Origin of the sequence: Kitasatospora setae KM-6054, from assembly GCF_000269985.1 — a bacterium.
Taxonomy (GTDB): Bacteria; Actinomycetota; Actinomycetes; order Streptomycetales; family Streptomycetaceae; genus Kitasatospora; species Kitasatospora setae.
The window spans coordinates 5,356,363-5,412,445 of record NC_016109.1 but is presented as its reverse complement, the minus strand read 5'-3'; the positions used below and the strand labels follow the sequence as shown (position 1 = coordinate 5,412,445).

The 56,083-nt window shown below is 75.3% G+C and carries 52 protein-coding genes (2 of these 52 running past the window's edge); 20 read left to right on the top strand and 32 right to left on the bottom strand.

Annotated elements, in window-relative coordinates:
* Positions 1-901 carry the start of an ATP-dependent DNA helicase UvrD2 gene (locus KSE_RS24150; RefSeq protein WP_193365928.1) on the bottom strand. 1,391 nt of this gene lie to the left of the window's left edge, so only the first 901 of its 2,292 coding nucleotides appear in the window; it begins with the start codon at positions 899-901; its stop codon lies off the left edge, out of view.
* A gap of 218 nt (positions 902-1,119) precedes the next feature.
* Between KSE_RS24150 and KSE_RS24145 the strand changes: the two genes are divergently transcribed.
* Complete coding sequence (locus KSE_RS24145) at positions 1,120-1,371, top strand: mycoredoxin (protein ID WP_014137972.1); 252 nt, start codon at positions 1,120-1,122, stop codon at positions 1,369-1,371.
* A 218-nt stretch (positions 1,372-1,589) separates the two neighbouring features.
* Here the strand turns inward: KSE_RS24145 and KSE_RS24140 are convergent, their stop codons facing one another.
* From KSE_RS24140 to KSE_RS24115, 6 genes are all read right to left on the bottom strand, one after another.
* Entirely contained in the window at positions 1,590-2,381 is a 792-nt protein-coding gene (locus KSE_RS24140) for a GntR family transcriptional regulator (RefSeq protein ID WP_014137971.1), read from the bottom strand.
* Positions 2,382-2,624: 243 nt separating this feature from the next.
* Entirely contained in the window at positions 2,625-3,566 is a 942-nt protein-coding gene (gene nudC / locus KSE_RS24135) for an NAD(+) diphosphatase (RefSeq protein WP_014137970.1), read from the bottom strand.
* Between the two features lie 34 nt (positions 3,567-3,600).
* Positions 3,601-4,998 (bottom strand): dipeptidase, encoded by a 1,398-nt coding sequence (locus KSE_RS24130; protein WP_014137969.1) that lies wholly within the window; start codon positions 4,996-4,998, stop codon positions 3,601-3,603.
* 123 nt (positions 4,999-5,121) lie between these two features.
* A complete protein-coding gene (locus KSE_RS24125) occupies positions 5,122-7,947 on the bottom strand; it encodes an FtsX-like permease family protein (RefSeq protein WP_014137968.1) in 2,826 nt (941 codons plus the stop codon).
* Positions 7,944-8,708, bottom strand: coding sequence for an ABC transporter ATP-binding protein (locus KSE_RS24120; protein ID WP_014137967.1), 765 nt, complete (start codon positions 8,706-8,708; stop codon positions 7,944-7,946). Before KSE_RS24120 ends, KSE_RS24125 begins: the two co-directional genes overlap by 4 nt.
* Before the next feature lie 17 nt (positions 8,709-8,725).
* A complete protein-coding gene (locus KSE_RS24115; RefSeq protein WP_014137966.1) occupies positions 8,726-9,340 on the bottom strand; it encodes a PadR family transcriptional regulator in 615 nt (204 codons plus the stop codon).
* Positions 9,341-9,432: 92 nt separating this feature from the next.
* On the opposite strand from KSE_RS24115, the gene KSE_RS24110 reads away from it, so the two are divergent.
* Positions 9,433-10,341 (top strand): endonuclease/exonuclease/phosphatase family protein, encoded by a 909-nt coding sequence (locus tag KSE_RS24110; protein WP_014137965.1) that lies wholly within the window; start codon positions 9,433-9,435, stop codon positions 10,339-10,341.
* 9 nt (positions 10,342-10,350) lie between these two features.
* Here the strand turns inward: KSE_RS24110 and KSE_RS24105 are convergent, their stop codons facing one another.
* The 4 genes from KSE_RS24105 to KSE_RS24090 all read right to left on the bottom strand — a co-directional run bounded on the left by KSE_RS24105 (position 10,351) and on the right by KSE_RS24090 (position 18,683).
* The gene (locus KSE_RS24105; protein WP_014137964.1) at positions 10,351-11,547 is read right to left on the bottom strand and encodes a PP2C family protein-serine/threonine phosphatase; all 1,197 of its coding nucleotides are present in this window, start codon (positions 11,545-11,547) and stop codon (positions 10,351-10,353) included.
* 198 nt (positions 11,548-11,745) lie between these two features.
* On the bottom strand, positions 11,746-14,967 hold the full coding sequence (locus KSE_RS24100) for an ATP-dependent DNA helicase (RefSeq protein ID WP_014137963.1): 3,222 nt from the start codon (positions 14,965-14,967) through the stop codon (positions 11,746-11,748).
* On the bottom strand, positions 14,954-18,226 hold the full coding sequence (locus KSE_RS24095) for an ATP-dependent helicase (protein WP_014137962.1): 3,273 nt from the start codon (positions 18,224-18,226) through the stop codon (positions 14,954-14,956). Before KSE_RS24095 ends, KSE_RS24100 begins: the two co-directional genes overlap by 14 nt.
* Positions 18,227-18,335: 109 nt before the next feature.
* Positions 18,336-18,683 carry an MGMT family protein gene (locus tag KSE_RS24090; RefSeq protein WP_014137961.1) on the bottom strand — a complete coding sequence of 116 codons (348 nt, stop codon included), beginning with the start codon at positions 18,681-18,683 and terminating at the stop codon, positions 18,336-18,338.
* A gap of 142 nt (positions 18,684-18,825) precedes the next feature.
* Here KSE_RS24090 and KSE_RS24085 point away from each other — a divergent pair, with 142 nt between their 5' ends.
* Entirely contained in the window at positions 18,826-21,519 is a 2,694-nt protein-coding gene (locus KSE_RS24085; protein ID WP_081539594.1) for a lysylphosphatidylglycerol synthase transmembrane domain-containing protein, read from the top strand.
* A 94-nt stretch (positions 21,520-21,613) separates the two neighbouring features.
* On the opposite strand, the gene moeZ is transcribed toward KSE_RS24085, so the two are convergent.
* From moeZ to KSE_RS24060, 5 genes are all read right to left on the bottom strand, one after another.
* Positions 21,614-22,792, bottom strand: coding sequence for an adenylyltransferase/sulfurtransferase MoeZ (gene moeZ, locus KSE_RS24080; RefSeq protein WP_014137959.1), 1,179 nt, complete (start codon positions 22,790-22,792; stop codon positions 21,614-21,616).
* Between the two features lie 160 nt (positions 22,793-22,952).
* Positions 22,953-23,897, bottom strand: a complete 945-nt coding sequence (locus tag KSE_RS24075; RefSeq protein WP_014137958.1) for an NAD-dependent epimerase/dehydratase family protein — start codon at positions 23,895-23,897, stop codon at positions 22,953-22,955.
* Between the two features lie 121 nt (positions 23,898-24,018).
* A complete protein-coding gene (locus tag KSE_RS24070) occupies positions 24,019-25,080 on the bottom strand; it encodes a hypothetical protein (protein WP_051738437.1) in 1,062 nt (353 codons plus the stop codon).
* Entirely contained in the window at positions 25,077-26,717 is a 1,641-nt protein-coding gene (locus tag KSE_RS24065; protein ID WP_014137956.1) for a DUF3492 domain-containing protein, read from the bottom strand. Before KSE_RS24065 ends, KSE_RS24070 begins: the two co-directional genes overlap by 4 nt.
* 316 nt (positions 26,718-27,033) lie before the next feature.
* On the bottom strand, positions 27,034-27,963 hold the full coding sequence (locus tag KSE_RS24060) for an alpha/beta fold hydrolase (protein WP_014137955.1): 930 nt from the start codon (positions 27,961-27,963) through the stop codon (positions 27,034-27,036).
* Positions 27,964-28,216: 253 nt separating this feature from the next.
* Here KSE_RS24060 and KSE_RS24055 point away from each other — a divergent pair, with 253 nt between their 5' ends.
* The 3 genes from KSE_RS24055 (at position 28,217) to KSE_RS24045 (ending at position 29,653) form a co-directional block, all read left to right on the top strand.
* A complete protein-coding gene (locus KSE_RS24055) occupies positions 28,217-28,873 on the top strand; it encodes a TetR/AcrR family transcriptional regulator (RefSeq protein WP_014137954.1) in 657 nt (218 codons plus the stop codon).
* A 141-nt stretch (positions 28,874-29,014) separates the two neighbouring features.
* Positions 29,015-29,242, top strand: coding sequence for a DUF3107 domain-containing protein (locus KSE_RS24050; RefSeq protein ID WP_033259101.1), 228 nt, complete (start codon positions 29,015-29,017; stop codon positions 29,240-29,242).
* Positions 29,243-29,377: 135 nt separating this feature from the next.
* Complete coding sequence (locus KSE_RS24045; protein WP_014137952.1) at positions 29,378-29,653, top strand: hypothetical protein; 276 nt, start codon at positions 29,378-29,380, stop codon at positions 29,651-29,653.
* Between the two features lie 33 nt (positions 29,654-29,686).
* Here the strand turns inward: KSE_RS24045 and KSE_RS24040 are convergent, their stop codons facing one another.
* Positions 29,687-30,412: a ferritin-like fold-containing protein gene (locus KSE_RS24040; protein WP_033259102.1), complete on the bottom strand. Its 726-nt coding sequence runs from the start codon at positions 30,410-30,412 to the stop codon at positions 29,687-29,689.
* Positions 30,413-30,876: 464 nt separating this feature from the next.
* Here KSE_RS24040 and KSE_RS24035 point away from each other — a divergent pair, with 464 nt between their 5' ends.
* From KSE_RS24035 to KSE_RS24020, 5 genes are all read left to right on the top strand, one after another.
* Complete coding sequence (locus KSE_RS24035) at positions 30,877-33,645, top strand: DEAD/DEAH box helicase (protein WP_167544121.1); 2,769 nt, start codon at positions 30,877-30,879, stop codon at positions 33,643-33,645.
* A gap of 173 nt (positions 33,646-33,818) precedes the next feature.
* Complete coding sequence (locus tag KSE_RS24030) at positions 33,819-34,664, top strand: alpha/beta fold hydrolase (protein WP_014137949.1); 846 nt, start codon at positions 33,819-33,821, stop codon at positions 34,662-34,664.
* Positions 34,665-35,120: 456 nt separating this feature from the next.
* Positions 35,121-35,264: a hypothetical protein gene (locus KSE_RS43430; protein WP_167544100.1), complete on the top strand. Its 144-nt coding sequence runs from the start codon at positions 35,121-35,123 to the stop codon at positions 35,262-35,264.
* A 248-nt stretch (positions 35,265-35,512) separates the two neighbouring features.
* On the top strand, positions 35,513-36,151 hold the full coding sequence (locus tag KSE_RS24025) for a DUF6758 family protein (RefSeq protein ID WP_014137947.1): 639 nt from the start codon (positions 35,513-35,515) through the stop codon (positions 36,149-36,151).
* Between the two features lie 41 nt (positions 36,152-36,192).
* The gene (locus tag KSE_RS24020) at positions 36,193-37,041 is read left to right on the top strand and encodes a PHP domain-containing protein (RefSeq protein ID WP_014137946.1); all 849 of its coding nucleotides are present in this window, start codon (positions 36,193-36,195) and stop codon (positions 37,039-37,041) included.
* Positions 37,042-37,127: 86 nt separating this feature from the next.
* Here the strand turns inward: KSE_RS24020 and KSE_RS24015 are convergent, their stop codons facing one another.
* The 3 genes from KSE_RS24015 to KSE_RS24005 all read right to left on the bottom strand — a co-directional run bounded on the left by KSE_RS24015 (position 37,128) and on the right by KSE_RS24005 (position 38,525).
* Positions 37,128-37,448, bottom strand: a complete 321-nt coding sequence (locus tag KSE_RS24015; protein ID WP_014137945.1) for a type II toxin-antitoxin system PemK/MazF family toxin — start codon at positions 37,446-37,448, stop codon at positions 37,128-37,130.
* 6 nt (positions 37,449-37,454) lie between these two features.
* Positions 37,455-37,769: a hypothetical protein gene (locus KSE_RS24010; protein ID WP_014137944.1), complete on the bottom strand. Its 315-nt coding sequence runs from the start codon at positions 37,767-37,769 to the stop codon at positions 37,455-37,457.
* Between the two features lie 108 nt (positions 37,770-37,877).
* Complete coding sequence (locus tag KSE_RS24005) at positions 37,878-38,525, bottom strand: suppressor of fused domain protein (RefSeq protein WP_014137943.1); 648 nt, start codon at positions 38,523-38,525, stop codon at positions 37,878-37,880.
* A gap of 438 nt (positions 38,526-38,963) precedes the next feature.
* Between KSE_RS24005 and KSE_RS24000 the strand changes: the two genes are divergently transcribed.
* On the top strand, positions 38,964-40,079 hold the full coding sequence (locus KSE_RS24000; protein ID WP_014137942.1) for a magnesium and cobalt transport protein CorA: 1,116 nt from the start codon (positions 38,964-38,966) through the stop codon (positions 40,077-40,079).
* Positions 40,080-40,116: 37 nt separating this feature from the next.
* Here KSE_RS24000 and KSE_RS23995 read toward each other — a convergent pair whose 3' ends face one another.
* On the bottom strand, positions 40,117-41,037 hold the full coding sequence (locus KSE_RS23995; protein ID WP_014137941.1) for a DMT family transporter: 921 nt from the start codon (positions 41,035-41,037) through the stop codon (positions 40,117-40,119).
* A 175-nt stretch (positions 41,038-41,212) separates the two neighbouring features.
* Here KSE_RS23995 and KSE_RS23990 point away from each other — a divergent pair, with 175 nt between their 5' ends.
* The 4 genes from KSE_RS23990 to KSE_RS23975 all read left to right on the top strand — a co-directional run bounded on the left by KSE_RS23990 (position 41,213) and on the right by KSE_RS23975 (position 45,028).
* Positions 41,213-41,746 (top strand): pyridoxamine 5'-phosphate oxidase family protein, encoded by a 534-nt coding sequence (locus KSE_RS23990; protein ID WP_014137940.1) that lies wholly within the window; start codon positions 41,213-41,215, stop codon positions 41,744-41,746.
* 144 nt (positions 41,747-41,890) lie between these two features.
* Positions 41,891-43,192: a magnesium transporter MgtE N-terminal domain-containing protein gene (locus KSE_RS23985; protein ID WP_014137939.1), complete on the top strand. Its 1,302-nt coding sequence runs from the start codon at positions 41,891-41,893 to the stop codon at positions 43,190-43,192.
* Positions 43,193-43,241: 49 nt separating this feature from the next.
* The gene (locus KSE_RS23980; protein ID WP_407927473.1) at positions 43,242-43,811 is read left to right on the top strand and encodes a DUF1003 domain-containing protein; all 570 of its coding nucleotides are present in this window, start codon (positions 43,242-43,244) and stop codon (positions 43,809-43,811) included.
* A 56-nt stretch (positions 43,812-43,867) separates the two neighbouring features.
* On the top strand, positions 43,868-45,028 hold the full coding sequence (locus KSE_RS23975; protein ID WP_014137937.1) for an Mrp/NBP35 family ATP-binding protein: 1,161 nt from the start codon (positions 43,868-43,870) through the stop codon (positions 45,026-45,028).
* Positions 45,029-45,138: 110 nt separating this feature from the next.
* Here the strand turns inward: KSE_RS23975 and KSE_RS23970 are convergent, their stop codons facing one another.
* The 6 genes from KSE_RS23970 to sigE form a co-directional block, all read right to left on the bottom strand.
* Positions 45,139-45,615, bottom strand: a complete 477-nt coding sequence (locus tag KSE_RS23970) for a hypothetical protein (RefSeq protein WP_014137936.1) — start codon at positions 45,613-45,615, stop codon at positions 45,139-45,141.
* Positions 45,616-45,658: 43 nt separating this feature from the next.
* On the bottom strand, positions 45,659-46,471 hold the full coding sequence (locus KSE_RS23965; protein ID WP_014137935.1) for a protein phosphatase 2C domain-containing protein: 813 nt from the start codon (positions 46,469-46,471) through the stop codon (positions 45,659-45,661).
* 19 nt (positions 46,472-46,490) lie between these two features.
* Positions 46,491-47,183: a hypothetical protein gene (locus KSE_RS23960; RefSeq protein WP_014137934.1), complete on the bottom strand. Its 693-nt coding sequence runs from the start codon at positions 47,181-47,183 to the stop codon at positions 46,491-46,493.
* Positions 47,184-47,357: 174 nt separating this feature from the next.
* Entirely contained in the window at positions 47,358-47,777 is a 420-nt protein-coding gene (locus tag KSE_RS23955) for a sec-independent translocase (protein WP_014137933.1), read from the bottom strand.
* 133 nt (positions 47,778-47,910) lie between these two features.
* The gene (locus KSE_RS23950) at positions 47,911-48,807 is read right to left on the bottom strand and encodes an anti-sigma factor (RefSeq protein WP_014137932.1); all 897 of its coding nucleotides are present in this window, start codon (positions 48,805-48,807) and stop codon (positions 47,911-47,913) included.
* Positions 48,804-49,511: an RNA polymerase sigma factor SigE gene (gene sigE / locus KSE_RS23945; RefSeq protein WP_231873411.1), complete on the bottom strand. Its 708-nt coding sequence runs from the start codon at positions 49,509-49,511 to the stop codon at positions 48,804-48,806. Before sigE ends, KSE_RS23950 begins: the two co-directional genes overlap by 4 nt.
* 247 nt (positions 49,512-49,758) lie before the next feature.
* On the opposite strand from sigE, the gene KSE_RS23940 reads away from it, so the two are divergent.
* Positions 49,759-50,433, top strand: coding sequence for an O-methyltransferase (locus KSE_RS23940; RefSeq protein WP_014137930.1), 675 nt, complete (start codon positions 49,759-49,761; stop codon positions 50,431-50,433).
* A 123-nt stretch (positions 50,434-50,556) separates the two neighbouring features.
* Here KSE_RS23940 and KSE_RS39470 read toward each other — a convergent pair whose 3' ends face one another.
* Positions 50,557-50,724 carry a DUF3117 domain-containing protein gene (locus KSE_RS39470; RefSeq protein ID WP_014137929.1) on the bottom strand — a complete coding sequence of 56 codons (168 nt, stop codon included), beginning with the start codon at positions 50,722-50,724 and terminating at the stop codon, positions 50,557-50,559.
* 306 nt (positions 50,725-51,030) lie between these two features.
* Here KSE_RS39470 and KSE_RS23935 point away from each other — a divergent pair, with 306 nt between their 5' ends.
* On the top strand, positions 51,031-51,831 hold the full coding sequence (locus tag KSE_RS23935; protein WP_014137928.1) for an enoyl-CoA hydratase/isomerase family protein: 801 nt from the start codon (positions 51,031-51,033) through the stop codon (positions 51,829-51,831).
* A gap of 10 nt (positions 51,832-51,841) precedes the next feature.
* Here KSE_RS23935 and KSE_RS23930 read toward each other — a convergent pair whose 3' ends face one another.
* Both KSE_RS23930 and KSE_RS23925 read right to left on the bottom strand, forming a co-directional pair.
* Complete coding sequence (locus KSE_RS23930) at positions 51,842-52,411, bottom strand: DNA-3-methyladenine glycosylase I (RefSeq protein ID WP_014137927.1); 570 nt, start codon at positions 52,409-52,411, stop codon at positions 51,842-51,844.
* Complete coding sequence (locus KSE_RS23925; RefSeq protein WP_014137926.1) at positions 52,408-52,866, bottom strand: DivIVA domain-containing protein; 459 nt, start codon at positions 52,864-52,866, stop codon at positions 52,408-52,410. The genes KSE_RS23930 and KSE_RS23925 overlap by 4 nt, the downstream gene beginning before the upstream one ends.
* A gap of 202 nt (positions 52,867-53,068) precedes the next feature.
* On the opposite strand from KSE_RS23925, the gene folP reads away from it, so the two are divergent.
* Entirely contained in the window at positions 53,069-53,881 is an 813-nt protein-coding gene (gene folP / locus KSE_RS23920) for a dihydropteroate synthase (RefSeq protein ID WP_051055937.1), read from the top strand.
* Positions 53,882-53,909: 28 nt separating this feature from the next.
* On the opposite strand, the gene KSE_RS23915 is transcribed toward folP, so the two are convergent.
* Together KSE_RS23915 and dapE are read right to left on the bottom strand one after the other, a co-directional pair.
* Complete coding sequence (locus tag KSE_RS23915) at positions 53,910-54,692, bottom strand: LOG family protein (protein WP_014137924.1); 783 nt, start codon at positions 54,690-54,692, stop codon at positions 53,910-53,912.
* Positions 54,693-54,794: 102 nt separating this feature from the next.
* Positions 54,795-55,868, bottom strand: a complete 1,074-nt coding sequence (gene dapE / locus KSE_RS23910) for a succinyl-diaminopimelate desuccinylase (RefSeq protein ID WP_014137923.1) — start codon at positions 55,866-55,868, stop codon at positions 54,795-54,797.
* A 152-nt stretch (positions 55,869-56,020) separates the two neighbouring features.
* Between dapE and KSE_RS23905 the strand changes: the two genes are divergently transcribed.
* Positions 56,021-56,083, top strand: the beginning of a protein-coding gene (locus tag KSE_RS23905; RefSeq protein WP_014137922.1) for a hypothetical protein. The gene runs 906 nt beyond the window's last position; only the first 63 of its 969 coding nucleotides appear in the window; the start codon lies at positions 56,021-56,023; its stop codon lies off the right edge, out of view.

Below are 56,083 nucleotides of genomic sequence, written 5' to 3'. Positions count from 1 at the left end.
TGACCACGGTGGCGCCGGGGTGCCGGTGCCGAAAGTTCAGCAGATGGTCGGGGGTGGCGCCGGTGAAGGAGTAGATGGTCTGGCTGGCGTCGCCGACCACGCAGAGGCTGGCGCCGCCGTCGCCGCCGGTCCACTGCTCCAGCAGGCGCTGCTGGAGCGGGGAGACGTCCTGGTACTCGTCGACCGTGAAGTGCCGGTACTGGGAGCGGACCCGCTCGGCGACCTCCGGCCGGTCCTCCAGGACCGCGGCGGTGAGCAGCAGCACGTCCTCGAAGTCGATCAGGCCGCGGGTGCGCTTGAGCTCCTCGTACCCGTGGTAGACCCGGACGGTCTCGGCCGGGTCGCGCGGGGCCTCGCGGCCGGACTTGGCGAGCGCGGTCGGGTAGTCGTCGGGGACGATCTGGGTGACCTTGGCCCACTCGATCTCGGCCGTCAGGTCGCGCAGTTCGGTGCGCTGGACGCGCAGGCCGGTGCGGCCGGCCGCCTCGGCGACCAGCTGGACCTTGCGCTCCAGCAGCCGGGGGAACTCGCCGCCGACGGCGCGCGGCCAGAAGTACTGGAGCTGGCGCAGCGCGGCGGAGTGGAAGGTGCGGGCCTGGACGCCGTCCGCCCCGAGCTGGCGCAGCCGGCCGCGCATCTCGCCGGCCGCGCGGGCGGTGAAGGTGACGGCGAGGACCTGGGCGGGCTGGTAGACGCCGCTGCGCACGCCGTAGGCGATCCGGTGGGTGATGGCGCGGGTCTTGCCGGTGCCGGCGCCGGCCAGCACGCAGACCGGGCCGTGCAGGGCGGTGGCCACGGCCCGCTGCTCGGGGTCGAGCCCGGCCAGCACCGCGTCCGCTCCGGTCGGGGTGCGGCCGAACTGGGCGTGGGGGTCGTCGAACCCCAGGAACTCTTCCTGCATGCCTTCCATCCTCGCAGGCGCTCCGGACACTTGGGACAGGGTTGTCCACAGGCGGCCCACGATGATCGGATCGCCACACCGGTCCCGTTCCCGGAATGGGCCCGGTCCCCCGGGCGTTGCACGGGGCGGCCGTCCGGTCCCGGGCCCGGTCCCGGGCCCGGTCCCGGGCCCGACCGAAGTCACCGGCAGAAGTTCACCGACCGAAGGAGTCCCGCGCTATGTCCGGCACCGTCACGATGTACAGCACGACCTGGTGCGGCTACTGCAACCGCCTCAAGAGCCAGCTGGACCGCGAGGGCATCGCCTTCACCGAGATCAACATCGAGCAGGACCCGGCCTCGGCGTCCTACGTGGAGTCGGTGAACGACGGCAACCAGACGGTGCCGACGGTCGTGGTGGTGTCCGAGTCCGGCGCGCAGAGCGTGATGACCAACCCGAGCCTGCGCCAGGTCCAGGCCGCCCTGGTCTGACCGCTCCCGGTCGGTTCCGCGCGTTACCGGTCGCTCCCGGTCGGAAGTCGATCGCATTCCGACCGGAATTCCGACCGCCGTGGCAGGAATCCGCCGGCCCGGAATTCCCCCGCCCGAGGAAAAGCCGCCGCCGCAGCGCCCCGCGCGCTCCGGGCGGCGGCTTTTCGGCGTCCGGCCGCCGAAAAGCCGGCGGGCCGCCGGGCCGACAGCCCGCCGGGTCAGCCGGCCGCCGGCGCGCCGTCGCCGAGTTCGTAGAGCAGCCGGGCCCGGTCCGCGGCGTAGCGGGTCTCCATCACCCGGATCGGGCCGCGCCGGTCGCTGCTGATCCGGGTGTTGACCAGCAGCGGCACGCCGGGGCCGAGGCCGAACCAGGCGGCTTCGGCGGGGCTGGGCATCCGGGCGGTGAGGTGGTCGACGGCGGCGGTCTCGGTCCGGCCGAGTTCCGCCAGTATCCGCTCGTCGCCACCGGGGACGGGCAGGTTCTCCATCAGCGGGGTGCCGGCGGCCAGTCCGGCCCGGTAGTGGCTCTCCTCGATGGCGTACGGCTCCTGGTCGACCCGGCAGAGCTGACGGCGCATCATGACGTTCTCCTCGGAGCGCAGTCCGAGCCAGGCGGCGATGTCGCGGCGGGGCTGGACGACGACCACCTCGAAGTCGACGGTGAGCTGCCGGCCGGCGGCCGCCGCCTCGGCCGCGTAGACCTCGCCGCTGGGGGTGAGCGGGCCGGGGCGGGCCGGGCGGAGCGGGCGGGCGTGCACCCGGTGGTCGTACCGGGTGGGCTGCCGCAGGTAGGTGCCCTTGCCCTGGACCCGGGCCACCCGGCCCTCGTTGACCAGCACGTCGACGGCGAGCCGCACCGTGTTGCGGGCCACCTGGTACTGCTCCTCCAGCTCGTTCTCGACCGGGAGCCGGTCGCCGCCCTCCCACTCGCCCGCCTCGATGCGGCGGCGCAGGTCGGCGGCGAGCCGCTGGTACTTGGGCGAAGGGGCGGTGCCGCGCTGGATCGTCACGCGTGTGAATGTAGCCAGTGGGGTCGCGCGGTTTCAGCGGAATGCGCCAACCGCGCCCGGGATTGGGCGACGGGAAACCCGCGCCGGGGCGTTCCGGACGGGTCCGAACCATTCCGTCGGCCCGGAAGCCGCGCACGGCCCGCGCACGACCCGTCAGCCGCCCGCCCGCCGCGCGGCGGTCCGCCGACGCACCACGGGGGCGCGCGGAGAACTCCGCGCGCCCCCGTGGCCGGGGAGCCGCCGTCACCAGCGGGCGGCCGCCGGCAGCGGTTCGCCGTACCAGAGCTCGACCAGGTACCGGGCGATCGAGATGCCGGACGGTGGCAGGATCTCGCCGGCGGCCATCCCGGCCCGCAGTTCCTCCCGGCTGAACCAGCGGGCCTCGGACAGCTCCTCGCCGTCCACGGTGATCCCGGTGCCGTCGGGGTGCGCCCGGCCGATGAAGCCGAGCATCAGGCTGGACGGGAACGGCCAGGGCTGGCTGGCCACGTACTCGACCTCGCCGACCCGGACGCCCGCCTCCTCCAGCACCTCGCGGACGACCGTCTGCTCGATCGACTCGCCGGGCTCGACGAACCCGGCCAGCGTCGACCAGCGGCCCTCCGGCCAGAGCGCCTGCCGGCCGAGCAGGCAGCGGTCCTCGCCGTCGGTGATCAGCATGATCACCGCCGGGTCGGTGCGCGGGTAGTGCTCGGCCGCGCAGGAGGTGCAGCGGCGCAGGTGGCCGGCTCCGGCCTTCTCGGTGGGGTGGCCGCAGCGGGAGCAGAAGGAGTGCAGCCGGTGCCAGTGCTCCAGGGCGACGGCGTGCACCAGCAGGCCGGAGTCCCGGTCGCTGAGGGTGCTGCCGACCTCGCGCAGGCCGGCCGGGCGGGCGTCGCCGTCGAGCCGGCCGGGCAGCGACTCGCAGTCCAGCGCGAAGTAGTGGGTGCCGTCCTCGTCGGTGCCGAGGAAGTAGCGGTCGCCGGTCTGCGGGGCCTCGAAGGAGGGCAGCAGGACCAGTTCGCTGCCGGCCGGGGTGTCGACCACGAAGGCCTCGCCGCCGGCGATCGGCAGCACCCGGGTGGTGGGGTGGCTCCAGGCGGCGGCCAGCCAGGGCTCGTCCAGCCGGCGGTGCGCCGCCCGGTCCACCCCGGCGCGGGCCAACGCGAGGTGCTTGGTGTCGGGTGCGCTGCTCAACTCGTCCATCCCCGTTCGCGGTCGGTACGCCAGTGGTGGAGGTTCATCGCCGGAAGTTCTCCGCGAGGTCGCCCCACAGGTAGGCGGAGGTCTCGACGCCCTTGCGCAGCAGGTCGAGCTCCACCTTCTCGTTGATCGAGTGCCAGCCGTCCGAGGGCACCGAGATGCCGAGGAACAGCACCGGCGCCCCCAGCACGTCCTGGAGGTCGGCGGCGGGGCCGGAACCCCCCTCACGGGTGAACAGGACCTTCTGTTCGAAGGCCCGCTCCATCGCCCGGACGGTGGACCGGAGCGCCGGGTGGTCCAGCGGGGTCAGGCAGGGGCGGGTCGCGCCGGGAAAGACGATCTCGTACCGGATGCCCTCCGGGACCTGGGCGGAAACCCAGGCGGCGACGGCCTCCCGGACCTTTTCCACCTCTTGACCGGCGACCAGCCGGAAGGACAGCTTGAGGTGCGCCTCGGCCGGGACGATGGTCTTCCCGCCGGGGCCGGTGTAGCCGCCCCAGATGCCGTTGACCTCGGCGGTCGGCCGGGCCCAGACCCGCTCCAGGGTGGTGTAGCCGGCCTCGCCCCGGGTGCCGTACGACTTGGCGACCCGGAGCCACTGGGCCTCGTCGAAGGGCAGTTCGGCGAAGAGCGCCCGCTCCTCGGCGGTGAGTTCGACCACGCCGTCGTAGAAGCCGGGGACGGCGACCCGCCGGTCGGCGTCGTGCAGGCCGGCCACCAGGGCGGCGGCCACGTCGGCCGGGTTGGGGACGGCGCCGCCGAACGAGCCGGAGTGGATGTCGTTGTCCGGGCCGTACAGGTCGATCTGGCAGTCGGCCAGGCCGCGCATGCCGGTGCAGACGGTCGGGGTGGTCTCGGACCACATGCCGGTGTCGGAGACGATCACCGCGTCGGCGGCCAGCCGCCCGGCCTCCCGGCGGACCAGGGCGGCGAAGTTCGGCGAGCCGGACTCCTCCTCGCCCTCGACCAGCAGCTTGAGGTGGACGGCGGGGGCGGTGCGGCCGGTGGCGGCGAGGTGGGCGCGCAGGCCCAGGGTGTGGAAGAGGACCTGGCCCTTGTCGTCGGCGGCGCCGCGCGCGTACAGCCGGCGGCCGACCACGGCCGGCTCGAACGGGTCGGTGTCCCAGCCGTCCTCGCGGGCGGCGGGCTGGACGTCGTGGTGGCCGTAGACCAGCACGGTCGGGGCGCCCGCGTCGCCGGAGGGCCACTCGGCGAACACCGCGGGCAGCCCGTCCGTCTCCCACACCTCGACGACCGGGAACCCGGTCGCGCGCAGCTTGTCGGCCAGCCACTCGGCGGAGCGGCGGACCTCGCCGGCCCGGTCCGGGTCGGCGGAGACCGAGGGGATGCGCAGCCAGTCGGCGAGGTCGGCCAGGAAGGCGTCCTCGTGCTGGTCGATGAAGGAGCGGACGGCGCTGTCCGGCGTTTTCGTCATACGGACGACTTTAGTTCGCCCGGGCGGGTGCGTGCCCACGGCCTCCCCCGGCCGTGAGCACGGTCACTCCCGGCCGCGCCCGCGGCCTCCCCCGGCCGTGGGCGCGGCCGCCCGCCCCGGGGCTCAGCCGGCCCGGCGGGTCAGCCCGATCCGGGAGCGGGTGAGCAGCGCGGCCAGCAGCACCGCCACGGTCGGGAGGCCGACCACCAGGGCGGCCAGTTCCAGCCAGGGGACGGCGATGACCGCCTTCTCGTGGCCGACCATGGTGCCGTTGATCCAGATCGTCGAGTTGCGGGCCTCCAGCAGCCGCAGCGACACCGCCGGGACGGCGCCGCAGAGCAGGCCGAGGATCGAGCCCATCGCGGCGATCACCCCGCACTGGAAGCCGGACAGCCGCCGCCGGATGCCGCCGGACGCGCCGACCGCGGCCAGCGTGGCCAGGTCCTGCTGGGAGTCGGCGGCGGCCAGGCCGGTGGCGATGCCGGCCGCGCCGAGCGCGACCAGGGCGGCGAACACGGTCAGGCCGATGGTGATCAGCCGGCGCTGCGGCTTGAAGCCCTGCTCGACGTCCAGGTAGGTGCTGTCGTCGAGCTTGCTGAGCTCGGCGGTGGCCTTCTGGACCTTGCCGTCGGCGATCGCGGCGGCCGGGTGCCACATCGCCCCGGCCGGGCGGAGGCCGAGTCCGGCCCGCTCGGCGGCCTGCCGGCTGATCACGGTGACGGCGAACGGGACGTCGGCGTGCGCCTCGACCGCGTCGACGGTGACCTCGCGGAAGGTGCCGTCGTAGTGCCCGGCGTCCAACTGCTCCTTGGTGGGCTGCTCGGTGGCCTTCAGGTGGAGCTTGCCGCCGTCCAGGTAGCCGGGGCGGAACACCACGGCCTTGCCCTCGGCCAGCGCCCGCTCGGCGGCGGGGTCGCGCACCTCCAGCAGGTTGTGCAGCAGGGCGGCGTCGCCGACCAGGGTGTCGCCGAAGAAGCTGGTCGGGTAGGCGGGCAGCCGCTGCTCCTCCAGGCAGCGGGGGTCGGCCGTCAGCCGGCGGCGCTCGTCCATGTCGTCGGTGTCGTCGGCCGGGCAGCGCTTGTCCGGCGCCTTCACGGCCCGGACGTACCCGCACAGGTAGCCGTCGACGCACTGCCCGGGCTTCGGGACGAGGTCCAGCACGTCGGCGCGCTCGCCGAGGCCGGGCAGGTTGCTCTCGACCGACTCGCGCATCAGCGGGAACCGGCCGGGGTCGCCGTCCCGGCCGGCCTGCAGCAGCGCGACGGCGTTGGCCGGCAGCCGGGGCTGGTACTGCTGGCGCTGCTGCTCGATGTCGCTGTCGGTGTAGATGCCGACCGCGACGGCGCCGGCCACGGCGGCCATCACGGCGGCCACGGCGGGCGCGGTGCGGCCGCGGTGGCGCACCGAGTCGCGCAGCGCGAGCCGGGGGCTGAGCGGCAGGTGGCGGCCGAGCCGGCCGAACAGGCCGATCAGCACCGGGGTGCAGAGCAGCATGCCGATCTCGGCGACCACCGAGCCGCCGAGCAGGCCCAGGACGACGGAGGTGTTGGTGGCGGCGCAGAACAGCGCCAGCGCGGAGCCGCCGGCCACCATGACCGCGCCGAGCACGGCGAGCAGCCGGTTGGCGGGCTTGCTGCCGCCGCGGCCGGTGAGCGCCTCCACGACGTCCTGCCGGGAGGCCTGGACGGCGGGGACGACGGCCGCGAGCAGGCCGGTGACCAGGCCGAGCAGGGCGATCGCGAGCAGGTCGAGCGGCTGCAGGTCGAAGTGGCCGAAGCGCTGTCCGCCGTACTGCTCGGCGCGCGGCCGCAGCAGCGCGACCAGGCCGATGCCGCCGGCCAGGCCGAGCAGCGCGCCGGCGGTGCCGAGCACCGCGCCGCCGGCCAGCACCACGGCCCGGACGTGCGAGCGGTCGCCGCCGCCGGCCGCGAGCAGGCCGAGCTGGCGGCGCGAGCGGCGGGCGCCGACCGCGAACGCCGGGCCGGCCAGCAGCACGATCTCCAGCAGCGCCATGCCGACCACCACGGCGGCGGCGGCCAGCGCGCTCTTGTTGACGCTGGTCGAGTTCTGCGACGCCTCGGCGTAGTAGGGCACCTCGGCGCGGGGCGGCGGGTCCAGCATGACGGCCCGGGAGGCCGCCGAGAAGCCGTACTCGTTCAGCTCCAGCACCTTCGACCAGGGCAGTTGCGCACCGGCCGGCAGCTTGACCAGCCAGCTGGAGCGGTCCCGGATCCGTCCGGCCTCGACGCCCTTCGGGTCGGCCTTCGCCAGCGGTTCGAGGACGGCGCCGGGGAGGCCGTACAGCAGGGTGCGGTCCAGGTGCTGCGGGTCCTCGGCGACGGCGGTGATGGTGTACGGCTTGCCGTCCAGGCCGTGCAGCGCGGTGCGGTCGCCGATCCGCAGGCCGGAGCGGTCCAGGAAGTTCCGGGTGGCGGCGATCTCGTCGGGCCGGGCCGGGGCGGTGCCGTCGACCAGGTTCAGCTTGCCCTGCCAGACCGGGTCGGTCAGGTCGACCTCGTCCAGGCCGACCGACATCCGGCCTTCCCTGGTGGTGGTCGTGGTGCTGGTGTAGTTGTCGGCCGGGACGAGGACGGCGCCGGGCAGCAGTTCGGTGAGCAGCGCGGTCGGGTCGGTGTCGGTGCTGCGCTGCTGGGCGGCGTTCGGCCGCTGTCCCTTCTCGGGCGTGCGGGAGCTGTAGTCCTCGGCGTCGGGGCTCTGCAGGATCGTGCTGCCGCGGCTCTCCAGGGTGACCAGGGCCTGGGCGGTGCCCATCACCCGGGTGGCCTTCTCGTCCGGTTCGAGCTGGGCGCTGCGGGTGACCACGTCGACGCCGGCCACGCCGAGCACCGGGAGGGCGATCATCGCCAGGACGAGGGCGCTGCGGCCCTTGGCGCGCAGCGCGTCGCGGCGGGCGATCCGCAGGGCGGCGCGCCAGGCGGTCAGCTTCACCGGTCGCCGTCCTTGCGGGCGTTGGTGGCGGCGGCGAGCAGCAGGCTGCCGGCGTCCTGCCGGGCGGTCTCGTCGACCAGCAGGCCGTCGCGCAGGAAGACCACCCGGTCCGCCCAGGCGGCGTGCCGGGCCTCGTGGGTGACCATCATGGCGGCGGCGCCGGCGTCGCAGCGGGCGCGCAGCACGGCGAGCACGGACTCGCCGGTGGTGGAGTCGAGGGCGCCGGTGGGCTCGTCGGCGAGCACCAGGCGGCGGTCGCCGATCAGCGCGCGGGCGATCGCGACGCGCTGCTGCTGGCCGCCGGACATGTCGTCGGGGAAGCGGTCGGCGAGCTCGGCGATGTTCAGCTCCTCCAGCGCGGTGAGCGCCTCGCGGCGGGCGGCGCGGGCGGAGACGCCGTCGAGCTCGCGGGGCAGCGCGATGTTCTCGGCGGCGGTGAGGCCGGGTATCAGGTTGTAGTCCTGGAAGACGTAGCCCACCGAGCGGCGGCGGACGGCGGCCAGCTTCTTGCGGTCCAGCTCGCCCAGGACGGTGCCCTCGACGACGACCCGGCCGCCGGTCGGGCTGTCCAGGCCGCCCGCCAGGGTCAGCAGGGTCGACTTGCCGGAGCCGGAGGGCCCCATCACGGCGACCAGTTCGCCGGGGTAGACCCGCAGGTCGACGGCGCGCAGCGCGTGCACCTCGGCCGCGCCCTGGCCGTGCGTCCGGCTGACCTGGTCGAGGTGCAGGACGGGCTCGGCCGGCTTGAGTTGTTCGGTCATCGCTCCCCCAGGGGGTTTCAGAGGCGGCCGCGGTCGCGGCTCTTGGCGGCGCGTCGGGCGGGCGGCGCGGCGGCGGGTTCGGTCGGGGCGGCGGTGGCGCGCTCGGCGTGCTGGGCGAGCCGGGACTCGCAGTGGTCCAGCCAGCGGATCTCCGCCTCGGTCTGGAAGATCAGCTGTTCCAGCACCAGCAGCCAGGCCAGGTCCTTGCCGGAGCCGTCGTCGGCGGCCAGCGCCCGGCCCTTGAGCCGGGTGTAGTCCTGGAGGGCCTGCATGCTGTGCCGGCGCTGGCCGTGCACCACCGAGGCGACGTCGACGCCGGGGATGGTGACCGCCATCGCGAGCTTGATCGCGAGTTCGTCGCGCGGCGGGTTGGTGCGCGGCACCGGGGTCTCGAACCAGCGGCGCAGTTCGGAGCGTCCCTCGTCGGTGGCGGCGTAGAACTGGTGGCCCTCGTCGTCCTCGCCGGCCGACTCCACCAGCCCGTCCCGCTCCAGGCGGCCGAGCGTGGTGTAGACCTGGCCGACGTTCAGCGGCCAGGTGGCGCCGGTGCGGGCCTCGAACTCGGTTCTGAGCTGGTAGCCGTAGCGCGGGCCCTGGTCGAGCAGGGCGAGCAGGCCGTGACGGATCGACATACCGAGTATGTATACCGGGTATGGCACCCGCCGCTCAAGCCGCCTCCCCGTTCACGTCGGCCCGTTCACGTCGGCCCGGTACGGTCGTCGGCGTGACCACTCTGCGGATCGCCACGTACAACCTGCTGCACGGCCAGCCGCTCGCCCCCGACGGCAGCCCCGCGCCCTTCCCGGCCGAGCCGGGCGCCCCGCTGGCCGACGCGGTCGCCTCGCTGGACGCCGACGTGCTCGCCCTCCAGGAGGTCGACCGGTACCAGGAGCGCTCCGGCCGCACCGACCAGGCGGCCGTCGCCGCCAAGGCGATGGGCGCCGCCGACTGGCGCTTCGCCGCCGCCCTGCACGGCACCCCGGCGCCCGGCGCGGGCTGGCTCGCCGACCCGGCCCGGCCGGGCCTGGCCGTCTACGGGCCGGGCGACCTCGCCGACGACTCCCGGCCCTCGTACGGGACCGCGCTGCTCACCCGGCTGCCGGTGCTGCACTGGCGGGCCCGCCGGTTCGCGCCCGCGCCGTTCGGCCTCCCGCTGCGGGTCGCCGGGCGGCGCGGCCTGACGCCCGTCCCGGACGAGCCGCGGGCGGCGCTCGCGGCGGTGCTGGCCGGGCCGGGCGGGGAGTTCACCGTGGTGGCCGCGCACCTGTCCTTCGTGCCGGGCTGGAACGTCGGGCAGCTCGCCGCGATCCGGCGCTGGATCGCCGACCTGCCGCAGCCCTACCTGGTGCTGGGCGACTTCAACCTGATCGGCGCCGTGCCGCGCACCGTGCTCGGCTCGGCGCACGCGATCCAGCGCACCGCGCGGCGCGAGCGGGTCCGCACCGCCCGGCGGACCCGGCTCCAGGGCTGGTACGACCTGGCCCGCACGCCCACCTACCCCTCGCACCGCCCGACCGTGCAGTTCGACCACATCCTGGGCATCGGCGTCCCGCGCAGCACGGTCGGCTCGGTCGCCGCGCCGCGCACGCCGGTCTCCGACCACCGCCCGCTGGTGGTCGACATCGAGGTCTGAGCCGGCACCTCAGCAGCCGGCGTCGGTCACCCCGCGGGCCGCCGAGTAGGCGGCCTGGGCGGGCAGCGCGACCGGGTCGAACTGGAGCAGCAGCATCGCCGCGTCGTCGCCGAGCTTGTGGCCGACGTGCCGGACCACGTCGTCGTGCAGGCGCTGCAGGATGTCGCCTGGGCCGTCGTCGGCGAGCAGCGGCAGCCGGTCGGTGAGCGGGTAGAACGCGCCGCCGTGGTCGCGGGCCTCGATCACGCCGTCGGTGTAGAGCAGGATCCGGTCGCCGGGCTCGGCGGCGACCAGTTGGAGCGGGGGGCGGACGTCGACCGGGTCGAGGACGCCGAGCGGGGGGACGGTCTCGTCGGCGGCGAGCAGCCGGGGCGGGTCCTCGCCGCGGAGCAGGACGGGCGCGGGGTGGCCGCAGTTGGCGATCTCCAGGACGCCGTCGGCCCGGACGCAGACCAGCACCAGGGTGACGAACTCCTCGTCGACGCCGGGGTGTTCGTTCTCGTGCAGGGCCCGGTCGAGGCTGACCGCGAGCCAGCCGGCCACCCGGTCCAGGGCGGCCTCCTGGTGCGCGGCCTCGCGGAACGCGCCGAGCACGGCGGCGGCGGTCTCGACCGCGGCGAGGCCCTTGCCGCGGACGTCGCCCATCACGGCGCGCACGCCGTACCGGGTGTTGACGACCTCGTACAGGTCGCCGCCGATCGCGGCGTCGGCCGCGGCCGCGGCGTAGCGGACGGCGGCCCGGACCGGGCCGACCCGCTCGGGGACGGGGCGGAGCAGCACCCGGCGGGCGATCTCGGCGACCAACTGGGCCTCGGCCAGGGCGCGTTCCTGCCGGATCCGCAGGGTGGCGGAGAGGTGGCCGATGCCGGCGATCAGGACGATCGCGGCGACGGTGGCGGCGTGCACGGACTGGCCCAGGATCCCGTGGTACCAGGCCATGCCGAACGCGCAGACCTCGGCGAGGGCGCCGATCAGCAGCGGGTACCACGTCCGCCGGGAGACGACGGCGGCGAGGGCGGGGACGGCGGTCAGGGCGGGCTCGACGCTGACCTGGGTGCCGGTCAGCAGGTCGAGCGAGAGGATCAGCAGCATGCCGACCAGCGGCAGCGCGTGCGAGGTCTTGGGCCAGGTGCCGGTGACGGTGCCGGGTACCGGGCCTGGGGTGGGGCCGTGGAGGACGTCCCTGATCCATCCGGTCGCGCTCAACGTCGGTCTCTCCAGCGGAAGGTGCGGGTGCTGCTCGGCACCTGCGGGTCTGACGGAAGGTCAGGGGGTCGGGAGCCCTGACGGCGGCCGGAGTACGAGGGATGACCGGTTACCGACCCCACAATAGGCACGAAACGTGCAGGGCGCACAGGTTTCGCGTGATCTCGTGACGGGTTGGATGCTCTGAGTGACTCTTTTCTACCTATTCCCGATCAGAAGATCGCTCAACTCTTTTCGGCCAGGAAGTCCTGACGGGGTTTCGACCCGCCCGGAGCGCACGTAGCAGAACGAGGCGGCCACCTCCTCCACCGCGACGCCCGCCTGCTCGGCCCAGGCCAGCCGGTAGACGGCCAGTTGGAGCGGGTCGCCGGAGTCCTCGCGGCCGGTCTTCCAGTCGACCACCTCGTAGCGCGGCGCCCCCGCGCCGGCCCCGCCCGCACCCCCCGCCCCGCCCGCCCCGCCCTCGGCGGCCCGGTAGACCGCGTCGATCCGGCCGCGCACCACCCGGCCGGCCAGCACCAGTTGGAACGGCGCCTCGACCGCGTACGGGGTGCGGCGGGCGTACGGGCCGCGCAGGAAGGCGTCCTTGAGGCGCTCCAGGTCGCGCTCGTCCTCGATCTCCTCCTCGTCCAGGCCGGGCAGCGCCTCGGGGCCGAGCAGCAGCGGCTGGTCGTAGCGGGACTGCACCCAGGCGTGGAAGCGGGTGCCGCGGCGGGCGGCGGGCGCGGGCGGGCGGGGCATCGGGCGGGCCAGGTCGCGGGCGAAGCCGTCCGGGTCGGCGGCCAGCCGCATCAGCTGGGTGGCGGAGAGCGAGGCGGGCAGCTCGACGTCCCGGGTGGTGCGCCGGGAGCGCTCCAACTCGCCGAGCAGCGCGGTCAGGTCGCGGTCCCAGGAGGCCAGCAGCCGCTGGTCCTCGACGGCCATCGGCTCGCCCTCCGGCGCGGGCGCGCCGGCCAGCCGGTGCCGGACCACCTGGGCGACCCGGCGGCGGGCGCGCTGCGCGTCCGGGTCGAGCGGCAGCGGCCAGGGGGTCTCCACCGAGACGTCCAGCGCGGGGTTCTTCTCGTCCTTGCCGGGCGGCTCGGCCCAGTGCTCGATCTCGCCGTTGCCCGGTCGCTCGCAGTGCTCGCGCAGCGCGGTCAGGAAGTCCGACGGCCCGCGCCGGGTCTTCTGGGTCGGCCCCCACCAGTGCCCGGAGGCCAGCAGCAGCGTGCGCGGCCGGGTGAACGCGACGTAGCCGAGCCGCAGTTCCTCGACCCCGGCGTGCTCGGTCATCTCCTGCTTGAACCGGCCGAGGCCCTTGGCGTCCCAGGCCGGGTCGGCGGGCAGGGTGGCGGCGTCGCCGCGCAGGGCGTGCGGCAGCACCTTGCGGGTGGAGGTCCAGCTGTCGCGGCCCTTCTTGGACGGGAACGCCCCCTTGACCAGGCCGGGGACGGCGACCACGTCCCACTCCAGGCCCTTGGACTTGTGCGCGGTGAGCACCTTGACGGTGTCCTCGCCGCCGGGCAGGCCCGCGTCCAGGCCGCGCTCGTACTCCTGGGCGGCGCGCAGGAAGCCGAGGAAGGCGGCCAGGCCGGGGTCGCCGTCCAGGTCGGCGAAGGAGGCGGCGATGTCCAGGAAGGAGTGCAGGGTCTCGCGCCGGCGGGCGGCCAGCGCCAGCGGGGAGGCGGAGAGTTCGACCTCCAGGCCGGTGGCGGTGAGCACCCGGTGCAGGACGTCCATCAGCGGTTCGGCGAGCGCCCGGCGCAGTTCGCGGATCTCCCGGGCGAACCGGGCGAACCGCACCCGGGCCTCCGGCGAGAACGGCAGGTCGTCGGGCTGCTCGGCGTCGACGAAGGTCTCCAGCGCGTCGGCCAGCGAGACCACCTCGGTGGGGTCGGTCTCGGCGACGGCGGCGCTCAGCGCGTCCTGCTCGCCGGGGCGGGCGGTGCGGACGAGTTCGGCGGCGCGGCGGCCGAGCAGCGCCAGGTCGCGCGGGCCGGTGCGCCAGCGCGGGCCGATCAGCAGCCGGACCAGGGCGGCGTTCGCGGTCGGGTCCTGGAGGACCTCGCAGACCGCCACCAGGTCGGCCACCTCCGGGAGTTGCAGCAGTCCGCCGAGGCCGACCACCTCGACCGGGACCTTCCGTTCGACCAGCGCGGCGTGGATGTCGGGGAAGGAGCCGCCGGCCCGACAGAGCACGGCGATCCGGCCGGGCGCGGTGCCGGTGCGCACCAGGTGGGCGATCGAGTCGGCCAGCCAGTCGATCTCGGCGGCGTGGGTGGGCAGCAGCGCGACCCGGGCGGAGCCGTCCCGCTCGGCGCCGGGGGCGGGCCGCAGCGCCTCGACGCCCTCGTGCATGGCGCGCAGCGGGGTGGCCAGCCGGTTGGCGAGGTCGAGCAGCCGGCCGCCGCTGCGGCGGTTCTCGCTGAGCGCGAAGCGGTGCGCCGGGCCGCCGTCGGCGAGCGGGAAGTGCCGGGGGAAGTCGTCCAGGTTGGCGACCGAGGCGCCGCGCCAGCCGTAGATCGCCTGGCAGGGGTCGCCGACCGCGGTGACCGGGTGCCCGGCGCCCGACTCGCCGCCGAACAGGCCCGCCAGCATGAGGCGTTGGGCGACCGAGGTGTCCTGGTACTCGTCCAGCAGCACCACCCGGTACTGCTCGCGCAGCAGCCGGCCGACCTCGGGGCGCTGCTGGGCGAGCCGGGCGGAGGCGGCGATCTGGTCGCCGAAGTCGAGCAGGCCGAGCTTCTGCTTGCGGGCCCGGTAGTCCTCGACCAGCCGGAGCAGTTCCTGCCGGCCGCGGGCGGCCTTCGGGACGGCCCGCAGGTCGTCGTTGGTCAGTTTGACGCCGGCCAGCTGGTCCAGTAGTTCCTCGTCGTGCTCCCGCAGCCGGGCCGGCTCGACCAGGTGCTCGGCGAGTTCGGAGTCCAGCGCGACGAGTTCGGCGACCAGCGCGGAGAAGGTGCCGGTGAGCGCCGGGAACGGGCCGCGGGCCTGGCGCAGGACGCGGGCGGCGAGCTGGAAGCGGGTGGCGTCGGCCAGCAGCCGGACGTCGGGTTCGATGCCCAGCCGCAGGCCGTGCTCCTTGAGCAGGGTGCCGGCGAAGGCGTGGTAGGTGGAGATCTGCGGGTCGCCGAGGGCGTCCTCGTCCTCGGCGCGGACGCCGGCCCGCAGCAGGGCGGCCCGGACGCGTTCGGCGAGTTCGCCGGCCGCCTTGTTGGTGAAGGTCAGGCCGAGCACCTGCTCGGGGCGGACCGCGCCGGAGCCGACCAGCCAGACCACCCGGGCGGCCATCACGGTGGTCTTGCCGGAGCCCGCGCCGGCCACGATCACGCCGGGGGCCATCGGCGCGCCGATCGCCGCCACCTGCTCGTCGTTGAACGGGATGCCGAGCAGGTCGCGGAGCTGCTCCGGGTGCCGCAGCGGCTCAGTCGACGACATGCCGGCCGTCCCGCTGCGCGGAGCAGCTGCCGCGGAAGGCGCAGCGCCCGCAGCCCTCGCCCGCGGTGGGGGTGAACCGCTCGGCGAGCACCTTGCCGGCGGTCTGCACCAGCAGGTCCTCGATCCAGGGGGTGCTCTCCTCGGGCAGCTGCCGCTGCACCTTGGGCGCCTCCGGGTCCTTCTTGTCCGGGGTGCGCAGCTGCACGAGCTCGGCGCCGCCGGGTACCGCGCCGTGCTCGAAGCCGGGCAGGCCGTCGAGCGCGCCGTTGCCCACCGCCAGCTGGTAGACGGCGAGTTGGCGGTGCTCGGGGAGCGACTTGTCGGTCGGGACGTGCTTGCCGGTCTTGAAGTCGACGACGTAGGCCCGGCCGGCCGCGTCGGCCTCGACCCGGTCCATCGAGCCGCGGATCCGGACGGCGACGCCGCCGACGTCCAGGGTCAGGTCGAAGCCGTGCTCGGTGGCGACGGTGGCGCGTTCGCGCTCCAGCACGTGCCAGCGCAGGAAGCGCTCCAGGGCGGCCCGGGCCTCGCCCTTCTCCTGGGTGGACTTCCAGGGCGCGTCGAAGGCGAGGGCGTCCCAGACGGTGTCCAGCCGTTCCATCAGGACGGCCAGGTCGGCGGGGGTGCGGCCGGAGCCGACCTCGTCGGCGAGGGCGTGCACCACGTTGCCGAAGCCCTGGGCGGCGGAGGCGGTGGTGCCGGCCTTGACGTCCTTCTCCAGGAACCACTGCAGGGTGCAGGTCTCCAGCTGCTCCAGGCCGCTGCCGGAGAGCCGGACGGGCTGGTCGGGCTCGCGCAGCGGGTGCGGGGCGGCGGTCGGGTCGTCCAGGCCCCACCACTGGTCGGGGTGGGCGGCGGGGACGAGCGGGCGGCCGTCCTCGTCGGTGGCGGCGGCCAGGGTGGCGAGGCGTTCGGCGGCGGCCCGGCGCAGCTGCGGGGAGCGGTCCGGGTCGACGGTGACGGCGCGCAGTTCGGCGACCAGCGCGGGCACCGAGAGCGGGCGGCGCGGCCGGGCGGTGACGTCGGCGACCTTGACCCGGGGGGTGCGCTCCAGCACCCGGCCGGTGCGCGGGTCGAGGGTCTCCCGGTAGAGCTCGCGCAGGAACCGGGAGGGTTCGTCGCCGTCCTCGGCGGGCGCCTTGACGGCGGTGACGACCAGCCGGTCCTTGGCCCGGGTCGCGGCGACGTAGAACAGCCGGCGCTCCTCGGCGAGCAGCGCGGCCGGGGTGAGCGGTTCGGCGAGGCCGTCGCGGCCGATCCGGTCGGCCTCCAGCAGCGAGCCGCGGCGGCGCAGGTCGGGCCAGAGGCCCTCCTGGACGCCGGCGACGACGACCAGCCGCCACTCCAGGCCCTTGGAGCGGTGCGCGGTCATCAGCCGGACGGCGTCGGGGCGGACGGCGCGCACGTGCAGGGTGTCGGCGGCGATGTCCTGGGCCTCGACCTCGGCGAGCAGGTCGAGCGCGCCGCGGTGGCCGGTGACCCGCTCCTCGGCGCGGGCGGCGGTCTCGAACAGGGCGCACAGCGCGTCGAGGTCGCGGTCGGCGTTGCGCCCGGCGGGGCCGCCGCGCAGGGCGGCCCGCTCCAGGCGTTCGCGCCAGCGCCGGGAGCCGTCCCAGAGCTCCCAGAGCGCGTCCTCGGCGCTCGCGCCGCCGGCCAGCAGTTCGCGGACCTTGCGCAGCAGCGTGCCGAGTTCGTGGGCGCGGCGGGCGTAGGGGGTGTCCAGCAGGGCGAGCAGCTCGGGGTGGTCGAGGGCCTCGCGGATCAGCTCCTCGGCGGGGCGGACCACGCCGGGGGCGCCGTCGGCGGCCAGCGCGCGGCGCTCCTCCTCGCGCAGGGTGCGGCCGAGGCGGCGCAGGTCGGAGCCGTCCAGGGCGGCGAGCGGGCCGGTGAGCAGGGTGTGCGCGAGGTCGGCGGTGAGCGCGCCGGGGCCCTCGGCGCAGACCCGCAGGGCGAGCAGCAGCGGGACGACGGCGCTCTCCTCGCGCAGCGGCAGGTCGTCGCCGTCGATCTCCAGCGGGACGCCGGCGGCGGCCAGCGCGCGCCGCACCGCCGGTATGGTCCGGGAGCCGGCCCGGACCAGCACGGCCATCTCGCCCCAGGGGACGCCGTCCTCCAGGTGGGCGCGGCGCAGCAGGTCGGCGACCGAGTCGAGTTCGGCGCCGGGCGTCGGGTAGGTGTACACCTCGACGGCGCCGCCCTCCCGGGAGGGGAGCAGGGCGCGGTGCGCGGCGAGCTTGTCGGCGGGCAGCCGGCCCATCGGCATCCGGCGGGCCAGCTCGCGGGTGGCGGCCAGCAGCACCGCGCCGGAGCGCCGGGAGACCCGCAGCACCTTGACCTCGGCGGGGCGGCCGTCGGCGTGCCGGAAGGCGTCGGGGAACTCCAGGATGCCGTTCACGTCGGCGCCGCGGAAGGCGTAGATCGACTGGTCGGGGTCGCCGACCGCGACCAGGTCGCGCCCGTCCCCGGCGAGCCGGCGCAGCAGCCGGACCTGGGCCGGGTCGGTGTCCTGGTACTCGTCGACGAAGACCACGTCGTAGCGCTCGCGCAGCCGGGCCGAGACGTCGGGCCGCTCGGCCAGCAGCACGGCGCGGTGCACCAGCTCGGCGTAGTCGAGGACGCCGCGCAGGTCGAGCACGTCCAGGTACTCGGCCAGGAAGTGCGCGGCGGCGGCCCAGTCGGGGCGGTCCACGCCCGCGGCGAAGCGCTCCAGTTCCCGCTCGCCGAGGCCGAGCTCGCGGCTGCGGGCGAGCACGGCGCGCACCTCGTCGGCGAAGCCGCGGGTGGTCAGGCAGGCCCGCAGGTCGAGCGGCCAGCCGATGGTGCCGACGCCCGCCTTGGCGTCCTCGGCGCCGCCGGCGAGCAGTTCGCGGACCATCACGTCCTGCTCGGGGCCGGAGAGCAGCCGCAGCGGCTCGGCGTACTCCTCGGGGGCCTGGTGGGCGCGGAGCAGGGCGTAGCAGAACGAGTGGAAGGTGGTGGCCTGCGGGGCGGTGGCGCCGATCCGGGCGGTCATCCGGTCGCGCAGCTCCATCGCGGCCTTGCGGCTGAAGGTCAGCACCAGGACGCGCTCGGGCGCGGTGCCGTCGGCGACCCGCCGGGCGACCGCCTCGACCAGCGTGGTGGTCTTGCCGGTGCCGGGGCCCGCGAGCACCAGCAGCGGCCCCGAGGCGTGCTCGACGACCGCCCGCTGGAAGTCGTCCAGCACGGGCGGGTCGGGCTGCGCGAGGGGGCTGCGCACCAGGCGGAACGGTGAGGTCACTGCGGTCCAGGGTCGTACGGCGGTTCAGCGGCGGGCCGAGGGGGGAACGGCTCGCCGCGACGAGCCTACGATCCTGCACCCACAGACCCCTCACGCGCACATCCCCCGGTCAGCCCGGTCCGCCCGGTGCGGGCGTCCCGTCCCAGCGGGCGGCCCGCAGGTCGACCCGGGGTTCGCCGCCGACGGTGCGCAGCGGGGTGCCCTCGGCCCGGTACTCGGGCAGCGCGCGGTGCTCGTGGCCGGGCAGCGGCCGCCCGTCCGCGCGGATCACCCGCCACCAGGGCACCGGCGCCCCGTACAGTGCCATCACCCGGCCGACCTGCCGGGGGCCGCCGCGGCCCAGGTACTCGGCGACGTCCCCGTAGGTCATCACCCGGCCGGGCGGGATGCGTTCGGCGAGGTCCAGCACGGCTTCGGCGTACGGCGGGATCTCGGGGGCGTCCGCGGGCTCGGTCATCCGGTGCATTCTTCCCCATCCGGTCGATTTCCCGCACCCCGTGCGGGCGACCCGGCGCGCGGGATGCCGCCCCTGGACCGCGCCCGGACGGCGGGCATGGCAGCATCTTCGGGGCAGCGCGACACACGAGGACGAAGACCAGATGACCGGGACGGCCGAATTGAACGTGGACGAGGGCTCCGAGCAGCCCGCCACCGACGGTTCGGGTCCGCGCCCGGTCGACCTGCGCCACCGGGCGCGGGAGGAGCGGCACACGGGGGAGGACACGGTGGCCGCACAGCCGCCGCCGGACGGGGGGACGACCCCGCCGGACCGGCCGCCGGAGGGCGGCCCGCCGGTCGAGGAGCCGGCCGGCGAGTACCTGGCCGTCGACGAGCCGCTGCTCGCCCCGCGCGCGCACCGCCCGTCCGACCTGCTGAAGTTCCTCGGCGGGCTGTTCCTGATCATCCTGGTGTTCGTGCTGGCGCAGGTGGCGGTCTCCACCACCACCGGCATCGAGAAGGACATCACGGTCAACGCCGACCGGATCCCCGGCGTGCTCTCCAAGATCTCCGCGCTGGTCTCGTCGATCGCGGTGCTGACCGTGCCGCTGGCGTTCGCCGTCGAGCGGCTGATCAAGCGCGACGGGCTGCGGGTCGCCGACGGCGTGCTCGCCTCGGTGCTGGCGTACGGCGTCTCGCTGGGCGTCGACTGGTGGGTGGCGGCCAGCGCGCCGGAGGAGATCCGCAACGCGCTGACCCAGTTCCCGCCGGGCGGCGGCGAGACGCTGACCGATCCGGTGCACGGCTACCTGGCGCCGGTGATCGCCTACATGACGGCGGTCGGCATGTCGAGCCGGCCGCGCTGGCGGGTCGCCCTGTGGGTGGTGGTGATCCTCTCCGGCGCGGCCGAGCTGATCAACGGCAACACCACGCCGCTCTCCCTGGTGCTGACCGTCCTGATCGGCTGGTCGGTGGCGTACGGCACGCTGTACGCGATCGGCTCGCCGAACATCCGCCCGACCGGGCAGCACCTGATGATCGGCCTGCGCAAGGTCGGCTTCGCGCCGTCCGCCGCGCACCTGGCCCCGCCCGCGCCCGGCGGCACCCGCCGCTACCTGGTCACCCAGCAGACCGGCCCGCTGCTCGACGTCCACATCATCGACCGCGAGCAGCAGGCGTCCGGCTTCTTCTACCGCGCCTGGCGCCGGGTGCGGCTGCGCTCGGTGGCCGTCCGGCGCAGCCCGCAGTCGCTGCGCCAGGCGCTCGAACAGGAGGCGCTGATCGCGTACGCGGCGGCCGCCTCCGGGGCCCGCGCGCCGCAGCTGGTCGCCACCTCCGAGCTGGGCCCGGACGCCGCGATCCTGGTCTACGAGAACGTCGCCGGGCGGACGCTGGACGAGCTGGCCGACGCGGAGGTCACCGACGCGGTGATGGCCTCGTTCTGGGACTCCGTCGCCACCCTGCACGAGCGCCGGATCGCGCACCGCCGGCTCACCGGCGAGTCGCTGCTGGTGGTCGACGAGCGCACCGGCTGCCTGGTCAACCTCTCCGGCGGCGACATCGCGGCCGGCGACCTGACCCTGCGGATCGACGTCGCCCAGCTGCTCACCACCTTCGCCCTGCGGGTCGGCCCGGAGCGCGCGGTGGCCGCCGCCACCACCGTCCTCGGCCCGACCCGGACCGCCGAGGCGCTGCCGCTGCTCCAGCCGGTCGGCCTGAGCCGGCAGACCCGCGGCGACCTGCAGCGGATGACCAAGGAGCGGAAGACCGCCGCGCAGGCCCTCGCCCTGAAGCAGGTCGCGGCCGGCGAGCGCACCCAGCAGCAGGCCGAGGAGGACATCGCCCGGGCCGGCGAGGACCTGCTCTCCCGGATCCGGGCGCAGATCCTGCAGATCGCCCCGGAGGCCCCGATGGCCCCCGCCAAGCTGGAGCGCCTCAAGCCCAAGACCCTGATCATGGTGGTGGCGCTCGCCTTCGCCGCCTACCTGGCGCTCACCACGATCCGGCCGGACCAGTTCAAGGTCTCCCAGATGAACTGGGCCTGGGCCTCGCTCGCGCTGACCGCCTCGGCCTGCTCGTACGTGGCCGCCGCGATGAGCCTGACCGGCTTCGTCCCGGAGAAGCTGCCGTTCTGGCGCACGGTCGCCGCCCAGCTGGCCGGCTCCTTCGTGAAGCTGGTCGCCCCGGCGGCGGTCGGCGGCATCGCGCTGAACACCCGCTACCTGCAGAAGGCCGGCATCCGCCCGGTCCAGGCGGTCGCCTCGGTCGGCGCCTCGCAGCTGGCCGGCCTCGGCGGCCACCTGCTGCTGCTGTTCGCCTTCGGCCTGATCACCGGCTCGCAGACCAACGGCGACCTCGGCGCCTCCCGGGCCGTCATCATCGGCGTGCTGAGCGCCGCCGTGCTGGCCCTGGTGGTCGCCGCGGTCGCCCCGCTGCGGCGCTTCGTGGTGACCCGGGTCCGCTCGCTGCTGTTCGGCGTGATCCCGCGGATGCTCGACCTGATGCAGACGCCCCGCAAGCTGGTCACCGGCTTCGGCGGCATCATCCTGCTGACGCTGTCCTTCACCGCCTGCCTGGACGCCTCGGTGCACGCGTTCGGCGGCGGCGGCGCCAACGTGACCTACGCGGCGGTCGCCGTGGTCTTCCTCACCGCCAACGCGGCGGGCTCCGCGATCCCCACCCCCGGCGGCATCGGCCCGGTCGAGATCGCCCTGATCACCGCCCTGACGGTGGCCGGCGTCCCGGCCACCGCCGCCACCCCGGCGGTCTTCCTCTACCGGCTGCTGACCTTCTGGCTGCCGGTGGTCCCGGGCTGGATCGCCTACAACCTCCTCCAGCGCAGGGGCGCGCTCTGACCGCTCCCGGCCGGTGGCCGCACGCACGGGACCGCCCGGCCGGGGAGTTCTCCCACTCCCCGGCCGGGCGGTCCCGGTGGTGCCGTCGCGTCGCTCAGTAGACGGGCTTCTCCGGCTCGATCTGGTTGACCCAGCCGATCACGCCGCCGCCCAGGTGCACCGCGTCCGCGAAGCCCGCGGACTTGAGGACCGCGAGGACCTCGGCGGAGCGCACGCCGGTCTTGCAGTGCAGCACGATGCGCTTGTCCTGCGGCAGGTCCTGGAGGGCGTTGCCCATCAGGAACTCGTTCTTCGGGACCAGCCGGGCGCCCGGGATCGAGACGATCTCGTACTCGTTGACCTCGCGGACGTCGATGATGTCGATCGCCTCGCCGTTGTCGATCCACTCCTTGAGCTGCTTGGAGGTGATCGTGGAGCCGACGGCGGCCGCGCTGGCCTCCTCCGAGACGACGCCGCAGAACGACTCGTAGTCGATCAGCTCGGTGACGGTCGGGTTCTCGCCGCAGAGGGCGCAGTTCGGGTCCTTGCGGACCTTCACCGAGCGGTACTGCATCTCCAGGGCGTCGTAGATCATCAGTCGGCCGACCAGCGGCTCGCCGACGCCGGCCAGCAGCTTGATCGCCTCGGTGACCTGGATCGAGCCGATCGAGGCGCACAGCACGCCCAGCACGCCGCCCTCGGCGCAGGACGGGACCATGCCCGGCGGCGGGGCCTCCGGGTAGAGGCAGCGGTAGCAGGGGCCGTGCTCGGCCCAGAACACGCTGGCCTGGCCGTCGAAGCGGTAGATCGAACCCCAGACGTACGGCTTGCCGAGCAGCACCGCGGCGTCGTTCACCAGGTACCGGGTGGCGAAGTTGTCGGTGCCGTCGACGATCAGGTCGTAGCCGGAGAAGATCTCCATCACGTTGTCGTTGTCCAGGCGCTCCTCGTGCAGGATCACCTCGACCAGCGGGTTGATCTCCTTGACCGAGTCGTGCGCCGACTGGGCCTTGGACCGGCCGATGTCGGACTGGCCGTGGATGATCTGGCGCTGCAGGTTCGACTCGTCGACCGTGTCGAACTCGATGATGCCGAGCGTGCCGACGCCCGCGGCGGCCAGGTACATCAGGGCCGGGGACCCGAGGCCGCCGGCGCCGACGCACAGCACCTTGGCGTTCTTCAGCCGCTTCTGCCCGTCCATGCCCACGTCGGGGATGATCAGGTGGCGGGAGTACCGGCGGACCTCTTCGACGGTGAGCTCGGCGGCGGGCTCGACCAGGGGTGGCAGCGACACGGGGACTCCGATGGTCGTCAGGTTCTGTTCGACTACGCCAACAGTGTCACGTGCCCGGGGTATTCCAAGACAGCAGGTCCAGTGGGTGAGATGTCCGCCACCGGATGCCGAGACCTCGGAGCCCCGGGCCAACCCCCCGGTCGGAACCGGCCGTTCCGGATCACACCCGACAGGCCGTCTCCAGCCAGACGTCACCGAGCGACTCCTCCAGCGGCACCTGCGTCCGCCATCCGAGACGGTCCCGCGCGGTCCGCACGTCGGCCTGCCGCCACTGCACCGGCTCGACCACCGTCCGCGCCTCCACCGCCCGCGCCCCCTCCGCACCGGCCTGCTGCGCGGGCAGCACCACCTGCCGGGCGTCCTCGGCGACGGTGCCCTCGAAGCCGGACGCCCGCACCAGCAGGTGCGCCGCGTCCCGGGCCCGGACGGCGTGGCCGGAGCCGATGTTGATCACCCCGGTGGCGGCCGAGACCGCCGCCGCCTGGATCGCCCGCGCCACGTCCCGGACGTCCACGAAGTCCCGGTAGCCGGACAGGTCCGGCATCCGCACCTGGTGCTCGTCCTGCTCCAGCGCCCGCCGCAGGCCCTCCGCCAGCCGCCCGAACAGCGACGCCGTCGGCGCCCCCGGCCCGACCACGTCGAACACCCGCAGCACCAGCGCGTCCAGCCCCGAGTTCAGCACCAGCTCCGTCCCGGCCAGCTTCGACACCCCGTACGGGCCCACCGGGCGCGGCTCCGCGCCCTCCGGGATCGGCCCGCCGGGCTGCGCCGGGCCGTACTCGGCCGCCGAACCCACGTGCACCAGCCGCGCGGGCTCCCGACTGCGCCGGATCGCCTCGCAGACCGTCGCCACCGCGAGCGTGTTCGACCGGATCAGCGTCCGCGACGTCCCGTACGTGGCCCCCGCGCAGTTGACCACCACCTGCGCGGCCACCGCGTCCAGGAACCGCGCCAGCGCCCCCGGACTCCCCGCGGCCAGGTCGAACCGGATGTCGGCGGAATCGCCCCGCCCCAGCACGGTCACCTGGAACCCCCCCTCCGCCAGCAGCCGGTCGGCCACCCGCCGGCCGATGAACCCGTCGGCCCCCAGCAGTAGCACCCTCATCGGGTCCGCGTCCTTCCCTCAGGCCCGGCACCAGCCGGGCGGAACAAGATCTGATCGACACACCGGCCCACACCGGCCCACGACGGCCGGGACGGCGCTCCGGCCCGGGCCGGCAGCGCCCTCACCGGTACGCCCCCGGCCGGGTCGACGGCGGCCACGCGCAGCCGGCCAGCAGCAGGGCCGGGCCGAGCGCGGCCGCCGAGAGGCCCCCGGTGGGGGAGGCGCCGAGCCAGTGCGCGGGAGCCGGGAGGGCCAGGGCGGTGGCGCCGGTGGCCGCGGCGAGCAGGGCGACCGCGGCGGCGCCCGGGCGGCCCGCGTCGCGGACGGCGTCGGCCAGCAGCGGCAGGACGCCGAGCAGCAGCAGCGCGGCCCAGCCGGTGGCGGGCAGTCCGTCGGTGACGGCGCAGCCGAGCGCGGCGAGCAGCGCCAGCTGTGCCAGCACGGCCAGCGGCAGCGCGGGCCGCAGCCGGGAGCGGAACTCCCCCAGCGTGGCGGCCGCGCCCTGCCGCTGACCGAACCGGCGCAGCCAGGCCGCCGCCCAGCCCGCGCCCGCCCCGCCGAGCGCGGCGGCCGCGGCCGCGCCGGGTGCGGCGGCGGCGAGCAGCGCCAGCAGCGCGCCGGTGCCGGCGCCCCGGCCGAGCGCGGCCCACGGCCGACCGCCGCGCGGCGGGCGGGAGACCGGCCCGGCACCGGAGTCGGACCCGGAGTCGGGTTCGGCCGGTCCCCAGCCGTCCGTGTCGGGTGTGGTCGGCAGCTCGGCCGGGGTCCCGCCGTCGGTGCGGGTGGTGAGCAGGGCGGCGCCCGCGCCGAGCAGGACGGCGGCGGTCCCGCCGGGCAGTCCGCCGATGGCGACGGCGGGCAGCAGCGGCAGCAGGTGGGCGGCGGCGCCGCGGAGCGCGGCGAGCGGCAGGGTGCGCGGGGGGTCGGCGGGCGGCTGCGGTTCGCGGGTGGGCGGGCGGCGCGGCACGCGGGCGTACAGCTCCTCGGCGAGGCCGAAGACGTCGGCGTGCCGGTAGCGGGCGGCGCCGTCGGTGGCCAGGCCGGAGTCCTCCAGCGCGGCGGCGATCTCCAGCGGGTCGATCGCGTGTTCGCACAACTCCCGGTTGGCGTCCAGCAGTTCGCGCACCGGATCGGCCGTCCCACCGCCGGCCGTCCCGCCGGCCGACCCAGCGCCGCCGCTCACAGCGCCTCCGCGAGCGCGGGCCCGGCCGCCGCCCGCACCGGCCGGTCGGCCGCGCCCTGCCCGGCCGCCTCCGCCGCGGGCTCGCCGACCGCTCCCCCGGCCGTTCCGCCGACCGCCCCACCGACCGATCCGCCGCCCGGCCCGGCGACCCAGTACTCGGCGGGCCGGGCGAACGGGGTGGCCCGGGCGCCGGGGCGGGCCGGGAAGGCGGGGTAGCGGGAGACCAGTTCGAGGTAGATCTCGCGGAAGGCGCCGACCACGGGTTCCACGGCGAAGCGTTCCTGCGCCCGGAGCCGCCCAGCCAGGCCGAGCCGGGAGCGGCGCTCGTGGTCGGTGAGCAGGGCGAGGCAGGCGGCGGCGAGGGCGCGCGGGCTGCGCGGGGGCACCAGCAGGCCGGTGGGGCCGAGCACCTCGCGGGCGACGCCGACCTCGGTGGAGATCACGGCCCGTCCGCTGAGCATGGCGTCGGCGAGCAGGCGGGGGCTGCGCTGGGCGAGCGCGCTGAACACCACGGCGCTGCCGGACTCCCAGGCCGCGGCGGAGCTCTCCGGCCGTCCGGCGAACTCGACGCCGTCGGCGACGCCGAGCCGTTCGGCGATCGCCGCGCAGTGCGCGCGGTAGCCGGGCGCGCCCTCCTCGCCGTACATCCGGAGTCTGGCGCCGGGCAGTTCGGCCCGGACCCGGGCGAAGGCGTGCAGCATCAGTTCGGGGTCGCGGCCGGGCTCCAGCGCGCCGGCCCAGACCAGGGTGGGCGCGACCGGCTCCTTGCCGGCGGCGGGCCGCCCGGTGGCGGGGGTGCCCTCGTGGACGATCCGGGTGCGGTCGGCGTCGCCGCCGCAGCGCTGCTGCCACTGCCGGTCGTACTCGCTGCCGGGGGTGAGCACGCCGGCCTTCCGGTAGGTCTCCTCGGTGAGCTGCCGGAAGAACGACAGCAGCAGGGCGCGCACCGGCCAGCGGTACGGGGCGCTGCGGTAGCCGCGGTACTGCTCGCGCAGGTGCAGGCCGTGCTCGGTGACGACGAACGGCACGCCGTGCAGCTCGCGGGCGACCAGCGCGGGCAGCGCGGCGGGGCCACCGCCGACCACGTGGCACAGGTCGGCGCCGCCGAGCCCGGCCGGGCCGGTGCCGTACCAGGGCGCGGAGAGCGGCCGCAGGCACTGCTCCAGCAGGTCGGCGGCGACCAGCACGTCGCAGACCAGCGGCTGGCCGCCGGCGGTGTCGGCGCCGGGCATCCGCCAGGCCCGCTCCAGCACCCGGTGGGCGTGGCCGGAGCCGAGGAACGCGGGCAGCGCGTCGTCCTCCCGCCCGAGCGCGGCCAGCCGGTACAGCGCGGGCCCGAACCCGGCCCGCTCGCCGGGCATCACCAGCGCGCGGACGAGTTCCCCGTACGCCTTGGCGTAGGCCCGGCGGCGCAGCGCGGTCGGGCCGCGCCCGCCGGGGCGGCGGCCCCACATCGGCAGTTCGTGGACGCCGTGCAGGCCGCGGACGCCGGTGGGCGGGGCGGGGCGGTCGGCGGGCAGCAGCCGGTAGAGCCGGAACTCGTGCTCGGGCAGGCCGTCGACCAGGCGGCCGCACCAGCCCCCTTCGCCACGCTGCGCGTTGGTGAGGGTGCCCTCGGTGAGCAGAGCGATGCGCACGACGCCTCCAGAGCAGAGCGTTTCGACTGGGTTCACGGCCCTACGACACAGGGGAGTGCGTCCGTGCTCGACGGCCGTCGGGCCGGCGTCCGCTCCCCGCGTCCGCCGTCCTCGCCGTCTCGCCCCCCACACCTGTTCGGTCCGACAACACGAAGGTAGAGCTCCGGGCCGATCCCCCTAGGGGCCCGGCCCGGCTTGCCACACCATCGAGTGAACGCCCGTGACCTCGGGCGTCCCCGCTCCGTTTTCGGCCTTCGCGCCGCGCGCGCCCCGCGTGCGCCCCGCTCCCCGGCCCGCCCGTCAGCCCGTCAGCCCGTCAGCCCGCCCGCTCGGCCTCGGCCTCGGCCTCGGCGAGCAGTTCGCGGACCGCGCGGGCGACCGGCCCGGGGTGCTCCAGCATCGCCACGTGCCCGGAGTCCGGCAGCACCAGCAGCCGGGCGTCCCGGAACGCGGCGCAGGCCCGCCGGGCGGAGCGGTAGGAGACCAGCTTGTCCTTGAGCCCGTAGACCAGCAGCACCGGCGCGGCGACCTGCTCGGCCTGCCGCCAGAGCGCCTGCTCGCCGCGCTCGGTGTAGGCGGTGACGATCCCGCGCGCGGACCCGGCCAGCACCCCGAGGGCGTACGGGAGCGCGGAGCGGCGGCGGTACTCGGCGACCGCGCGGGCCCGGCGGTGGGCCGGGATGCCGGCCGGGTCGGCGTAGACCAGCCGCAGCAGGTCGGCGGTGGCGGTCTCCGGGTCGGCGGCGGGGCCGCGGCGGCGGATCAGCTCGGCGACGCCGGGGACGGCCAGCAGCCCGGTGGACCAGGCGGTGCGCTGCGGGGGCAGCTCGGGCAGCGCCGGGGAGATCAGGGTGAGGCTGCGCACCAGGTCGGGGCGGAGCGCGGCGAGCCGGACGGCGACCGCGCCGCCGAGCGAGTTGCCGAACAGGTGGACCGGTCCGCGGCCGCTCTCCTCCAGGTACCCGATGACCGCCCGGACGTGCCCGGAGACCGACAGGTTGCCGTCCAGCGGCGGCGCGGAGTGCCCGAAGCCGGGCAGGTCGACGGCCTCGCCGTCGACGTCGCCGGCCAGCAGGTCGAGCAGCTCCAGCCAGTTGTCGGCGGATCCGCCGAGTCCGTGCACGAACAGTGCGGGCGGCAGGTCGGTCCGGGGGGCGGAGTGGCGGCTGACGGCCAGCGCCGCTCCGGGCACCTCGACGGTGCGGTGCGGCTCCAGGGCGGCGAGGGGGTGCGGGGCTGCGCTCATGGAGCACGATCGTAATGACGGGAGGGTCCGACACCGCCGGTCACGGGGCCGTACTGCCCCCGTCACGAGCCCGTCTCGACCTGTGGACAGGCCAGGCCCGAGCCGTATTGTGGGGTCCCGACAAGGGTGGTTGTGCGCTTTACTCGGCTTCACCCGCGCGCGCGAGGGTTACCGAAAAGTAGAATCAATCACCCTGACAGTCGAACTGCCGGCCCGGCCGGCAGTCCACGCAGACCGTGAAGTGAGGAGCGCCGTGACGGCCATCCAGGAGGCGCAGGAGCGCCCGCGCGGTGCCCGCCTGCCGCGAAGCGCCCGCCGTGAACAACTGCTCGGAGCCGCCCAGGAGGTGTTCGTCGCCCAGGGCTACCACGCCGCCGCCATGGACGACATCGCCGAGCGGGCCGGCGTCAGCAAGCCGGTGCTGTACCAGCACTTCCCGGGGAAGCTGGAGCTCTACCTCGCGCTGCTCGACAAGCACTGCGACGCCCTGGTCGACGGCACCCGGGCCGCGCTGGAGGCGACCAACGACAACAAGCAGCGGGTCGCCGCGACCATGGAGGCGTACTTCCACTACGTCTCCAGCGAGTCCGGCGCGTTCCGGCTGGTCTTCGAGTCGGACCTGACCAACGAGCCGGCCGTGCGCGAGCGGGTCGACCGGGCCACCGACCTGAGCGCCACCCTGGTCTCCCGGGTGATCGCCGAGGACACCGACCTGCCCGACGCCGAGGCCAAGCTGCTCGCGGTCGGCGTCTGCGGCCTGGCCCAGATCACCGCCCGCTACTGGCTCACCCAGGACGGCGAGATCCCGCGCGACGAGGCCGTCCGGCTGGTCGCCAGCCTGGCCTGGCGCGGCCTGAAGGGCTTCCCGATGCACCCCGCCCAGGAGGGCGCGGCCGACCCGGCCGACTGACCGCGGATTCGGCCCTGAGCGGACCGGCCCCCGTCCTTCGCCTCCCGGTGGCGTTGCTGCCTTAAGGTGATGCCCGTACGGCGTGCCCACCGCGAACGGCGGTCGGGGCGCGCGCGGCCAGCTACCGGAGGGACGGAAGCCGTGGAGGTCAAGATCGGCGTGCAGAACGCGAACCGGGAGATCGTCCTGGAGAGCGCGCAATCTGCCGAAGAGGTCGCGGACGCGGTCGCCAAGGCCCTGGACGGCACCAGCAAGCTGTTCACGCTGTCCGACGAGCACGGCCGCCGGGTGCTGGTTCCGGCCGACCGGCTCGCGTACGTCGAGATCGGCGAGCCGAACGTCCGCAAGGTCGGCTTCGGCACGCTCTGAGCCCGCGTCACCGGCGCCCCGTTCCCCCGCCCGGGGGGACGGGGCGCCGTGCTGTGCGTACCGGAGGGCCTCGCCGGGTAGGCGCTGTGCTGCCGCGCGGCACCGCAGCCGCGCCGCGCGCCCCGGGAGGCAGCCGTGTGGGAGACGACCGCGTTCGTGCTGATCGGGCTGACCGTCGGGGTCGGCGCCCTGCTGCTGCGGCCCGACCTCTACCCGGGGCCGCGGGCGATGCCGGTCGGCACCGCCCTGGTGGCCGCGGTGCTGGCCGGCCGGCTCAGCGGCTACGTGCTGAGCGGGCACGCGCCGGTGCTGCAGCTGGCGGTCTCGCTGGCGGCCTCCGCCCTGCTGGTGACGGTGCCCGCCCGCCCGGACCTGCTGCCCCGGCGCCGCGGCCGGCACCGCCACGGCTGAGCGCGGGACGCGGGGCGCGGGGCGCGGGACGGGTCAGGAGGCGAGGCCCAGCGCGGCCATCCGCTTGGTGTGGGTCTCGGTGATCCGGTTGAACATCTTGCCGACCTCGACCAGGTCGAAGCCGCGCACCTGGGCGCCGCCGACCAGCAGGTTGGAGAGCGCGTCGCGCTCGGCGACCACCCGCTGGGCCTGGCTGAGCGCCTCGCCCATCAGCCGCCGCCCCCACAGCGCGAGCCGCCCGCCGACCCGCGGGTCCTCGGCGATCGCCTGCCGGACCCGCTCGACCGCGAACCCGGCGTGCCCCGTGTCGGACATCACCCGCAGCACCAGCTCCCGGGTGTCGTCGTCGAGCCGGACGGCCACCTCGCGGTAGAAGTCGGTGGCGATCGCGTCGCCGACGTACGCCTTGACCAGGCCCTCCAGCCAGTCGGACGGGGCGGTCATCCGGTGGAAGTTCTCCAGCGGCTCGACGAACGGCTCCATCACCGCGACCGGGTCGGCGCCGACCTCGGCCAGCCGGTCGTGCAGCAGCTGGAAGTGCTGGTACTCGGCGGAGGCCATCCGGGCCAGCGCGGCCTTCTCGGTGATGCCGGGCGCGAACTTGGCGTCCTCGGCGAGCCGCTCGAAGGCGCTCAGCTCGCCGTACGCGAGGGCGCCGAGCAGGTCCAGCACGGCCGCCCGGTACTGCGGATCGGCGGCCCGGGCCGCCCAGGGCCCGATCGAGTCGGTGCGTCCGTCACCGGGTTCCTGAGTCTCCATGGCCACGACCTTAGTCGTCCCGCCGGACCCCCGGCCCCGCCCTCCGGCCGCCCCGCCAGCGGGGTGCGGCCGCCCGGAGTAGCCGCCGTCACGTGTTCGAGTCGTCGCTTGACTGTATGGTAGGTGGTGAGGCCAGGTGTAAACCGGCGCGGCCCGCCAGTCCCACGGCAGGTCGCGCAGTCGTGCCGGTGGCGTTTCCGGCCGCCCGGCGCAGCACCCGGCGCTCACGTACGCGGATGCCCGGTCGGAGACCCGATCGGCTCCGACCTGGCCCGAGCCTCGGGCCCAGGCACCGCACCAGGCCGAGCGAGGGCCGCAGCGGATCGCGCCGACAGCGCGCCGCACGACCCGTTCAACGGGACGCCCTCCCCCGCGCCGCCCGCCCGACGCGCCCCTCACCGGGGGCTGCCCGGGCACGGCAGGACGCGTTCGGGCTCGGCCCTCCACACGGAAGAGGCAGCACCCTGTCCACCACCGCTGAACCCATCAAGACGACCTTCCGCGAACTCGGGATCCTGGCGGAGACCGCCGAGGCCCTGGAGGCCGTCGGCATCGTCCACCCCTTCCCGATCCAGGAGATGACCCTGCCGGTCGCGCTGAGCGGCCACGACGTCATCGGCCAGGCCAAGACCGGCACCGGCAAGACCCTCGGCTTCGGCCTCCCGCTGATCGAGCGGGTCGTGGTCCAGGCCGACGTCGCCGCCGGCCGGGCCACCGCCGAGCAGCTCTCCGACGGCCCGCAGGCCCTGATCGTCGTCCCCACCCGCGAGCTGTGCACCCAGGTCACCAACGACCTGCAGACCGCCGGCAAGGTCCGCGACGTGCGCGTGCTGGCCGTGTACGGCGGCCGGGCGTACGAGCCGCAGGTCGAGGCGCTGAAGAAGGGCGTCGACATCGTGGTCGGCACCCCCGGCCGCCTGCTCGACCTGGCCGGGCAGCGCAAGCTCGACCTGTCCAAGGTCCGCGCGCTGGTCCTGGACGAGGCCGACGAGATGCTCGACCTCGGCTTCCTGCCGGACGTCGAGAAGATCATCACCATGCTGCCCGCCAAGCGGCAGACCCTGCTCTTCTCGGCCACCATGCCCGGCCAGGTCATCTCGCTGGCCCGCCGGTACATGAGCCAGCCCACCCACATCCGCGCCGCCGCCCCGGACGACACCGGCACCACCGTCGCCAACATCGAGCAGCACATCTTCCGCGCGCACTCGCTCGACAAGGTCGAGATGGTCTCCCGGATCCTGCAGGCCGACGGCCGCGGCCTGGCGATGATCTTCTGCCGCACCAAGCGCACCGCCGCCGACGTCGCCGAGCAGCTCACCAAGCGCGGCTTCGCGGCCGGCGCGGTGCACGGCGACCTCGGCCAGGGCGCCCGCGAGCAGGCGCTGCGCGCCTTCCGCAACGGCAAGGTCGACGTCCTGGTCTGCACCGACGTCGCCGCCCGCGGCATCGACGTCGAAGGCGTCACGCACGTCATCAACTACCAGTGCACCGACGACGAGAAGACCTACCTGCACCGGATCGGCCGCACCGGCCGGGCCGGCGCCTCGGGCACCGCCGTCACCCTGGTCGACTGGGACGACATCCCGCGCTGGCAGCTGATCAACAAGGCGCTGGAACTGCCGTTCAACGACCCGGAGGAGACCTACTCCAGCTCCCCGCACCTCTACGAGCTGCTGCGCATCGCGCCCGGCACCAAGGGCATCCTGCCCCGCTCCGAGCGCACCCGGGCCGGCCTGGCCGCCGAGGAGGTCGAGGACCTCGGCGAGACCGGCGGCCGCGGCGCCCGCGGCGGACGGGACGGGCGGGACGGACGGGACGCCCGCAGCGGGCGTGACAGCCGCGACAGCCGCGACAGCCGTGACGCGCGCGACGGCCGCGACGGCCGCGAGGCACGCGGCGGACGGGGCGGCGCCCCCGAGAGCCCGGCCCCGGCCGAGCGCCCGGCCCGCCGCTCCCGCGAGCGCCGCCGCACCCGCGCCGGCGGCGCGGCCGACGCCCTCGAGACGACGCAGTCCGTGCAGTCCGCGCCGCCGGTCGAGCAGCAGCAGTCCGCTCCGACCGCCGGTCCGGCCGTGACGGCCGCCCCGGGCGAGGGGCGCGGCTCCCGCCGCCGCAACCGCAGCCGCCGCGGCGGCGCGGCCCCGGCCGTCGAGACCGCCGCGGTGGTCGAGGCCCCGGTCGCCGAGGCCCCGGCCCCGGTCGCGGCCGTCGAGGACAGCGCGGCCCGCACCCCGCGCAAGCGCACCCGCCAGGCGGCCGCCCCGGCCGTGGAGCAGGTCGCCGTCGAGGCCGCGGCTCCGGTCGCCGCCGAACCGGTCGAGCCGGTCGCTGCCGCAGCCGTCGCTGTCGCCGAGCCGGTCGCCGCCGAGCCGGTGATCCGCTCCCGGAAGCCGCAGCAGCGGCCGCTCCGCAAGCCGGCCCCGCTGGTGTCCACGGTCGGGGAGCCCGCGGCTCCGGCGCCGCGCAAGCGGACCGCCAAGAAGGCCGCCGCCCCGGTCGCCGAGGCACCGACCGCCGCTCCGGCTGCGGTCGCGACTCCGGTCGTGGCTGCGGTCGCGGCTGCGGCTCCGGTCGCCGCCGTGGAGGCCCCGGCCGCCGCGCCGCGCAAGCGCGTCACCCGGAAGGCCGGCTCGCCGGTCACCGCCACCCCGGTCGTCGAGACCGTGGTCACCGCCCCGGCTCCGGCCGTCGAGGAGGCCCCGGCCCCGGCCCCGCGCAAGCGCGTCACCCGGAAGGCCGGCTCGCCGGTCACCGCCACCCCGGCGGTCGAGACCGTGGTCACCGTCGCGGCTCCGGCTCCGGCTCCGGTCGCGGTCGAGGAGACCCCGGCCCCCGCCCCGCGCAAGCGCGCCGCCAAGAAGGCCGTCGCCGCCGAAGCCCCGGCTCCGGTCGCGGTCGAGGAGGCCCCGGCCCCCGCCCCGCGCAAGCGCGCCACCAAGAAGGCCGCGGCCACCGAGGCGCCCGCCGCCGAGGAGACCCCGGCCCCGGCCCCGCGCAAGCGCGCCACCAAGAAGGCCGTCGCCGCCGAAGCCCCGGCTCCGGTCGCGGTCGAGGAGGCCCCGGCCCCCGCCCCGCGCAAGCGCGCCGCCAAGAAGGCCGCGGCCACCGAGGCGCCCGCCGCCGAGGAAGCCCCGGCCCCGGCCCCGCGCAAGCGCGCCACCAAGAAGGCCACGGCCAGCACGGCCGAGGAGATCCCGGCCCCGCGCCGGACCCGCAAGGCCGTCGAGAAGTAACCGCGTCACCTCCCACGGGGGAGGGCCGACCGCACCCGGTCGCCCCTCCCCCGTGGCGTTCCCGGGCCGGGCCGAGCTGACAGGGAGCCGGTCGCCGTGCCGCGCCCGCCCGTCCGGCTGCGTAGGGTGAGCCCGATGCGTCGGGTGGTCGTCGAGGTGAGGGGCCGCAGCGGATGAGTACGCCGCCGTTCTTGGAGTTGCCGTCGTGCGCGCGGGCGGGCCGGGTGGCGGGGCTGGCCGCGCTGTGGGGCGAGCCGGCCGGGGCGGTGCGCGGGACGGCGCTGCTGGTGCCGGGGTTCACCGGCAGCAAGGAGGACTTCATCGCGCTGCTGGAGCCGCTCGCCGGGGCGGGGTTCCGGACGGTCGCGGTGGACCTGCGCGGCCAGTACGAGTCCGCCGGCCCGGACGACCCGGCCGCGTACACCGTGCCGGCGCTGGCGGCGGACGTCCGGGCGGTGACGGCCGCGCTGGGGGCGGACGGTCCGGTGCACCTGCTGGGGCACTCGTTCGGCGGGCACGTGGTGCGCGAGGCGGTCCTGGCGGAGCCGGGCGCGCTGCCGTGGCGGACGCTGACGCTGATGTCGACCGGTCCGGCGCTCGCCCCGGCGGAGGCGGGCCGGATGGCGCTGCTGCGGGACGCGCTGGGCTCGATGGACCTGGAGTCGGTCTGGCAGGCGATCCGGCAGCTGGAGGGCGAGCGGGTGCCGCCGGTGGAGCCGGAGATCGAGGAGTTCCTGCACCGCCGCTGGCTGGCGAACCACCCGCTGGCGCTGGCGGCGGCGGCCGCGCACCTGGTGGCGCCGCCGGACCGGGTGGCCGAGCTGGCGGCGGCGGTCGGCGGCCTGCCGACGCTGGTGCTGTCCGGCGAGCGGGACTACGCCTGGCCGGTCGAGGAGCAGTCGGCGATGGCCGAGCGGCTGCGGGCGGTCCGGCGGACGGTGTCCGGCGCGGGCCACTCGCCGAACACCGAGCGGCCGGCGCAGACGGCGGAGTTCCTGGCCGGGTTCTGGTCCGGCTGAGCGACGCGCGGCGTGCGGCGCGGCGTGCGGCGCGCCGGCCGGGCCGGTCGGATTTCCGGCCGGATCCGGGTCACCGGCCGTCCGCCTGACGGACGTTCAGAAGTCGGCCCCGGTTTTCGCGCGACAAGAATCGTTAGCTCGGGTAATATTTGATTTCGTCCGGGATCAACACCCTCCGGCGGTCGCACCCTCCTCCGGCCACCGAGACCACGGATTTAACCGGCGGGCAACCGCCGGGAAGCAGCGTCGCGGCACAGTGGGTCACCGGGGCACCACGGCCCCCCTCCAGTGCCGCAAGGAAAGTGCCGCTGACCGAGTCCTGCCTGAGAGTGGGGGGAGCGACGGGTGACCGCACCTGCCGGACGTCCGACCCAGCCAACGCCGACGAGCCACCGTCCGGTGGCCGAACGTCGGCCGAGTCCGCCTCGGAACACGAGGACGGGAAGGGAGAGGCCCATGCGTTTCGAGATCCTTCGACTGGATCACGCCGGAACGGAGACCGACCGGCTGATCGCCGACGCGGAGACCGTCTCCGAGTACCTGAAGACCGCCGCGCAGACCGGCGAACGCCTGTACATCCGGCCGTGCAAGGCCGTGTGAGCGAACGCGGACGCACTTCCGAGTCGTCCGACGTTCCGATACCCGGCTGACGCCCCGTCACCGCAGGAGACCCCTGGGACGACGGGGCGTCAGTGTGTTCGACGGCCGCGACCTGCGGGGGTTTGGCGGCGCCCCGGCCGGGACATCACCTCTGCCGGACCCGGGCGATCGCCGGGGCGGCTCGCGGCGCACTCCTTACGGGTGATCGTCCTTGACGCAGCACTCCGGAGGGAGGACCGTTGTCGGTTATGAGGGGCGAGCCAAGCTGCCCGAGGTGCGCCGGTCGGGTCCGCGCCCCCGGCCTCTTCTCCGACACCTGGCAGTGCGATCTGCACGGCGCCGTCCACCCGATGCAGCCGGTGCTCCCCCCGAGCATCGAGGCCCTGAACGTGGCGGTGAACCGCTCGCAGGTGCCGGTCTGGCTGCCCTGGCCGCTGCCGGTCGGCTGGCTGTTCACCGGCATCGCGCACGCGGGCGACGACCTGTCCGGCGCCCGGGCCACCGCCGTCGCCTGCTCCGGCCCGGCCCCGCTCGGCGGGTTCGGCGAACTGGTGCTGGTGGCCGAGGAGTTGGGCATCGGCCTGGGCGCCCGCTACGCCGGGCTGGACGGCCCCGACCCGGGCGACTCGGTGGCGCTGTACAAGCCGGCCGACGCCAAGCTGATGGCCGCCGGCCGGCCGACCCCGATGTTCCACGTGCCGGGCGCGCCGGACGACCGGGCGGTGTACGTCGGCGAGGCGCGCGGCCTGTGGCTGTGGGCGATCGCCTGGCCCGAGCAGTCGGCGCTGCTGATGCACGACGAACTGGTGCTCACCGACCTGCGGGACGCGGGCGCCGAACTCGGCCTGCTGCCCTGCGGCGCGCTCACCCCCCGCCTGCTCGGCTGACCCCCGCACCGCCCGGCGCGGCGGCTCCTATCCTGGGCGGCATGCGCATCGATCTGCACGCCCACAGCAACGCCTCGGACGGCACCGACTCCCCCGCCGAACTGGTCGCCAACGCGGTCGCGGCCGGGCTGGACGTGGTGGCCCTGACCGACCACGACACGGTGTCGGGGTACGGGGAGGCGGCCGCCGCGGTGGCCGGGACGGGGCTGGTGCTGGTGCCGGGCGCCGAGCTGTCCTGCCAGGCGGGCGGCATCAGCATGCACCTGCTGGCCTACCTGTTCGACCCGGCGGAGCCGGCCTTCGCGGCGGAGCGGGAGCTGGTGCGCACCGACCGGTTCCGGCGCGGGCGGGCGATCGTGGAGCGCTGCCGGGAGCTGGGCGCGCCGATCAGCTGGGAGCAGGTGGAGCGGATCGCGGGCGACGGCTCGGTCGGGCGCCCGCACATCGCCTCGGCCCTGGTGGAGGCGGGCGTGGTGGCGACCGTCTCGGACGCGTTCACCGCCGACTGGCTGGCCAACGGCGGCCGGGCGGACGTCCGCAAGCACGAGACCGACCCGGTGGCGGCCGTCCGGCTGGTCCGGGCGGCGGGCGGGGTGCCGGTCTTCGCGCACCCGGGCGCGGTCAAGCGCGGACGGACGGTCGGGGACGCGGTGATCGCCGACCTGGCGGCGGCCGGCCTCGGCGGCCTGGAGGTCGACCACGTCGACCACGACGACCCGACCCGGGCCCGACTGCGCGGCCTGGCAGCCGAGTTGGGCCTGTTCACCACCGGCTCCAGCGACTACCACGGCGCCCGCAAGACCGTCCGCCTGGGCGAGCACACCACCGCCCCGGCCGCGTACGAGGAACTGCTGGCCCAGGCGACGGGCGCCGCGCCGATCACCGGCTGACGCCCGTCCGCGCGGCGGCCCGGCCGGGGTCTCAGTCCAGCGGGACGCCGCGGCGGGCCGGGCCGCGGAGGTCGGTGCCGTGGCCTTCAGAGGGCGAGGGCTGCCCGCAGGCCCGCGGCGACCTTCACCATCGTGGTGGTGCTGAGTGCGCCGAGGGACTCACGGAGTTCGTCGCGGTACAGGACGACGATGTCATCGCACAGGATGGAACCGACCAGGGTGCCCTCGGCGGGGCCGAGCTTGACGATGCTGGGCAGCTCGGGCTTCGGCGTGGTGGTGAGCCTGACGGCCAGACAGCTGTCGAGCTTCTGGTTGCGGGCGTTGTTCGAGACCACGAGAAACGGCTTGAGGCCATACCCCGCGTCAGCCCGGTAAACGACACCGCGCACCGGCACGATCTCGGTCATGTGTTCTTAGTCCTCACTCGATCCGCGGCGCCGGTTTCGCATGGCACGGTCGTGCTCGCGGTCCTCGTCACCACGGGCTGCGGCGAGCGCGGTGTAGCCGCTGGTCATGACCTTCTCCTCGACAGCAATGCGACCGGCTTCGATCAGCGCCTGAAGGACCTCCGCCTCCGAAGGGTTCGCGGAAAGCTCGACACCGAGGATCTCGGCTATCGCCGCACGGTAGGCACCCGCGGGCTCTCTCAGCCGCTCGACGGCGCGGGTGTCTTCGGCCGTCACGGGCACGGACTTGCGGGCCACGGACTTCCCGATAAGGCTGCTCATGGCTCCACAGTGCGGCAAATGGCGAGGCAAATCAAGCAGCATAATCTGCAGCACATGCCGCGAGAGCGATCTACGGCCGCCACGAAGCCGTCCGGCCCGGCCGGGGTCTCAGTCCAGCGGGACGCCGCGGCGGGCCGGGTCGCGGAGGTCGGTGCCGTGGCGCAGCCAGCGTTCCTGGAGGGCCTCGGCGCCCTGGACGCGCTTGAAGGCGGCCTCGTTGGGGGTCATCGGGAGCAGGGGGAGGAAGCGGACCGGGTCGGCGGGGGCGGGGAGGTCGAGGTCCTCGACCAGGCCGCCGGGCTCGGCGGCCAGCACCGAGGTGAAGGGGGCGCCGGCCCACAGCGGGGAGCCGAGGTCGAGGGAGCCGCCGGGGGCCACCACCAGGCCCTCGACCTGCGGGCTGGCGGCGAACACGGCGAGTGCCCGGTGCACCTCGTCGCGGCCGCCGCGGACGGTCAGCACCAGCTCGGCGCGCGGGCCGCGCACCGGGTCGGCGACCGGGGTGGCCGGGTCGGCCATCGGGGCGGCGGCCATGCCGAGCGTCGCGTACCGGACCAGGCCGTCGGCGTCGGGGCCGAAGCGCAGCACCTCGATCCGGTCCGCGCCGACGAAGGTGACGGCGGCCCGGCCGGTGGGTTCGCCGAAGGTGCCGGTCAGCCGGGTCTCGACCAGGGTGAGGACGGTCTGCCGGGCGGGGCCGGCCGGGCCGGCGTCGGGGTTCGAGAAGTCGCCGAAGTGAGGGAAGTCGTGCGCCATGCGGCGACCTTAGCGCGGGCGTGCCGCACCGAACCTTGGCGCGAGCTTTACCCGGCGGTCGGCGATCTCCGGGGCGCGAGCCGGGGAAGAGCTGTTAATGTGAGCGGTCGGCCTCGTGTATGCGAACCGGGGCCGCGAAGGCCCCCGCGCGGGCCCCGGCGTGGAGGAGGTGGTCACGGTGGACAGCAGTCGACCATGCAGTACCGGCAGCTCTCTCCGGCCCACCCCGGCCCGCCGCCAGCGCGGCTGACCAGGTCCACCCCGCAGCGTCGCGCGCGGCCGAGAGAGCACCTTCCCCGGGGCTGATCCGACGAAACCCGCCCAGCGAACGGCTTTCTGACACTTCTTCGGCCCTGGCGTGTCCACCGGTGTTTTCCGCCGTCGCGTTCCCCCGGCACGTCCCGGGGCGCGCCGGTCCGGCCCTAGGGAGCCCGCGCCATGTCGATGATGCACAACCTGCGCGCCGCCGTCGTCCGTCCAGCCCGCCGCCGGGTCGGCGACGCGTTCGAGTCGAAGCCCGGCGACACCCCGTCCGCGGTGGTGGACTGCGCCGTCTACCAGCAGGGCAAGCGGGCCACCGAGACCTGCAGCCCGCGCGAGGCGGCCCGGCAGGTGAAGGCGGCGCACCAGCTGGCGCCCGGCTCGTTCAGCTGGATCGGCCTGCACGAGCCGACCGAGGCCGAGTTCGAGGGCATCGCGCAGCGCTTCGGCCTGCACCCGCTGGCCGTGGAGGACGCGGTGCACGCGCACCAGCGCCCGAAGGTCGAGCGGTACGACGGCATGCTGTTCGCGGTGTTCAAGACCGTCCGGTACGTCGAGCACGAGCAGCTGACCCCGACCAGCGAGGTGGTCGAGACCGGCGAGCTGATGGTCTTCGCCGGGCCGGACTTCGTGATCACCGTCCGGCACGGCGCGCACTCCTCGCTGCGCGCCCTGCGGCACCGGCTGGAGGCCGACGCCGAGGGCACCGGCCTGCTCGCCAAGGGCCCGGCCGCCGTGCTGCACGCGATCGCCGACCACGTGGTGGACAACTACCTGCTGGTCGCCGACCGGCTGCAGAACGACGTCGACGAGATCGAGTACGACGTGTTCGCCAACAAGGGCGGCCGGGGCGCCGACGTCGGCCGGGTCTACCAGCTCAAGCGCGAGGTGCTGGAGTTCAAGCGCGCCGTCACCCCGCTGCTGCGGCCGATGGTGCAGCTCTCCGAGCCGACCGCGCGGCTGGTCGACCTCGACATGCAGAAGTACTTCCGGGACGTCGCCGACCACCTGGCCCGGGTCAGCGAGCAGGTGCACGGCTTCGACGAGCTGCTGAACTCGCTGCTGCAGGCCAACCTGGCGCAGGTCTCGGTCGCCCAGAACGAGGACATGCGCAAGATCACCGCCTGGGCCGCGATCTTCGCCGTCCCGACCATGATCACCGGCGTGTACGGGATGAACTTCGAGAACATGCCCGAGCTGAAGTCGACGTACGGCTACCCGGCCGTGCTCGGCGCGATCGTGGTGATCTGCGTCGGCATGTACCGGGGCTTCCGCCGCAACGGCTGGCTGTGACGGCCCGCCGGGCGGCGGTGGCGGGTCGGGCGGGGCGTCAGCGGCGCTCCGCCCGGGCCACCAGCACCAGGCCCAGCAGGATCAGCCCGACCGCCGGGTAGGCCGCCGCCGGCGGCCACTGGCCCAGCCACACCGCGGCCAGCAGCGCCGCGCCCGGGGTCTCCAGCAGGATCGCGTTCGAGGTGATCGACGGGCCCAGGGTGCGCACCACCCGGTTGCTCAGCGAGTGCCCGAGCAGCTGCGCCGCCACCATCAGCAGGAAGATCTGCCACCACGCGCCCGCCGGCCAGCCGCCCAGCCGGACGCCCGTCAGCAGGCAGGCCGCCAGCAGCGCGACCGCGCAGGTCGCGTAGCAGACCAGGGTGTACGCGGTGGTCGACACGGTGCGCCGCACCTCCGCGCCCAGCAGCATGTAGCCGGCCGCCGCCGCGCCCGCCGCCAGCGCCAGGCCGTCGCCCAGCAGGGCGCGCGGGGAGACCGACAGGTCGACGCCGGTCAGCACCAGCACGCCGGCGAACGCCAGGCCCGTCCCCGCCCAGACCAGCCGCGGCGCCCGCACCCCGCACGCCCGCATCAGCAGGATCGTCCACAGCGGGGTGGTGGTCACCAGCGCCGTCGCCGAGGCCACCGAGGTCATCCGCAGGCTCGGCATCCACAGCGCGAAGTGCAGCGCCAGCAGCACGCCCGCCGCCACCGCCAGCAGCAGCGCCCGCCGCGAGACGGCCCGCAGCTCGCCCAGGTGCCGCCACAGCGCGTACGGGCCGAGCACCGCCACCGACATGGTGTTGCGCCAGAACGCGATCGCCAGCGCGGGCGCGGCCGTGGCGCTGATCAGCGGCGCGGAGAGCGAGATGCCCGCGACCGACACCGCCAGCAGCAGCAGGTCGGTGCGCGGCAGCTGCCGTCGCTCCCCCGGCACCGGGGGTGCGGCGGGGGCGGTGGTGCTGACGGCGGTCACGGCGCTCCTTCGGGCTGTGCTGCGGCGCCCGGGCCCCACGGCCCGCGCACGAGCGGTGCGCGGGCCGTGGGCGGGCTGCGGACGGCATACACGGTAAGGGTTGTCAGCCGGTTACGGCACTGTCGTCCGGGGGATGGGACCGGGCCGTGGCCGCCCAGGCCGTACGCTGTCCGGCATGGAGCGCACGACGACCCCGAGCCCGACCGACCTGTTCGACCGGGCCCTGGTGGAGGAAGCCGCCAAGAAGTCCGGCCTGCTCTGGGTCCGGCCCGCCGGGCAGCCGCACGCCCGTCCGCTCTGGCACGCCTGGCACGACGGCGCGATCGTCGTGGTCGGCGACGGCTCCGAGCAGCCCCTGCACGGGCTCGCCGCGAGCACCTCGGCCGCGGTCACCCTGCGCAGCAAGGACAAGTGGGGCCGGCTGGTCGCCCTCACCGCCGCCGTGACCCGGCTCGACCCCGGCACCCCCGCCTGGGACGGCGCCGTCGAGGAGCTCAAGGGCAAGCGCCTGAACGCCCCCGACACCGACACCATCGGCGAGCGCTGGGCCCACGAGTGCCACGTGCTGCGGCTGACCCCCGACGACGCCCCGCTCGCCGCCCTCCCCGACGACGCCCTCGCCGCCGCGCCGGTGCCGACCCCGGCCACCACCCGCGAGCCGGTCCCGGCCGGGCTGCCGAAGCTGCTGCTCAAGCGCCGCAAGCGCTGACCCCGGGCGGCCCGGCCGCCCCCACCCCTCCGCACCCTCCCGTCACCCGGGTTTCCCCCCTTCTCCCTCGCGCCGACCCGCCGGGCACCCCCGGCCCGGCTAGATTTGCGGGGTTGTGTCCGTTTTCTGCGGAGGGAGCCGCGTGTGGCGGGGCCAGGCAGCCGGGTCTTCATCTCGCACCTGTCCGGGGTGGCGGTGTTCGACCCGAACGGCGACCAGGTGGGCCGGGTCCGGGACGTGGTCGTCTCGCTGCGGCTGGGCGGGCGGCCGCCCCGGGTGCTGGGGCTGGTCGTGGAGGTGGTCGGGCGGCGCCGGATCTTCCTGCCGATGACCAGGGTGACCAGCCTGGAGTCCGGGCAGGTGCTCTCCACCGGCCTGCTGAACATGCGCCGCTTCGAGCAGCGCCCGTCCGAGACGCTGGTGCTGGCCGAGCTGCTGGACCGCACCGTGACCCGGACCAAGACCGCCGACGAGGTGACCGTGCTGGACGTCGCGATGGTGCAGACCCGGCTGCGCGAGTGGGAGATCGACCGGGTCTTCGTCCAGGTCGGCCGGCCCAGCCGACTGCGCAAGGCGAAGGGCGAGCAGCTGCTGCTCGACTGGTCCGCGGTGACCGGCTTCTCGCTGGCCGAGGAGGGCCAGGGCGCGGCCAACCTGCTGGCCACCTTCGAGCAGCTCCGCCCGGCCGACCTGGCGAACGTCATGCACCACCTGTCGTCCAAGCGCCGCGCCGAGGTCGCCGCCGCGCTCGACGACGACCGGCTGGCCGACGTCCTGGAGGAACTGCCCGAGGACGACCAGGTGGAGATCATCGGCAAGCTCCAGGAGGAGCGCGCCGCCGACATCCTGGAGACCATGGACCCGGACGACGCCGCCGACCTGCTCTCCGAGCTCCCGGAGGCGGACGCCGAGCGCCTGCTGCGCCTGATGGAGCCCGCCGAGGCCGAGGAGATGCGCCGGCTGCTCTCGTACGAGGAGGACACCGCCGGCGGCCTGATGACCACCGAGCCGATCGTGCTGGAGCCGGACGCCTCGGTCGCCGAGGCGCTCGCCCGGGTCCGGGTCTCGGACACCAAGCCGGCGCTGGCCGCCCAGGTCTACGTCTGCCGTCCGCCGAACGAGACCCCGACCGGCACCTACCTGGGCACCGTGCACTTCCAGCGGCTGCTCCGGGAGCCCCCGTACACGCTGGTCGGCTCGCTGGTGGACGACGACCTCGACCCGCTGCCGCCGAACACCCCGCTGCCGCTGATCACCTCCTACCTGGCCACGTACAACCTGGTGGCGGCGCCGGTGGTCGACGAGGACGACCACCTGCTGGGCACCGTCACCGTCGACGACGTGCTGGACCACCTGCTGCCGGACGACTGGCGCGAGGGCGCGGCGCACGCCGCCGACGCGCACACCGAGGCCGACGCGGACGGCGGGGTGCGCGGTGGACGCTGACCGCAAGCGCCAGGGCGGCGAGGGGCCGGGCCAGCGCATCCAGGGCGAGCTGCGCGAACTGCGGCAGCTGCGCGAACTGCGGGCCCGCGAGCAGCGCGGCCGGCGCGAGGAGCGGCCGTCCGCGACCGGCTCGCGCGCCCGGCTGGACCAGCCGCGCACCGGCCGGCCCGGGCTGTTCCGGCTGCCGGCCTGGGACCCGGAGGCGTTCGGCAAGCTCTCCGAGCGGATCGCGCGCTTCCTCGGCACCGGGCGGTTCATCGTCTGGATGACGGTGGTGATCATCGTCTGGGTGCTGTGGAACACCGTGCTGCCGGAGTCCGCCCGCTTCGACGACTACCCCTTCATCTTCCTGACCCTGGTGCTCTCCCTGCAGGCCTCGTACGCGGCCCCGCTGATCCTGCTCGCGCAGAACCGCCAGGACGACCGCGACCGGGTCAACATGGAGCAGGACCGGGCCCGCAGCGACCGGAACATCGCCGACACCGAGTACCTGACCCGGGAGGTCGCGGCCCTCCGGCAGGGCCTCGGCGAGGTCGCCACCCGCGACTTCGTCCGCTCCGAACTGCAGTCCCTGCTCAAGGAACTGGACGAGCGGCGGGAGTCCGCGGACACGCTGTGACCCGCGGCACGCTACCGGCGAGTCGGGGGCGGGGCCCGGCGCCGTACCATCAACACATGGCCAACGAGACAGAGGTGGCGGCCGGGGTGACGGAGCAGTCCGTCCGGGAAGCCCTGGGAAACGTCCACGACCCGGAGATCAACCGCCCGATCACCGAGATCGGCATGGTGAAGTCCGTCGAGGTCGGCGACGGCGGCGCGGTGAAGGTCGCGGTGTACCTCACCGTCTCCGGCTGTCCGATGCGCGAGACGATCACCCAGCGGGTCACCGACGCGGTGACCGCCGTGCCCGGCGTCACCGGCGTCTCCGTCGAACTCGACGTGATGAGCGAGGAGCAGCGCCGCGAGCTCTCCACCCTGCTGCGCGGCGGCGCCCCGGAGCGGGAGATCCCGTTCGCCAAGCCCGGCACCCTGACCCGGGTGTACGCGGTGGCCTCCGGCAAGGGCGGCGTCGGGAAGTCCTCGGTGACCGTCAACCTGGCGGCGGCGCTCGCCGCCGACGGCCTGAAGGTCGCCGTGGTCGACGCCGACATCTACGGCCACAGCGTGCCCCGGATGCTGGGCGTCGAGGGCAAGCCCACCCAGGTCCAGGACATGATCATGCCGCCGGCCGCGAACGGCGTGAAGGTCATCTCGATCGGCATGTTCACCCCGGGCAACACCCCGGTGGTGTGGCGCGGCCCGATGCTGCACCGCGCCCTCCAGCAGTTCCTCGCCGACGTCTACTGGGGCGACCTCGACGTCCTGCTGCTCGACCTGCCGCCCGGCACCGGCGACATCGCCATCTCGGTCGCCCAGCTCGTCCCGAACGCCGAGATCCTGATCGTCACCACCCCGCAGATGGCCGCCGCCGAGGTCGCCGAGCGGGCCGGCACCATCGCGCTGCAGACCCACCAGAAGATCGTCGGCGTCATCGAGAACATGTCGGGCATGCCCTGCCCGCACTGCGACGAGATGATCGACGTCTTCGGCACCGGCGGCGGCCAGACCGTCGCCGACGCCCTCACCCGGGCCGTCGGCGCCACCGTCCCCGTCCTCGGCTCCATCCCGATCGACGTCCGCCTCCGCGAGGGCGGCGACGACGGCCGCCCGGTCGTCCTCGCCAACCCCGACTCCCCGGCCGGCGCGGCCCTGCGCACCATCGCCGGCAAGCTCTCCGGCCGCCAGCGCGGCCTCTCCGGCCTCTCACTGGGGCTGACCCCGAAGAACAAGTTCTGACCCGGCCGCTCCCGGCTCCTCAGGCGCCCGGCCCCGGCATCCGCCGGGGCCGTCGCCGTTCCGGCCGGGCCGGGTGGCCGGTGCGGTGCCGGGTGGCCGGCCGGCGGGGGTCAGCCGGTCTTGGCGCAGGCCGGGTGGTCGGGCCAGGAGACGTAGGCTCCGACGCGGGCGTCGCCGGTGACGGCGAGTTGGATGAAGTGGTGGGCCCCGCCGGGGCCGTAGCCGCGGCGGGTCAGTTCCTGGCAGAGGGCGAGGGCCGCTTCGGGGGCCGTCGTCTGGGAGTCCACGCCGACCTGGAGGGCGCGGCCGGTCAGGCCCTCGCCCTCGGGGAAGGCGGCGAGGGCCTCCGCCGGGATGACCGATCCGTGGCGCACCCCCGGGAGGCAGCGCACTTCCTCGGGCAGCGGCTCTTCGCCGGGGGCCGGCGGGGTGTCCGCGGCGGCCGGGCAGCCGGTGGAGGGCGCGGCGGACCGGGCCTCGGCGGACCGGGCCCCGGCGGGCTTCTCGGGGCCGTGCGAGGTGCACCCGGCCGCGGCGAGGACGGCGAGGACGGCGGCGGCGAGGCGGATCGGTGGCTGGACGCGCATGTGAACTCCCCCTGTTCGGAGGGCAGATGCTATCGGACAGGGCCTACGGGCGGAGCAGCAGCGCGGTGGCGTCGTCGTGGGTCTTGGGGCGGGGCCAGCGGGTGTGGTGGGGGTCGGTGCGTTCGAGGGCGCGGGTGTGGTCGATGAGGGCCTGCGGGCCGCCGGTGTCGAGGAGGTCGAGCAGGCCGGGCCAGTCGGTGGTGGCGAAGTCGTCGACGGGGCGGGCGGCGCCGTCGGTGAGCAGGGCGGCGCGGCGCAGGGCGGGCCAGGGGGCGCTGCCGGTGAGGGCGTGCGCGGCGGCCGCGGGGTCGGGGCCGGCCACCCAGTAGCCGTCGGAGGTGTTCATGGCCCGGCGCTGGGCGGTGGCGAGGAGGGCGCGGCGGGCGGGCTCGGGGAGGCCGGTCAGGCGGTCGGCGTGCTCGGTGAGTTGACGGTCGGTCAGTTCGCCGACCCGGTGGTCGGAGACCGCGCGCGGGCCGTCGTCGAGGTCGAGCAGGACGGTGCAGTCGGCGAGCACCAGCCACTCCAGCCGGTCCTCGGTGCGGCGCAGCAGGGCGACGGCGGCGGTGGGCGTCATCGGGTCGGCGAGGTCGCAGCCGGGGCCGTGGCGGCGGGCGGTCTCGGCGAGCCCGTCGGCGAGGCAGTCGGCGAGCGGCCGCCGCCCGTCCTGGGCGTGCCGCAGCAGCGCCCCGCCGAGGGTGCGGACGAACCAGGGGACGCCGTGGCCGCAGCCGGTGCCGGTGCCCTCGGGGAGGCCGGCGCCGTCGAGCAGCAGGGCGGTGTCCGGCCCGGCCAGCACGTGGTCCTCGTTGGGGCGGTCGGGGCGGCCGGGGGCGGTGGCGAAGGATATCTGCACGTCGGGCTCCGGACAGGGCCTACCGGCCGTCGTAGGTCTCCAGATCGGCGACGGCGGTGAAGCCGACGCCGTACGCGGAGACCGAGCGGCCGTGGGCGCCGATCAGGACGCCGGGGGCCTCGCCCGCCAGCACCCAGCCGTGTTCGGACTCGCGGTAGCGGAAGGGCTGCGGGAGGCCGTTGACGGGGAGGGTGAGGGAGGTCCAGGCAGGGCCGTCGAGGTCGTCGGCGAGGTCCCAGGCGAGGGCGGACTGCTGGTCGAGCCAGTTCTGCCGGAGGGCGCGGTCGAGGTTGCCGGGCCAGGTCGCGGCGAGCAGGCCGGAGCCGGCCAGCCAGGCGGCGGAGGAGGCGGAGGTGGCTTCCAGGGTGCCGGTGTTGTCGGCGCTGCGGCGGACGTCGCGGCGGGCGACGGTGGTGACCACGACGAAGCGGCGGGTGTCGCGCGGTTCGGGGCCGCGGGCGGGTTCGTCGCCGTGGCCGAGGGTGCCGTAGTCGGGGGCCTCGGTGTCGGCGGCAGCGCGCTGGCCGGTGCCGACCTGGCCGAGCCAGCGGCGTCCGGTCCAGCCCTCGTCGAGGCCGTACCAGGGGAAGTCGGCGGCGCGGTAGCCGGCCAGCGGGTCGGCGGCGCGGCGGGCGGCGGCGGTGCCGCCGTTACGGTGCGTGGCGTCCACTGCGGGCCTCTCCTCGACTGTGCCAACCCGGGCGGGCTCCATGGTGGCGCACCCGGGCCCTTCCGTCCGGAAAACCGGGCCGGTGGCGGCCGGTCGTGACGGAGCCCACAGGGTCCGCCGTCCGGAGGGGTAGTGGACACGATAGCGGCGCGGACGGCGATGCCCCGCCTTGCCGGAGCAGGACGGGGCGTCGTCGGGTGGCGGAGGGGCGGGCCCTCAGGTCGCGTCGGGGTCGAACGGGGGCCGTTCGCCGGCCGCCAGGGCCGGGCCGGCGGACGCGGCGGTCGCGGCCTTGGAGAAGTCGACCGAGGCGGTGGGCGTCGGGTTCGGGTCGCTCAGCGCGGACTTGAGGTCGACGCTGTCCTTGAGGTCCTTGAGCCCGAGCGGGTCGTCGCCGTCGCCGAGCAGCTGCTTGCGGACGAAGTTCTTCGGGTTCAGGTCGTCGAAGTCGAAGTTCTGGAACTCCGGCCCGAGCTCGCTGCGGATGTCCTCCTTCGCGTTGTCCGCGAAGGAGCGGATCTTGCGGATGAAGCCCATGGTGTCCTGGATCAGCTTGGGCAGCTTGTCCGGGCCGAAGATCACGATCGCCAGGACGACGATCGTCGCGACCTCCAGTCCGCCTATGTCTCCGAACACCTGAACTCCCCAGCACCCGACAACGCTGAATCAAGGGTAAACGCGGGCGGCCGTTCCCCCGGCCCCCGGAGGATGAAACCGTGGTAAAGACCACCCGGGTGACCGGCGTCGACGGCGTGCCGGTGAAGGCAGGCTAGCGCAGCAGCTGCCGCGGGTCACTGGTGGGCGTGGGCGTACTGAGCTGGTAGCGGGCGCGCAGCGGGTACTCCGGCGCGTCCGCGGCGGGCTGCTGGGCGTTGACCGGGACGATCGCCCCGCCGACCGGGGTGACGCTGGCGGGCTGCCGGGTGGTGCCCTGACCGGCGGTGACGCCGCCGACCCCGCCGAGCGTGACGGCCGCGACCGAGAACGCCCCGGCGGCGGCGAACACCAGCCGGCGGCCGCGCGCGGCGGACGGGCGGACGGCGGGCAGTTCGCCCAGCGCGGCGGCCAGCGGCCGCGGCAGCCCGGACGGCTCGCCGCCCGGCAGCACGGACGGGCGGGTGGCGGGGCGGTCGGCCGGCCGGGGGCCGGCCGGGCGGGCGCCGAACAGGCCGGCCCGCGGGTCGATCCCGGGTATCGGCGCGTCCGCGCCCAGCGCGCCGCCGCCGAAGCCCGCGCCCCGGCCGAACGATCCGCCGGTCAGCCGGCTGCCGCCGAACACGGGGCCGCCGGGCGGCTCGTCCGGGCCCGACTCGTCCTCGGGGAGCGCGGCGACGGCCATCAGCCGGGCCATCAGCGCGGCCGACGGGCCGGGCGTGCCGGCCTGGCTGAGCGTGCGCTTGACCGCCCGGCCCTGCTCGGCCTCGGCCAGGCAGTCCGGACAGGTCGCCAGGTGGGCCTGGACCCGCTCGCGGGCGTCGTGGCCGAGCTCGCCGTCCAGGTAGGCGGACAGCCGGTCGCCCAGGTGGTGCTCCTCGGCGGCCGGTTCGACCGGGCGGAGGGTCAGGGCGCGCAGTTCGGGCCCGGCCGGCGCCTGCTCGGCGCGGCGCAGCGGCGCCCAGCGCGAGCGGCCGGCGGCGTCCGCGCGCTCGGGGGCGCGATCGCTCATGACCCCCTCCGGTCGCTGACTGCCGGATCGGCGCCGACCGGCACGGGCTCGGCGGAGCCGCCCCGGCGCGAACGGCCCGCGGCGGCGTTCGGCGCCCGGTGCTTGAGGGCGGCGCGCAGGTGCGAGCGGCCGCGGTGGATCCGGCTGCGGACGGTGCCGAGCTTCACGCCGAGCGTCGCGGCGATCTCCTCGTACGAGAGGCCCTCGATGTCGCAGAGCACCACGGCGGCCCGGAACTCCGGGGCGAGGGTGTCCAGCGCCTGCTGGACGTCCGCGTCGAAGTGGGTGTCGCTGAAGTGCTGGGCGGGGCTGGGCTCGCGGCTGGCCAGGCGCTCCGCCGCGTCCTCGGCGAGGGCGTCGAAGCGGATCCGCTGGCGGCGGCGCACCATGTCCAGGAACAGGTTGGTGGTGATCCGGTGCAGCCAGCCCTCGAAGGTGCCGGGGGTGTAGGTGGAGAGCGAGCGGAACACCCGGACGAAGACCTCCTGCGTGAGGTCCTCGGCGTCGTGCTGGTTGCCCGTCAGCCGGTACGCCAGGCGGTAGACCCGGGCGCTGTGCGCCTCGACGATCTCCTCCCAGCTGGGCGGCGTCCAGTTCTGCGCGTCGGGCCCCTCGGCGAAGGACGCGAGGGTGCTCGCGGTCCCGGCCGCCGAGTCGTCGGCTGCGGTCGGCTGGTCCAGGGGGGAGTGCAGGGACTGGTTCATCACGGGCTTCGGCGTACGGGTCGACGTGATGCCGCGGGAGTGCCGCTGCACAGGGACGTCGCCCTCGGCCACACCTCCTCGGTCGGCTCTTCTGCCCAGCAGAGCCACCACCATATCCACCTCGCCCGTCAAGCCCGGATAAGAGCGGTCGAACACCGGCCGCCCCGGGCGGTCCCGCCGCCCGTAGCAGTCCAACGGCCAGCCGTCGAACGCGGTTCCCGGGGGGCCAGTAGTCTGTCGCTGGAATTTGTCGACTTGGGTCGGCAACGGCGCTCCGGAAGAGGCAGCCATCACCGAGTTCGGGCCCCAGCGAGCGGCCCTCGCCGACACCTACGTCGGCGAGGACGCGGTGCTGACCTACGCCCGGGCCCAGTCGGCCCGCACCGGCATACCCGCGATCGGCCCCAGCGGCGGCGCCGCCCTGCGGCTGCTGGCCGCCGCGCTCGACGCCAAGGCCGTGGTCGAGGTCGGCACCGGCACCGGCGTCTCCGGCGTGTACCTGCTGCGCGGCATGCGCGCGGACGGGGTGCTCACCACCGTCGACGCCGAACCGGTCCGCCAGCAGTACGCCCGCGAGGCGTACCGGGCGGCCGGCTTCACCGGCAACCGGGTCCGCTGCATCCCCGGCCGGGCCCGCGAGGTGCTGCCCCGGCTCGCCGACGGCCAGTACGACCTGGTGTTCTGCGACGGCGACCCGGCCGACTCGCCGTTCCACCTCACCGAGGCGCTGCGGCTGCTCCGGCCGGGCGGCGTGGTCTGCTTCGAGGGCGTCTTCCAGGAGGGCCGGCTCGCCGAACCCGAGCTGGACGACCCGCAGACCCGCGCGGTGCGCGACCTGGTCGCCGACATCCGGGAGAGCGACGTCCTGCTGCCCGCGCTGCTGCCGGTCTCGGACGGGCTGCTCTGCGCCGTCAAGCGCTGACCCGGCCGGCGGCCGGCCGGCCGCCCCGGGACGCGCGGAACGGGCCCGGCCCCCGTGCGGGGAACCGGGCCCGTCGAGCACCTCGCCGATCGCCGGGGAGATGCGGGGTCACCTGCCTGCAGGTCAGCCGCAGGCCTTCTTGAGGGCCTCGCCCAGAGCGTCCGCCTCGTCCGGCGTCAGCTCCACCACCAGGCGCCCGCCCCCTTCGAGCGGAACTCGCATGATGATGCCCCGCCCCTCTTTGGTGACCTCCAGCGGGCCGTCACCCGTCCGCGGCTTCATGGCCGCCATGCTCGTTCCCCTTCCTGCAACCGTTCAGGTACGCACCGGACAGTCCGTCCACCGCCGGTATCGAACGCATTGATCGGAAGCCATTATCCCGCATGCGACGGCTGGATGACCAACATCACTCTCTGCGCCAACCGCCCCCAACCCGCCGCAAAGCGCCCATTACCTGCCGAAAGCCGCATCCCGCCGCACTCCGACACGCCTACCGAGGGTGTGACACCTCACACTCCCCGTGCCCGCCCCGGCTCCGGCATGCTGGCCCCTGAACAGCCGCCAGTGGCAGCCACCGCGACCCGGGGAGCCCGCACCATGTCCGACACCGTGCGCTACGAGCGCGACGGCGCCCTCGCCGTCCTCACCATCGACCGCGCCGCCGCGATGAACGCCCTCGACGTCCCCACCAAGGTCGCCCTCCGGGACGCCGTCACCGCCGCCGCGGCCGACCCGGACGTCCGGGCCGTGCTGCTCACCGGTGCCGGCGACAAGGCGTTCTGCGTCGGCCAGGACCTCAAGGAGCACGTCGGCCTGCTGGAGCGCCAGCGCGAGACCGGCGAGGGCGCGCTGCGCACCGTCGCCGAGCACTACAACCCGCTGGTGCGCGCCCTCGCCGGGATGCGCAAGCCCACCGTCGCCGCCGTCAACGGCGTCGCGGCCGGCGCCGGGGCCTCGCTCGCCTTCGCCTGCGACTTCCGGATCCTCGCCGACACCGCGGGCTTCAACACCTCGTTCGCCGGCGTCGCCCTGACCACCGACTCCGGCGCCTCCTGGACCCTCCCCCGCCTGGTCGGCCACGCCCGCGCCACCGAACTGCTGATGCTCCCGCGCACCGTCCGCGCCGCCGAGGCGCTCACCCTCGGCCTCGCCACCCGGGTCGTCCCCGCCGCCGAACTCGCGGCCATCGCCCACGAGTTCGCCCTCACCCTGGCCAACGGCCCGACGGTCGCCTACGGCGCGATCAAGGAGTCCCTGGCCTACGGCGCCGCGCACTCGCTGGACGAGCTCCTCGACAAGGAGGACGAACTCCAGACCCTGGCCGGCCGCAGCGAGGACCACCGGATCGCCGTCGACGCCTTCCTCGCCAAGGAGAAGCCCGCCTACACCGGGCGCTGAGCCCCGGGCCCTAGCGCGCGTGGCAGTCCGCCAGGTGGTCGTTGACCAGTCCGCACGCCTGCATCAGCGCGTACGCGGTGGTCGGTCCGACGAACCGGAAGCCGGCCCGCTTGAGGGCCTTGGCGAGGGCCGTCGACTCCGGCGTCACGGCCGGGACGTCGGCCAGGGTGCGCGGGGCCGGGCGGGACGGGTCGCCGGCGTGGCTCCAGACCAGCGCGTCGAGTTCGCCCTCGGCCAGGGCCCGGGCCGCCTTCGCGTTGGCGATGGTGGCGAGGACCTTGGCGCGGTTGCGGATGATGCCGGTGTCGTTCAGCAGCCGTTCGACGTCGGCGTCGCCGAACTCGGCGACGGCGGCGGTGTCGAAGCCGCGGAACGCCGTCCGGAAGCCCTCGCGGCGGCGCAGGATGGTGATCCAGGACAGGCCCGACTGGAACGCCTCCAGCGTGATCCGCTCGAACAGGGCCCGGTCGCCGTGGACCGGCCGGCCCCACTCGGTGTCGTGGTAGGCGCGGTAGTCGTCGGCCGTGTCGCCCCAGCCGCACCGCCGGAGGCCGTCGGCCCCGAGGACCGCACCGCTCACCCGCGGTCGCCCTTGGGCTCGGCGGGCGCGGCCTGCTCGTCCGGAACCGGGCCGGCGGCGGTCCCGGCGGCGGTCCCGGCGGCCGCCGGCTCCTTCTCCAGGACGGCCGTGAACGACTCAAGACCCGGCAGCGGTTCGCCGGTCGCGCCCTCGGCCGCGGTGACCGCGCCGCGCACCGCGCCGACGGCCTCCAGTTCGGCGATCCGGGCGTCGCGCAGCGAGAGTTCCGCGCCGAGGCGGTCGAGCACGTCGTCGACCTCGTCCATCCGGTAGCCGCGCAGCGCCATCGGCAGGCGCAGTTCGTCGACGTCGACCCGGCTGAGCGCGCGGTCCTGCGGGAGGCGCGCGGAGAGCCGGTCGTGCTCGGCCTCCGGCAGCGTTCCGCCGCCGCCCAGCGCCACCACGGCGGCGCCGCCCACCACCAAGACCATCGCGGCCACGATCACCCAGAACACGAGCTGTCCTCCGTCAGTTCCCGGCAGTTCCCGGCTTGCCCGGCGGGCGCCGGTCGGCTTCGGCCCGCCCGCGAGGGCTACGGTGGGATCATGGTCCCGATACAGGCCGGGGCCCATCATTGCACCCGGGAGCGCTGAGGAGGAGACACCGGTGGCACTACGCCTCGGCACACGGGAGTTCGGCCCGGACGAGCTGGTCGTCATGGCCATCGTCAACCGCACTCCGGACTCGTTCTTCGACCGCGGGGCGACCTTCGCCGACGAGGCCGCGTTCGCGGCCGCGGACCGGGCGGTCGCCGAGGGCGCGGCGATCCTGGACATCGGCGGGGTGAAGGCCGGTCCGGGCGAGGAGGTCGGCGTGGAGGAGGAGTTGCGCCGCACGGTGCCGTTCGTCGCCGAGCTGCGCGAGCGCCACCCGGACGTGGTGATCAGCGTCGACACCTGGCGGCACGAGGTCGGCGAGGCGGTCTGCGCGGTCGGCGCCGACCTGCTGAACGACGCCTGGGGCGGCTTCGACCCGAAGCTCGCCGAGGTCGCGGCCAAGTACGGCGCGGGCCTGGTGTGCACGCACGCGGGCGGCGCCGAGCCGCGCACCCGCCCGCACCGGGTGGGGTACGAGGACGTGATGGCGGACATCCTGGCGGTGACCGTCGGCCTGGCCGAGCGGGCGCTCGAACTGGGCGTGCGCCGCGACGGGCTGATCATCGACCCGGGGCACGACTTCGGGAAGAACACCCGGCACTCGCTGGAGGCGACCCGCCGGCTGCCGGAGATGACGGCGACCGGCTTCCCGGTGCTGGTCTCGCTCTCCAACAAGGACTTCGTCGGCGAGACCCTGGACCGGCCGGTGGACGAGCGGCTGCTCGGCACCCTGGCCACCACGGCGGTCTCGGCCTGGCTGGGCGCGCGGATCTACCGGGCGCACCAGGTCGCCGAGACCCGCCAGGTGCTGGACATGGTGGCGTCGATCCGCGGCACCCGGCCCCCGGCGGTGGCCCGCCGGGGGCTGGCCTGAGCCGCCGCCCGCCCCCCGGAGCGCGGCGCTACGCGGGGGTGCCCTTCGGCCCCCGCGCGGCGTCCAGCACCTTCAGGACCTCCGACACGTCGTCGGTGACGTGGAACAGTTCGAGGTCGGCGGGGTTGGCCTTGCCCTGGGCGACCAGGGTCGACTTGAGCCACTCCACCAGCCCGCCCCAGTAGGCGCTGCCGAACAGGACCACCGGGAAGCGGGTGACCTTCTTCGTCTGCACCAGGGTGAGCGCCTCGAACAGCTCGTCCAGCGTGCCGAGGCCGCCGGGAAGGACCACGAAGCCCTGGGCGTACTTCACGAACATCGTCTTGCGGACGAAGAAGTACCGGAAGTTCAGGCCCAGGTCGACGTACTCGTTGAGGCCCTGTTCGAAGGGCAGCTCGATGCCCAGGCCGACGCTCAGCCCGCCGGCCTCGGTGGCGCCCTTGTTGGCGGCCTCCATCGCGCCCGGGCCGCCGCCGGTGATCACCGCGTAGCCGGCCTCGGCCAGGGCCCGGCCGATCTGCACCCCGGCCTCGTACTCGGGCGAGCCGACCGGCGTCCGGGCGGAGCCGAACACGCTGATGGCGGTCGGGAGTTCGGCGAGCGCGCCGAAGCCCTCGACGAACTCCGAGGTGATCCGCAGCACCCGCCACGGGTCGGTGTGCAACCAGTCGGTCGGCCCGGTGGTGTCCAGCAGCCGCTGGTCGGTCGTACTCGTCTCGACCTGGTCGCGCCGCAGCAGAACGGGGCCCTTGCGCTTCTCGGGCCACGGCTTCCTGGGCCGGCGGACGGGGTCATCTCCGTTGGCTGTCATGACGAAACCCTACGCCTGACGAGGCACGATCCGGGGCAAATAACGGCCGTCGCGCAGACGGGAGTCGGGCGAACCGCACCCGACTCCCGCCACTCGGACCCGCTACCGGGCGAGCCAGTCCCGCAGCCGCCGCTCGACGTCGGCGATCGCGCTGAGCGAGCAGTGCTCCTCGCGCTTGTGCGCCAGGTTCGGGTCGCCGGGGCCGTAGTTGACGGCGGGCACGCCGTGCGCGGAGAACCGGGCCACGTCCGTCCAGCCGAACTTGGCCCGGGGCTCGCCGCCGACCGCCTCCAGGAAGGCCCGCGCGGCGGGCAGGCCGAGGCCGGGCAGGGCGGCGGGCGAGGCGTCGACGACGTCCACCTGGTAGCCGGCGAAGACCTCGCGCAGGTGCGCCTCGGCCTGCTCCAGGCTGCGGTCGGGGGCGAACCGGAAGGCCACGTGGATCCGGCACTCGTCGGGGATCACGTTGCCCGCCACGCCGCCGTCGATCCGGGTCGCGTTCAGGCCCTCGCGGTACTCCAGGCCGTCGATCTCCACCCGGCGCGGCTGGTACTCGGCGAGCCGGCGCAGCACCTCCGCGGCCTTGTGGATGGCGTTGTCGCCGAGCCAGCTGCGGGCGGCGTGCGCGCGGACGCCGGTGAGCGTGACGTCCACCCGCAGGCTGCCCTGGCAGCCGCCCTCGACCACCGCGCCGCTGGGCTCCATCAGGACCGCGAAGTCGCCCGCCAGCCAGTCCGGGTGGACCGCGAACAGGTGGCCGAGGCCGTTGCGGGCGGCCTCCACCTCCTCGCAGTCGTAGAAGACGTAGGTGACGTCCCGGTTGGCCTCGGTGAGGGTGGCGGCGAGCCGCAGCTGCACCGCGACGCCGGACTTCATGTCGGAGGTGCCGCAGCCGTAGAGCAGGTCGCCCTCGACGTGCGAGGGCAGGTTGTCGGCGATCGGCACGGTGTCCAGGTGCCCGGCGAGGACGACCCGCTCGGCCCGGCCGAAGTGGGTGCGGGCGACCACGTTGTTGCCGTACCGGTCGACGGTCAGGTGCGGGAGGGCCCGGAGCGCGGTCTCGACGGCGTCCGCGAGGGCCGCCTCCTCACCGCTGACGGACGGGAAGTCGACGAGGCGGGCGGTCAGCGTCCCGCCGTCGAGGAAGAGGTCGAGGGGCTCGTTCGGGCTGCTCATGGCGGCCACCCTACCGAGCCGCCGGCCCCCCTCCGCCGGTGGTCGCGCAACCGCGCGGGCCCGTGCCGCCGTCCGAGCGGTTACGGTGTCCGCGAACGGCGCGCGCCGGGCCGGGACCGCCGCGACGCGATCACCACAGAGAGGGGCCACCCGTGACCGAGGACGCCGAGTACGACGCGCTGGACGGCGCCGAACCGCGCCGCCGGCGGCCGTGG

What these genes read in the sequence shown, in the direction of transcription:
- folP (WP_051055937.1), top strand. Translation starts at nt 53,069, where the DNA reads ATGGCCATCGTCAACCGCACTCCGGACTCGTTCTTCGACCGCGGGGCG.
- KSE_RS23970 (WP_014137936.1), bottom strand. Translation starts at nt 45,615, where the DNA reads ATGCGCGTCCAGCCACCGATCCGCCTCGCCGCCGCCGTCCTCGCCGTC.
- KSE_RS24075 (WP_014137958.1), bottom strand. Translation starts at nt 23,897, where the DNA reads ATGAGGGTGCTACTGCTGGGGGCCGACGGGTTCATCGGCCGGCGGGTG.
- sigE (WP_231873411.1), bottom strand. Translation starts at nt 49,511, where the DNA reads ATGAACCAGTCCCTGCACTCCCCCCTGGACCAGCCGACCGCAGCCGAC.
- KSE_RS23935 (WP_014137928.1), top strand. Translation starts at nt 51,031, where the DNA reads ATGTCCGACACCGTGCGCTACGAGCGCGACGGCGCCCTCGCCGTCCTC.
- KSE_RS24120 (WP_014137967.1), bottom strand. Translation starts at nt 8,708, where the DNA reads ATGACCGAACAACTCAAGCCGGCCGAGCCCGTCCTGCACCTCGACCAG.
- KSE_RS24040 (WP_033259102.1), bottom strand. Translation starts at nt 30,412, where the DNA reads ATGGAGACTCAGGAACCCGGTGACGGACGCACCGACTCGATCGGGCCC.
- nudC (WP_014137970.1), bottom strand. Translation starts at nt 3,566, where the DNA reads ATGGACGAGTTGAGCAGCGCACCCGACACCAAGCACCTCGCGTTGGCC.
- KSE_RS24005 (WP_014137943.1), bottom strand. Translation starts at nt 38,525, where the DNA reads ATGGCGCACGACTTCCCTCACTTCGGCGACTTCTCGAACCCCGACGCC.
- KSE_RS39470 (WP_014137929.1), bottom strand. Translation starts at nt 50,724, where the DNA reads ATGGCGGCCATGAAGCCGCGGACGGGTGACGGCCCGCTGGAGGTCACC.
- KSE_RS24100 (WP_014137963.1), bottom strand. Translation starts at nt 14,967, where the DNA reads ATGTCGTCGACTGAGCCGCTGCGGCACCCGGAGCAGCTCCGCGACCTG.
- KSE_RS23990 (WP_014137940.1), top strand. Translation starts at nt 41,213, where the DNA reads ATGGAGCGCACGACGACCCCGAGCCCGACCGACCTGTTCGACCGGGCC.
- KSE_RS24030 (WP_014137949.1), top strand. Translation starts at nt 33,819, where the DNA reads ATGAGTACGCCGCCGTTCTTGGAGTTGCCGTCGTGCGCGCGGGCGGGC.
- KSE_RS24145 (WP_014137972.1), top strand. Translation starts at nt 1,120, where the DNA reads ATGTCCGGCACCGTCACGATGTACAGCACGACCTGGTGCGGCTACTGC.
- KSE_RS24130 (WP_014137969.1), bottom strand. Translation starts at nt 4,998, where the DNA reads ATGACGAAAACGCCGGACAGCGCCGTCCGCTCCTTCATCGACCAGCAC.
- KSE_RS23950 (WP_014137932.1), bottom strand. Translation starts at nt 48,807, where the DNA reads ATGAGCGATCGCGCCCCCGAGCGCGCGGACGCCGCCGGCCGCTCGCGC.
- KSE_RS24090 (WP_014137961.1), bottom strand. Translation starts at nt 18,683, where the DNA reads ATGACCGAGCCCGCGGACGCCCCCGAGATCCCGCCGTACGCCGAAGCC.
- KSE_RS24060 (WP_014137955.1), bottom strand. Translation starts at nt 27,963, where the DNA reads ATGAGCGCAGCCCCGCACCCCCTCGCCGCCCTGGAGCCGCACCGCACC.
- KSE_RS24015 (WP_014137945.1), bottom strand. Translation starts at nt 37,448, where the DNA reads ATGACCGAGATCGTGCCGGTGCGCGGTGTCGTTTACCGGGCTGACGCG.
- dapE (WP_014137923.1), bottom strand. Translation starts at nt 55,868, where the DNA reads ATGAGCAGCCCGAACGAGCCCCTCGACCTCTTCCTCGACGGCGGGACG.
- KSE_RS24000 (WP_014137942.1), top strand. Translation starts at nt 38,964, where the DNA reads ATGTCGATGATGCACAACCTGCGCGCCGCCGTCGTCCGTCCAGCCCGC.
- KSE_RS24085 (WP_081539594.1), top strand. Translation starts at nt 18,826, where the DNA reads ATGACCGGGACGGCCGAATTGAACGTGGACGAGGGCTCCGAGCAGCCC.
- KSE_RS23960 (WP_014137934.1), bottom strand. Translation starts at nt 47,183, where the DNA reads ATGGAGCCCGCCCGGGTTGGCACAGTCGAGGAGAGGCCCGCAGTGGAC.
- KSE_RS23975 (WP_014137937.1), top strand. Translation starts at nt 43,868, where the DNA reads ATGGCCAACGAGACAGAGGTGGCGGCCGGGGTGACGGAGCAGTCCGTC.
- KSE_RS24025 (WP_014137947.1), top strand. Translation starts at nt 35,513, where the DNA reads ATGAGGGGCGAGCCAAGCTGCCCGAGGTGCGCCGGTCGGGTCCGCGCC.
- KSE_RS23915 (WP_014137924.1), bottom strand. Translation starts at nt 54,692, where the DNA reads ATGACAGCCAACGGAGATGACCCCGTCCGCCGGCCCAGGAAGCCGTGG.
- KSE_RS43430 (WP_167544100.1), top strand. Translation starts at nt 35,121, where the DNA reads ATGCGTTTCGAGATCCTTCGACTGGATCACGCCGGAACGGAGACCGAC.
- KSE_RS24020 (WP_014137946.1), top strand. Translation starts at nt 36,193, where the DNA reads ATGCGCATCGATCTGCACGCCCACAGCAACGCCTCGGACGGCACCGAC.
- KSE_RS24115 (WP_014137966.1), bottom strand. Translation starts at nt 9,340, where the DNA reads ATGTCGATCCGTCACGGCCTGCTCGCCCTGCTCGACCAGGGCCCGCGC.
- KSE_RS24010 (WP_014137944.1), bottom strand. Translation starts at nt 37,769, where the DNA reads ATGAGCAGCCTTATCGGGAAGTCCGTGGCCCGCAAGTCCGTGCCCGTG.